48 protein-coding genes and 2 pseudogenes (2 of these 50 cut by a window edge) are annotated in these 57,671 nt (G+C 60.1%); 20 read left to right on the top strand and 30 right to left on the bottom strand.

All coding sequences use genetic code 11. The features are described from left to right. The 3 genes from ACNJX8_RS14575 to ACNJX8_RS14565 form a co-directional block, all read right to left on the bottom strand. On the bottom strand, window positions 1–297 hold the beginning of the coding sequence (locus tag ACNJX8_RS14575; RefSeq protein ID WP_439361184.1) for a branched-chain amino acid ABC transporter permease. It extends 732 nt beyond the left edge of the window; only the first 297 of its 1,029 coding nucleotides appear in the window; it begins with the start codon at window positions 295–297; its stop codon lies beyond the left edge, outside the window. A gap of 8 nt (window positions 298–305) precedes the next feature. Next, window positions 306–1,175: a branched-chain amino acid ABC transporter permease gene (locus ACNJX8_RS14570; RefSeq protein WP_370989860.1), complete on the bottom strand. Its 870-nt coding sequence runs from the start codon at window positions 1,173–1,175 to the stop codon at window positions 306–308. A gap of 188 nt (window positions 1,176–1,363) precedes the next feature. Then, window positions 1,364–2,542, bottom strand: a complete 1,179-nt coding sequence (locus ACNJX8_RS14565; RefSeq protein WP_439361183.1) for an ABC transporter substrate-binding protein — start codon at window positions 2,540–2,542, stop codon at window positions 1,364–1,366. 562 nt (window positions 2,543–3,104) lie between these two features. On the opposite strand from ACNJX8_RS14565, the gene ACNJX8_RS14560 reads away from it, so the two are divergent. Beyond that, on the top strand, window positions 3,105–3,398 hold the full coding sequence (locus tag ACNJX8_RS14560) for a hypothetical protein (protein WP_439361182.1): 294 nt from the start codon (window positions 3,105–3,107) through the stop codon (window positions 3,396–3,398). Between the two features lie 265 nt (window positions 3,399–3,663). Here ACNJX8_RS14560 and purU read toward each other — a convergent pair whose 3' ends face one another. Continuing rightward, window positions 3,664–4,527 carry a formyltetrahydrofolate deformylase gene (purU, locus tag ACNJX8_RS14555; RefSeq protein ID WP_439361181.1) on the bottom strand — a complete coding sequence of 288 codons (864 nt, stop codon included), beginning with the start codon at window positions 4,525–4,527 and terminating at the stop codon, window positions 3,664–3,666. A gap of 140 nt (window positions 4,528–4,667) precedes the next feature. Between purU and ACNJX8_RS14550 the strand changes: the two genes are divergently transcribed. Then, entirely contained in the window at window positions 4,668–5,507 is an 840-nt protein-coding gene (locus tag ACNJX8_RS14550) for a uroporphyrinogen-III synthase (RefSeq protein WP_439361180.1), read from the top strand. A gap of 112 nt (window positions 5,508–5,619) precedes the next feature. On the opposite strand, the gene ACNJX8_RS14545 is transcribed toward ACNJX8_RS14550, so the two are convergent. Then, the gene (locus ACNJX8_RS14545) at window positions 5,620–6,300 is read right to left on the bottom strand and encodes a peroxiredoxin-like family protein (RefSeq protein ID WP_091891877.1); all 681 of its coding nucleotides are present in this window, start codon (window positions 6,298–6,300) and stop codon (window positions 5,620–5,622) included. A 21-nt stretch (window positions 6,301–6,321) separates the two neighbouring features. Beyond that, window positions 6,322–9,654, bottom strand: coding sequence for an adenylate/guanylate cyclase domain-containing protein (locus tag ACNJX8_RS14540; protein WP_439361179.1), 3,333 nt, complete (start codon window positions 9,652–9,654; stop codon window positions 6,322–6,324). Window positions 9,655–9,946: 292 nt separating this feature from the next. Here ACNJX8_RS14540 and ACNJX8_RS14535 point away from each other — a divergent pair, with 292 nt between their 5' ends. After that, window positions 9,947–11,209 (top strand): MFS transporter, encoded by a 1,263-nt coding sequence (locus ACNJX8_RS14535; RefSeq protein WP_439361178.1) that lies wholly within the window; start codon window positions 9,947–9,949, stop codon window positions 11,207–11,209. On the opposite strand, the gene ACNJX8_RS14530 is transcribed toward ACNJX8_RS14535, so the two are convergent. After that, entirely contained in the window at window positions 11,206–11,880 is a 675-nt protein-coding gene (locus ACNJX8_RS14530) for a Crp/Fnr family transcriptional regulator (RefSeq protein WP_128932714.1), read from the bottom strand. The two genes, ACNJX8_RS14535 and ACNJX8_RS14530, sit on opposite strands and share 4 nt — an antisense overlap. 292 nt (window positions 11,881–12,172) lie before the next feature. Here ACNJX8_RS14530 and ACNJX8_RS14525 point away from each other — a divergent pair, with 292 nt between their 5' ends. The 6 genes from ACNJX8_RS14525 to ACNJX8_RS14500 all read left to right on the top strand — a co-directional run bounded on the left by ACNJX8_RS14525 (window position 12,173) and on the right by ACNJX8_RS14500 (window position 19,482). Then, on the top strand, window positions 12,173–13,036 hold the full coding sequence (locus ACNJX8_RS14525) for an ABC transporter ATP-binding protein (RefSeq protein ID WP_091891866.1): 864 nt from the start codon (window positions 12,173–12,175) through the stop codon (window positions 13,034–13,036). After that, window positions 13,033–14,964, top strand: coding sequence for a long-chain fatty acid--CoA ligase (locus tag ACNJX8_RS14520; protein WP_439361177.1), 1,932 nt, complete (start codon window positions 13,033–13,035; stop codon window positions 14,962–14,964). The genes ACNJX8_RS14525 and ACNJX8_RS14520 overlap by 4 nt, the downstream gene beginning before the upstream one ends. Before the next feature lie 220 nt (window positions 14,965–15,184). Then, window positions 15,185–16,078 (top strand): branched-chain amino acid ABC transporter permease, encoded by an 894-nt coding sequence (locus ACNJX8_RS14515; protein WP_091891860.1) that lies wholly within the window; start codon window positions 15,185–15,187, stop codon window positions 16,076–16,078. Between the two features lie 3 nt (window positions 16,079–16,081). After that, window positions 16,082–17,155 (top strand): branched-chain amino acid ABC transporter permease, encoded by a 1,074-nt coding sequence (locus ACNJX8_RS14510; RefSeq protein ID WP_091891857.1) that lies wholly within the window; start codon window positions 16,082–16,084, stop codon window positions 17,153–17,155. A gap of 43 nt (window positions 17,156–17,198) precedes the next feature. Further along, complete coding sequence (locus ACNJX8_RS14505) at window positions 17,199–18,482, top strand: ABC transporter substrate-binding protein (RefSeq protein ID WP_439361176.1); 1,284 nt, start codon at window positions 17,199–17,201, stop codon at window positions 18,480–18,482. 160 nt (window positions 18,483–18,642) lie between these two features. Next, window positions 18,643–19,482, top strand: coding sequence for an ABC transporter ATP-binding protein (locus tag ACNJX8_RS14500; RefSeq protein WP_439361175.1), 840 nt, complete (start codon window positions 18,643–18,645; stop codon window positions 19,480–19,482). Window positions 19,483–19,494: 12 nt separating this feature from the next. Here the strand turns inward: ACNJX8_RS14500 and ACNJX8_RS14495 are convergent, their stop codons facing one another. Next, window positions 19,495–20,646, bottom strand: a complete 1,152-nt coding sequence (locus ACNJX8_RS14495) for an AGE family epimerase/isomerase (protein ID WP_439361174.1) — start codon at window positions 20,644–20,646, stop codon at window positions 19,495–19,497. An 89-nt stretch (window positions 20,647–20,735) separates the two neighbouring features. Here ACNJX8_RS14495 and ACNJX8_RS14490 point away from each other — a divergent pair, with 89 nt between their 5' ends. Then, a complete protein-coding gene (locus ACNJX8_RS14490) occupies window positions 20,736–21,959 on the top strand; it encodes a phenylacetate--CoA ligase family protein (RefSeq protein WP_439361173.1) in 1,224 nt (407 codons plus the stop codon). A gap of 860 nt (window positions 21,960–22,819) precedes the next feature. Here ACNJX8_RS14490 and ACNJX8_RS14485 read toward each other — a convergent pair. Continuing rightward, on the bottom strand, window positions 22,820–23,380 hold the full coding sequence (locus ACNJX8_RS14485) for a D-glycero-alpha-D-manno-heptose-1,7-bisphosphate 7-phosphatase (protein ID WP_091891841.1): 561 nt from the start codon (window positions 23,378–23,380) through the stop codon (window positions 22,820–22,822). Window positions 23,381–23,817: 437 nt separating this feature from the next. On the opposite strand from ACNJX8_RS14485, the pseudogene ACNJX8_RS14480 reads away from it, so the two are divergent. From ACNJX8_RS14480 to ACNJX8_RS14465, 4 genes and pseudogenes are all read left to right on the top strand, one after another. Beyond that, window positions 23,818–24,636 (top strand): annotated as a pseudogene (locus ACNJX8_RS14480) (YqaJ viral recombinase family protein). Beyond that, window positions 24,620–24,970 (top strand): hypothetical protein, encoded by a 351-nt coding sequence (locus ACNJX8_RS14475; protein WP_439361172.1) that lies wholly within the window; start codon window positions 24,620–24,622, stop codon window positions 24,968–24,970. Before ACNJX8_RS14480 ends, ACNJX8_RS14475 begins: the two are co-directional and overlap by 17 nt. Next, entirely contained in the window at window positions 24,901–25,188 is a 288-nt protein-coding gene (locus ACNJX8_RS14470; RefSeq protein WP_439361911.1) for an ERF family protein, read from the top strand. The genes ACNJX8_RS14475 and ACNJX8_RS14470 overlap by 70 nt, the downstream gene beginning before the upstream one ends. A gap of 938 nt (window positions 25,189–26,126) precedes the next feature. Continuing rightward, window positions 26,127–26,825: pseudogene (locus ACNJX8_RS14465) on the top strand (O-antigen ligase family protein); the annotation flags it as partial. A gap of 454 nt (window positions 26,826–27,279) precedes the next feature. On the opposite strand, the gene ACNJX8_RS14460 reads toward ACNJX8_RS14465, so the two are convergent. From ACNJX8_RS14460 to ACNJX8_RS14445, 4 genes are read right to left on the bottom strand one after another with little or no spacing between them, the layout of a single operon-like run. Continuing rightward, window positions 27,280–28,029, bottom strand: coding sequence for a class I SAM-dependent methyltransferase (locus ACNJX8_RS14460; protein ID WP_439361171.1), 750 nt, complete (start codon window positions 28,027–28,029; stop codon window positions 27,280–27,282). A gap of 8 nt (window positions 28,030–28,037) precedes the next feature. Then, window positions 28,038–29,507, bottom strand: coding sequence for a glycosyltransferase (locus tag ACNJX8_RS14455; RefSeq protein ID WP_439361170.1), 1,470 nt, complete (start codon window positions 29,505–29,507; stop codon window positions 28,038–28,040). Between the two features lie 24 nt (window positions 29,508–29,531). After that, window positions 29,532–30,374 (bottom strand): FkbM family methyltransferase, encoded by an 843-nt coding sequence (locus ACNJX8_RS14450; protein WP_091891832.1) that lies wholly within the window; start codon window positions 30,372–30,374, stop codon window positions 29,532–29,534. Continuing rightward, window positions 30,371–31,981, bottom strand: coding sequence for a hypothetical protein (locus ACNJX8_RS14445; RefSeq protein WP_439361169.1), 1,611 nt, complete (start codon window positions 31,979–31,981; stop codon window positions 30,371–30,373). Before ACNJX8_RS14445 ends, ACNJX8_RS14450 begins: the two co-directional genes overlap by 4 nt. Before the next feature lie 583 nt (window positions 31,982–32,564). Here ACNJX8_RS14445 and gmd point away from each other — a divergent pair. Genes gmd through ACNJX8_RS14430 form a run of 3 tightly spaced genes read left to right on the top strand, consistent with a single transcriptional unit; the run spans window position 32,565 to window position 35,829 of the window. Beyond that, on the top strand, window positions 32,565–33,656 hold the full coding sequence (gene gmd, locus ACNJX8_RS14440) for a GDP-mannose 4,6-dehydratase (protein WP_091891826.1): 1,092 nt from the start codon (window positions 32,565–32,567) through the stop codon (window positions 33,654–33,656). Beyond that, entirely contained in the window at window positions 33,637–34,608 is a 972-nt protein-coding gene (locus ACNJX8_RS14435; RefSeq protein ID WP_439361168.1) for a GDP-L-fucose synthase family protein, read from the top strand. Before gmd ends, ACNJX8_RS14435 begins: the two co-directional genes overlap by 20 nt. A gap of 21 nt (window positions 34,609–34,629) precedes the next feature. After that, the gene (locus tag ACNJX8_RS14430) at window positions 34,630–35,829 is read left to right on the top strand and encodes a glycosyltransferase family 4 protein (RefSeq protein ID WP_091891820.1); all 1,200 of its coding nucleotides are present in this window, start codon (window positions 34,630–34,632) and stop codon (window positions 35,827–35,829) included. Window positions 35,830–35,881: 52 nt separating this feature from the next. On the opposite strand, the gene ACNJX8_RS14425 is transcribed toward ACNJX8_RS14430, so the two are convergent. The 14 genes from ACNJX8_RS14425 to ACNJX8_RS14360 all read right to left on the bottom strand — a co-directional run bounded on the left by ACNJX8_RS14425 (window position 35,882) and on the right by ACNJX8_RS14360 (window position 49,358). Further along, on the bottom strand, window positions 35,882–36,937 hold the full coding sequence (locus ACNJX8_RS14425) for a glycosyltransferase (RefSeq protein WP_439361167.1): 1,056 nt from the start codon (window positions 36,935–36,937) through the stop codon (window positions 35,882–35,884). A 125-nt stretch (window positions 36,938–37,062) separates the two neighbouring features. Then, window positions 37,063–37,992 carry an NAD-dependent epimerase/dehydratase family protein gene (locus tag ACNJX8_RS14420; protein ID WP_439361166.1) on the bottom strand — a complete coding sequence of 310 codons (930 nt, stop codon included), beginning with the start codon at window positions 37,990–37,992 and terminating at the stop codon, window positions 37,063–37,065. After that, window positions 37,989–38,846 (bottom strand): class I SAM-dependent methyltransferase, encoded by an 858-nt coding sequence (locus ACNJX8_RS14415; protein ID WP_439361165.1) that lies wholly within the window; start codon window positions 38,844–38,846, stop codon window positions 37,989–37,991. Before ACNJX8_RS14415 ends, ACNJX8_RS14420 begins: the two co-directional genes overlap by 4 nt. 33 nt (window positions 38,847–38,879) lie before the next feature. Beyond that, entirely contained in the window at window positions 38,880–39,581 is a 702-nt protein-coding gene (locus tag ACNJX8_RS14410; RefSeq protein WP_439361164.1) for a hypothetical protein, read from the bottom strand. A gap of 154 nt (window positions 39,582–39,735) precedes the next feature. Then, entirely contained in the window at window positions 39,736–40,821 is a 1,086-nt protein-coding gene (locus tag ACNJX8_RS14405) for a glycosyltransferase family protein (protein WP_439361163.1), read from the bottom strand. A 13-nt stretch (window positions 40,822–40,834) separates the two neighbouring features. Next, entirely contained in the window at window positions 40,835–41,404 is a 570-nt protein-coding gene (locus tag ACNJX8_RS14400; RefSeq protein WP_439361162.1) for an acyltransferase, read from the bottom strand. Window positions 41,405–41,428: 24 nt separating this feature from the next. Beyond that, window positions 41,429–42,697, bottom strand: a complete 1,269-nt coding sequence (locus ACNJX8_RS14395) for an oligosaccharide repeat unit polymerase (RefSeq protein ID WP_439361161.1) — start codon at window positions 42,695–42,697, stop codon at window positions 41,429–41,431. 98 nt (window positions 42,698–42,795) lie between these two features. After that, window positions 42,796–43,926 carry an N-acetyl sugar amidotransferase gene (locus ACNJX8_RS14390; protein ID WP_439361160.1) on the bottom strand — a complete coding sequence of 377 codons (1,131 nt, stop codon included), beginning with the start codon at window positions 43,924–43,926 and terminating at the stop codon, window positions 42,796–42,798. Beyond that, window positions 43,926–44,696 (bottom strand): HisA/HisF-related TIM barrel protein, encoded by a 771-nt coding sequence (locus ACNJX8_RS14385; protein ID WP_439361159.1) that lies wholly within the window; start codon window positions 44,694–44,696, stop codon window positions 43,926–43,928. The genes ACNJX8_RS14390 and ACNJX8_RS14385 overlap by 1 nt, the downstream gene beginning before the upstream one ends. Next, the gene (gene hisH / locus ACNJX8_RS14380) at window positions 44,693–45,313 is read right to left on the bottom strand and encodes an imidazole glycerol phosphate synthase subunit HisH (RefSeq protein WP_091892010.1); all 621 of its coding nucleotides are present in this window, start codon (window positions 45,311–45,313) and stop codon (window positions 44,693–44,695) included. The genes ACNJX8_RS14385 and hisH overlap by 4 nt, the downstream gene beginning before the upstream one ends. Next, entirely contained in the window at window positions 45,310–46,731 is a 1,422-nt protein-coding gene (locus tag ACNJX8_RS14375) for an oligosaccharide flippase family protein (protein ID WP_439361158.1), read from the bottom strand. Before ACNJX8_RS14375 ends, hisH begins: the two co-directional genes overlap by 4 nt. Next, the gene (locus ACNJX8_RS14370) at window positions 46,712–47,818 is read right to left on the bottom strand and encodes a DegT/DnrJ/EryC1/StrS family aminotransferase (RefSeq protein ID WP_091891787.1); all 1,107 of its coding nucleotides are present in this window, start codon (window positions 47,816–47,818) and stop codon (window positions 46,712–46,714) included. Before ACNJX8_RS14370 ends, ACNJX8_RS14375 begins: the two co-directional genes overlap by 20 nt. 11 nt (window positions 47,819–47,829) lie before the next feature. Next, window positions 47,830–48,300 (bottom strand): acyltransferase, encoded by a 471-nt coding sequence (locus tag ACNJX8_RS14365; RefSeq protein WP_091891784.1) that lies wholly within the window; start codon window positions 48,298–48,300, stop codon window positions 47,830–47,832. Then, window positions 48,297–49,358 (bottom strand): Gfo/Idh/MocA family protein, encoded by a 1,062-nt coding sequence (locus ACNJX8_RS14360; RefSeq protein WP_439361157.1) that lies wholly within the window; start codon window positions 49,356–49,358, stop codon window positions 48,297–48,299. The genes ACNJX8_RS14365 and ACNJX8_RS14360 overlap by 4 nt, the downstream gene beginning before the upstream one ends. A 1,259-nt stretch (window positions 49,359–50,617) precedes the next feature. On the opposite strand from ACNJX8_RS14360, the gene ACNJX8_RS14355 reads away from it, so the two are divergent. Then, window positions 50,618–51,838, top strand: a complete 1,221-nt coding sequence (locus ACNJX8_RS14355) for an acyltransferase family protein (protein WP_439361156.1) — start codon at window positions 50,618–50,620, stop codon at window positions 51,836–51,838. Window positions 51,839–52,092: 254 nt separating this feature from the next. Here ACNJX8_RS14355 and ACNJX8_RS14350 read toward each other — a convergent pair whose 3' ends face one another. Continuing rightward, a complete protein-coding gene (locus tag ACNJX8_RS14350; protein WP_439361155.1) occupies window positions 52,093–54,675 on the bottom strand; it encodes a M10 family metallopeptidase C-terminal domain-containing protein in 2,583 nt (860 codons plus the stop codon). Between the two features lie 203 nt (window positions 54,676–54,878). Between ACNJX8_RS14350 and ACNJX8_RS14345 the strand changes: the two genes are divergently transcribed. Further along, window positions 54,879–55,181 (top strand): hypothetical protein, encoded by a 303-nt coding sequence (locus tag ACNJX8_RS14345; RefSeq protein ID WP_128932680.1) that lies wholly within the window; start codon window positions 54,879–54,881, stop codon window positions 55,179–55,181. 132 nt (window positions 55,182–55,313) lie between these two features. Beyond that, complete coding sequence (locus tag ACNJX8_RS14340) at window positions 55,314–56,507, top strand: CaiB/BaiF CoA transferase family protein (RefSeq protein WP_439361154.1); 1,194 nt, start codon at window positions 55,314–55,316, stop codon at window positions 56,505–56,507. Window positions 56,508–56,573: 66 nt separating this feature from the next. On the opposite strand, the gene ACNJX8_RS14335 is transcribed toward ACNJX8_RS14340, so the two are convergent. Both ACNJX8_RS14335 and ACNJX8_RS14330 read right to left on the bottom strand, forming a co-directional pair. Beyond that, window positions 56,574–57,443 carry an outer membrane protein gene (locus ACNJX8_RS14335; RefSeq protein WP_439361153.1) on the bottom strand — a complete coding sequence of 290 codons (870 nt, stop codon included), beginning with the start codon at window positions 57,441–57,443 and terminating at the stop codon, window positions 56,574–56,576. A 153-nt stretch (window positions 57,444–57,596) separates the two neighbouring features. Next, a protein-coding gene (locus ACNJX8_RS14330) for a tripartite tricarboxylate transporter permease (RefSeq protein WP_439361152.1) crosses the window boundary here: on the bottom strand, window positions 57,597–57,671 show its 3' portion. 1,443 nt of this gene lie beyond the right edge of the window; 75 of the gene's 1,518 nt are visible here — the last part of the coding sequence; its start codon lies beyond the right edge, outside the window — the gene reads right to left on this strand; the stop codon is at window positions 57,597–57,599.

Genomic DNA, 57,671 nt, shown 5'->3' with positions numbered 1-57,671 from the left:
GGCAACGATCAGCGCCAGCACGGGCTCTTTGATGATGCCGTGCAGCGCAAGAAGTCCCGCCGCATAGGCGCCGACACCGAAGAAGGCGGCATGGCCGAGCGAGACGATGCCGGCATAACCGAGGATGAGATCGAGCGACATCGTGAACAGCGCCAGCCGCAGGATGTCGGTCATGATCAGATAGCGCGTGGGAAAGGCGAAGCCGCAGGCCAGCACGATGAGCCAGAAGGCGACTTCGCCATAGTGCCAGCGCGCCTGGCGCTGGGCGTGATGACCGACGTCGGAGGAAGCGCTCATCGGCAGACTCAACGCGTGGCCGTGCGGCCGAACAGGCCGTTCGGGCGCCAGATCAGGATCACGATCATCATGGTGTAGATCACGAAGGGGCCCATCTTCGGCACGTAATATTTTCCGGCGACGTCGCCGATGCCGAGCAGGAGCGAGGCCAGGAACGGCCCGGTGATCGAGGACGAACCGCCGACTGTGACCACGATCAGGAAGTAGATCATGAATTTCAGCGGAAAATACGGATCGAGGCCCAGGATCTCGGCGCTCAGCGCGCCGCCGAGGCCGGCGAGCCCGCAGCCAAAAGCGAACGTGAAGGCGAACACTTGCGGCACGTTGATGCCGAGGCCGCTCGCGGCGCGGGGATCATCGACGGCGGCGCGCAGGCGGCTGCCGAAGCGCGTCTTGGCCAGCACCATCTGCAGGCCGATGGTGAGCAGGCCGCAGATCACGATGATCATCAGCCGGTAGCGGCCGATGCCGACGCCGAACACGTCGAACTGGCCCTGGAGCGCGGCGGGCAAATTGATGAAGACGCGCGAAGAGCCCTGGATGTAATCGACCGCCGCCACCGACATGAAAGTCAGGCCGATCGTGAACAGCACCTGGTCGAGATGGCTGCGCGCATAGAGGTGGCGGTAGAGCGTGCGTTCGAGCGCAATGCCGATCGCGGCTGCGGAGACGAAGGCGAGCGGCAGCGCGGCGAAGAACGGCCAGCCCATCCGGTTGACCAGCACCATGCAGACATAGCCCCCGGCCATGGCGAAGGCGCCATGGGCGAGATTGACGAAGTTCATCAGGCCGAGCGTGACCGCGAGCCCGCAGGCGAGCACGAACAGCAGCATGCCGTAGGCAACGCCATCGAACAGGTTGGTGAGGATTGCGGTCATCGATGACAGGTCGTTGTCGAGAATATGAGGTCTAGCGGAGTAGGCTGCTGTGCTCCCTCTCCCGCTTGCGGGAGAGGGCTGGGGAGAGGGTATCTCCGTAACGAGACAATCCCCGTATTGAGAGAGCCCTCACCCGGCGCTTCGCGCCGACCTCTCCCGCAAGCGGGAGAGGTGTGGAAAAGAGCGCGTCACTTCTTGGTCTTGCCGAGATCCTTGACGGCCTCGAAGGTCGCGAACTCGACATTGTAGAGCTCGCCGTCGACCTTCTCGACCTTGCGGATGTAGATGTTCTGCACGATGTCGCGGGTCTCGGGGTCGATCGAGATCGGGCCGCGCGGGCTCTCCCACTTCTGGCCCTTCATCGCCTCGATCAGCTTGTCGCCGTTGGTGTCGCCACCGGTCTTCTTCAGCGCTTCGTAGATCAGGTGCATGCCGTCATAGCCGCTCACGGCCATGAAGCCCGGACGGTTGCCGAACGCTTTCTTGTAAGCGGCAACGAAGTCCTTGTTCATCTGCGAGGGATGCGCCGCGGAGTAGAGATGCGCGGTGACCGTGCCGAGCACGGCGTCACCCATGTTGTTGAGCAAATCGTCATCGGTGACATCGCCGGGTCCGATCACCTTGATGCCGGCCTTGTCGAGGCCGCGCTCGGCATATTGCTTCATGAAGTTGCCGCCCTGCCCCGCAGGCACGAACACGAAGATCGCATCGGGCTTGGCGTCCTTCATGCGCTGCAGGAACGGTGCGAAATCAGGGTTTTGCAAGGGCACCTTGACCTCTTCGACCACTTCGCCGCCACCGGCGGTGAAGTGCTGCTTGAAGAAGTTGAGCGCGTCATTGCCCGGCGCGTAGTCCGAGGTCAGCGTCGCCACCTTCTTGATGCCGTTCTTCACCGCCCAGTCGCCGATGATGGTGGAGGACTGCGCCAGGGTGAAGCTGGTGCGCACGATATAGGGCGAACGCTCGGTGATGATGGAGGTGCCGGCCGCCATGACCACTTCCGGGATCTTGGCTTGCGTTGCGAGCGGCGCGGCCGCGAGCGCGGCGGGCGTCACGCCGAAGCCGGCGATGAAGTTGACCTTGTCGTTGACGATCAACTCTTGCGCGGCGGTCTTGGTCTTGTCGGGAATCGCGGCATCGTCCTTGAGGATGATCTCGATCTTCTTGCCGGCGACGGTGTCGCCCTTCTGCTGCATGTAGAGCTTGATCGCGTTCTCGATCTGCTTGCCGGTCGAGGCCTGGCCGCCGGTCATCGGCAGAATCAGGCCGACCTTGACGGCGTCATCGGCCTTGGCCGGAGCAATGGCAGCAAGGCCCGAGATGGCAGCCACCGCGGCGGCCCAAGAAAATGGTTTGCGTACGAACATCAGATCTCCCTCCCCTTAATTCCTGACTTTTGTGCCCTGAACCGAGTGCCCGGTCCTTGCCGCGCTTTAACTCGCGGACAAGCCATGCCGTGCGGCCACATGGCGTCCTCTGCAACCCCGTTGTCAATCGGACGCTGGGCGACCATTCGGCGCAAGCGCGCGGTCCCGTCGACGACAGCAGGGAGATTTGTACGATTGTACAAATAAAGTGGTCTTGTCAACGAAAAAGCCCTTCGTTGCTCAAGCCAGTTTGCCGCGAATTTGATGCGGCACTCTAAGAGGGCGCCACGGCAGCGTGATGGAGAATTCCGCCTCTCATTTGCAGAATTCGAACATCCCCGAATGCTTTTGCCGTTGAACCCTCCTAGCTTGTGAATACGCTATGTATACCATACCAGCTAGGATGGCCCTCAAGGGCAAAGTAAAACCTATTATAATACCTTCGTGTATACAAAAGAATCCGTCTTCGAATAGGCCAATTTTGCTTATTGAGGACTACAGTCCGCCGCTCGCGCCCGTTCGGCGTCCCATCACACGTGCCCGATCGGGCACGAACTAGAAGATGCTCATGCGTTTCCGTTCGCTTTCGATCGCTGCCGTCGTCGCTCTGCTGGCTTCGAACCTTGCAGGCTGCGGCACGGTCAACGAAAAGCTCTCCGCCGGCATGGGCGACTACGTCCCGCAATGGGCCGGTGGCCTGCCGGCCGACGCCCCGCCACGACCGGGCACGCCGCAATACGACGCCTACATGAAGGAGCGCGAACGCAAGCGGCTGCTGCCCGCGGCTGATCGCGAGAAGGAAGAGCAGGCCCAGAAGGGCGTGACGGGGACAACGTCGGGCAACGCGGTGCGTTAAGATTGTGCGCCCCTCTCCCCGCACGCGGCAGGGCAATCGTATACGGCGCTTTGCGCGACCTAAGCGCGCGCCTCGTCCTTCGAGACGACCGCTTCACGGTCTCCTCAGGATGAGGCTAAGCAGCATCGGCGCTTATTGAAACGAGTGCCACGCACCTGATCCTCATCCTGAGGGCCCGCCAACGGCGGGCGTCTCGAAGGATGGCCACAGGCGAAATTGGTCCCATGTGCGATTGCCCTGCCGCACGCGGGGAGAGGTGAACAATTCAATCCACGAACACCACGGTCTTGCGGCCGTTGAGGATGACGCGGTCGTTGAGATGGTAGCGGATCGCGCGGGCGAGCACGCGGCGCTCGATGTCGCGGCCCTTGCGGACCAGATCCTCCGGCGTATCGCGATGGCTGATGCGCTCGACGTCCTGGTCGATGATCGGGCCCTCGTCGAGATCGCGCGTGACATAATGCGCGGTGGCGCCGATCAGCTTGACGCCGCGCTCATGGGCCTGGTGATACGGCTTTGCGCCCTTGAAGCCCGGCAGAAACGAGTGATGGATGTTGATGCAGCGCCCCGACAGTTTTGCCGACAGATCGTCCGACAGGATCTGCATGTAGCGGGCGAGCACGACGAGATCGGTGCCCGTGCTGGCGACGAGGTCGAGGATCTGCGCCTCCTGCTCGCGCTTGGTCTCCTTGGTCACAGGCAGGTGATGGAACGGGATGCCGCCGAAATCGAGCCCGGCATAAACCTCGCGCGGATGGTTGGAGACGATCGCGGTGGGGATCATCGGCAATTCGCCGGTGCGCCAGCGATAGAGGATGTCGACCAGGCAGTGGTCGGACTTCGACACCAGCAGCATCACCTTGCGATGCGCGGCGCGGTCGCGCATCTGCCACTCCATGCCGAAACGTTCGGCGATTGCCGCAAAGCCGGTCTGGAGCGCCGACAGTTCCACGGCAAGATCAGCCGCGGTGAATACCACGCGCATGAAGAACTTCTTGGTCTCGACGTCGTCGAACTGCTGGGCGTCGAGAATGTTCTGCCCGTTGTGGGCCAGGAACGTCGACACCGCCGAGACGATGCCGGGGCGATCCGGACAGGATAGGGTCAGGACATATTGATGATAGGGCATGGCTCTTGATGAAGGTTTGGGCAAATGAAGCGGAACGACCCGCGATTTGCGCCCCGCTCTAGCACTGACCCACTCTTGCGCCAATCCCGGACGCAGAGTCAGGATGAACGTACCATTGCGATTTTGACCGGAGAACGCCCATGGCCGACCGCTTGAACGGCACCCGCATCCTGATCCTGGAAACGCGTGAGGAGGCGCAGTTTGCGAAGCTTCTGGCCGAGCAAGGCGCCGAGGTCGTGCAGTGCCCGATGTTCACCATCCAAGACGCGCCGGACCCGGCGCCGGTCGAGGCCTGGATCCGCCGCGCCATCGACAAGCCGTTCGACGACCTCGTGTTGATGACCGGCGAAGGCCTGCGGCGGATCATGAAGCTCGCCGTCGCTCGTGGGCTCGATCAGGCTCTCGTGGCAGCGCTTGCCAAATCGCGAAAATTCGCCCGCGGCCCGAAGCCTGGCAAGGCGCTGCGCGAGGTTGGCCTCGATGCGCAGCAGACCACGGAGAAGCCGACCACCGAGGGCGTGATCGAGATGCTGGGCAGGCTCGACCTGAAGGGCCGCCGTCTCGGTCTGCAGCTCTATCCGGACAAGGACCACAGCGCGCTGACCGGCGCGCTCGCCGCGCAAGGCGCCGAGGTCGATACCGTGCTGCCCTATGTCTACGATTCCAAGGCGGCAGATGCCAACATCGTCGCCGCGATCGACGAAATGGCCGAGGGGCGGATCGATTCCATCGCGCTGACCAATCTCGGCCAGGTCCGCCGACTGTTCGAGGCCGCGAAGGCGCACGGCAGCGAGGCACGCCTTCGCGCTGGGCTCGAACGGACGCTGATTGCTTCAGTCGGCCCGGCGGTCTCGGGCGAGCTCGCCGCGCACGGATTGCGCACTGACGTCTCGCCGGTGGAAGATCATTATTTCATGCGCCCACTGATCTCGGCGATGGCTGCGGCGTTCGCCGAGAAACGATCGAGGGTGGCGGACTAACCGCCAAGATGCCTAAAGCGCGATGAGATTAGGATGAATCGTCATCGCGCTTTAGGTTATTGTTTGAGCATGATCTTTCGGAAAACCGCTGCGCACTTTTCCGGATCATGCTTTAGCCTGCCACCTGCGAGGCGGCCGACATCAGCTCCTGTGGGCTCGGCGCTCCGAACATGCGCTGGCCGCCGCCGGGAACCTCGGTGAACGTCCAGCGCACGATCCCTTCCCGGTCGAGCAGGAACTGACCAAACAGCTGCCCCGTGCCTGTTGCCGCCATACGCTGGTCGGCTTCGGTCATCTCGTAACCGTCCTTCTTGTTGAGGTACTCCGCGGCTGCCGGCCGGTTCATCGGGCTGGGCAACTCGCCGGGCATATCCACTTGCATGCTCATGACCGCGTCCATGCCCACCTTGCGTGGCCACTCGGTTTCGTTCTCCGTGAACTCGATATTGGGCAGGCCGAATGCGCGGTGCGAGACCCGATCGGGGTCGGACGCGGCGAGCAGATTGGGCAATGGATGATAGCGGAAATAGAGCCGCGCCCGGTCGATCGGCGTGTTGACGACCGTGAGACTTTCGATCCCCTTCCCGCGCAGCGCGCCATCAAGCTGCGCCTGCGCCGCGATATGGCGCCGGCAGAACGGGCAGTGCAGGCCACGAAACAGGCCCACCAGTATTGGACTATGCCCGCGATAATCCTCGAGCGCGATCTTTCCTTCGCGTGTGATGGCGTCCAGGACGATGTTCGGTGCACGATCGCCCGGCTGAAGTGTTCCATCTACATGACGGTCTGACATGGTTGAACTCCCTCACAATGGCTAGTCAAGGAACGGCAGTACGATCAGCCCTGCGGGATCGAGCCCGTGCCGGGCGCAGACATCATGGGCCAGCGCGAAATACCGCTCGGCCTCGGGCATGTCGCCTCGATCAAGATTCAGCGTCGCAAGACCATCATAGCATGGAAACAGCTGCTGCGGCTCGCCGGTCTCGCTCGCCACCTCGATGGCCTCGTTGTAGCAGCGCGCGGCCATGTCGGGGTGGAAGTGGCATTGATGGATCTGCCCGAGCACGATCAAGGGTACCGGGAGATGCTCGCGCTGATCGAGCGCGCGGTCGATCTCGATCGCCTTTTCGGCAGCCGGCACCCCCTCCTCGGTACATCTGTCCGTGAAGGTGCAGCAAGCGACGGCAAGGTTGGCCAGAAGGCGCGCCTGGAAGCCGAGATCGCCGATACGATTCGCGACATCGAGGCCGCGCCGGCAAACCGCCATGGCTTGCGCCGGGTCGACGATCGTGTAGAGCACGCCAAGGTTGGTGTAGCCGCGGCACGCCACGTTGAGGAGGCCGGCGGCCTCGGCTGCCGCGACACTTTGCTCCACCTCCTTCACCGCCTCCTGGTGTCGCCCAAGCCGCGCCAGCGCAACCGCCTTGGTGTTGAGCGCCTCCGCAATGGCGCGCGCCGCCTCGAGACCCGCTTGCTCGTCCGCGTTCGCCGGCACCGACCGCGCGTAGCCGAGCGCTTCGTCCGCCCACCGCGCGGCGGCGACGTGATCGCCCACGCGAAACGCAAGACGGCCGCGCTCTTGCTGGAGATGAGCCCACTCCAAGAGATGTGCCCACTCGATCGGCGCGTCGGTCCCGCCGAGCCGTTCTGCCGCCTCGGCATAGCGCTCCTCTGCCCTGATGCGCTTGCCGGCGTCCCATAGCAATCGGCCGAGCTTGCGAAGAATGCGCGCCTCGCCGATACGGTCCCCGGCCGTGCGGTGCCCCTCCAGCGCGCTCTGATAGTGCTCCTCGGCCGTGCTTCGCCGGCCAACCGCGCGACTGAGGTCCGCGACGCGCTCGTACAGGATCAGGCGTTCCGGCTCCTGTTCGCCGGCGGTCGACAGCACGGCAAGGGATTGCTGGTAGAAGCGGATGGCATCGTCGTTGGCATAGCTCGCGCGTGCGCGATCGCCGGCCGCGCGCAGATAACGCGCGCCCGTTGGCTTGCTCGCGCTCAGGCTGAAATGGTGTCCGAGCTGGATGAGGTCTTCGAGCCGCTCCGGCTCGTTGCCATAGAGCCGCTCCAGCGCGGCACCAATGCGTCCATGGAGCTCGACCCGACGCTGCAAGAGCAGGTTCTGATAGATCACGTCCTGAAGCATGGTCTGCGTGAAGCGATAGGTCCGCAGCGTCATCGAGCTCGAGCCCGCGACCTCCTCGACGAGCTCGGCGTCGCACAGAAGTTCGAGCCCTGCTTCGACTCTTGCCGGCTCGGTTGCCGCCGCAACGAGAACAGCCGCATCAAAGCGCGGACCGATCACCGCTGCCTCCTGGGCCACGTGGCGCACCTGATGCGGCAACCGGTCGAGGCGCGCCAGCAACAACGCCTGAATGCTTGCTGGAATGTCGGCGGCGGCTTCGTCCGATTTCATCCGCCACTGCGCGCCGTCACGCTCCAGGGCCCCGCCTTCGATGAGGCCACGGATGATCTCCTCGAGGAAAAGCGGATTTCCGCCCGCGCGATCGAGGATTCGGCTGAACAAATGTCCCGGCGGTTCCCGCCAACCGTGACTGAAATACGCCGCGAGCAGCCTTCGTCCGTCAGCATCGCCAAGCGGAGGCAGCCGAATGGTCGTGTGACTGATCCTGCTCGAACCGAACTGATCCACCAGCGCTGGCCGATGTGTAAACAGCAGCATCAGCCGCGTCCGCTCCAGCCGGTCCATCAAGAACCGCAACGCTTCAAGCGACACCGCGTCGGCCCAATGCAGATCCTCGACGATGATCAGAAGCGGCGACAAGGCGAGGCGGCGTTCGAAGACGGTACGGATCGCGAAAAAGATCTGCCGCCGGAGCTGTTCCGGTTCGACGTGCCTGAGCACGGCGTTGGGATCACCAAGGCCAAGAACGTGCAGGTAGAGAGGCATCAGGCGATCGGCCTCCTCGGCCGCGAGGCCGAGCTCCGATAGCGCTTCCGCAACTTTCGTCTCTGCTTCCGCGGCGCCCGCCTTCTGTGCAATGCCATAGGCGCTACGCAGCACGGCGGCGAGTGCTCCGTAGGACTGTTCGCCGAGCGGCGAGCAGACCGCCCGTCGGATCGCCACGCCTGCGAAGCGATCCTCATCGCGGATGCGGGCGACGAATTCGTTCACCAGCCGCGTTTTCCCAATGCCCGCTTCGCCAACCAGCCGCACCAGTTGAGCCGCGCCGCCGCATGCGCGATCAAGGCTGCCGATCACGCGCGCAAGCTCGGCGTCGCGCCCGATCAGTGGTGCATCGAGGCCCAACGTGTCGAGGCCGCGTGCCGCGCGGGGCGTATCGAACGGTCCCTTCAGACGATGAACCAGAACGCTGCCCATCTTGCCCTTGAGCGAGATCTCGCCCAGCGAGTCATAGGAGAACGCATGCCGCGTCAGACGGTGGGTCAACGGCCCGACCAGCACCTCGTCCGGAGACGCCATCGACTGCAATCGTTGCGCCGTATTCACGGTATCGCCGGTCACCGAATAGGATTTGGCAACGCCCACGCCTAACCCACCCGCGACGACGTGGCCGGTGTTGATGCCGACATGGAGCTGCAACGGTGAACCGGCATAGGCCCTCGCGCGCTCGCTGAGGCGCGCCGTCCGGCTGATCATGTCGAGGGCAGCGCGGACCGCCCGCTCGGGGTCGTCCTCGTGCGCAGTCGGCGCACCAAACAGCGCGAGCAGCGCATCGCCGATGAACTTGTCCACGAAGCCGCCAAAGCTCTGCACCGCGGCCGTCAACTCCTCGAACAACTGGTTCTGAAGCGTCTGCATGACCTCTGGGTCGAGCCGCTCGCTCATCGCAGTGAAGCCGCTGAGATCGGCAAACAGCACGGTGATGGTGCGGCGGTTTGCTTCGCTATCGACATTGTCCGGTTGCGGTCGAAATGCGTGTTGAGCCGTCTGCAGGGGCGGTGGCGAGGACGATCTGATTGGGAGTGTCGCCGGGCTCGTCTGCGCCGATGTCTGTCCGGCGTCGTTGGTGGCCCCGCTGATGAGGGAGCCGCATTTCGGGCAATAGACAAAATCCGGTGCACATGGAAAGCCGCAGCCGGGGCACGCGTTCGGCTGCTTCGTGCCGCACTTCGGGCAGAAGGCAAAGCCGCTCTGAACCTCGAAACCACAACCCGAGCAGTTCATGGCTCAAGACCTCGCGGAAGCCGCGATGGCGCAATCTGCTGGCCCCTACCGAATGGGTCCCAGGATGCAGACCAGAATGGGCTCTGCGCGCCGGAAGAGCAAGCGGCGGTAGCCTACCTCTCAGTATGGGCGACGAAGCATGCTGCGGCCGCACTGGCGGACCGTACGTCGTCGGCAAAGCATGGTGGCATGCGGTAGCGTCAATTGACAGGGCCATCGCCGGGGCTACCCTTCCAAACAGAAGAACAAATAAAAGAAGGCAGGGAATCGCCGTGAAACCCGTCATCGCATCTTGAGCGCATCCGCACGACCTTCCGCGCTCGCGCCATTCCGCATCCGCAACTATCGCTTCCAGTGGCCGTCCGACCTGCTCACCTCCTGGGCGTTCGAGGTCGAGACGCTGGTGCTCGGCTGGTACATCCTGGTCGAGACCGGCTCGGTGCTGCTGCTCACCGTGCTTGCATCACTCCAGTTCGTCGGGACCCTGGTCGCGCCGGTATTCGGTATGATCGGCGACCGCATGGGTCATCGCGACCTGCTGGTCGCGATGCGTCTTGCCTACACGGTGCTCTCGTCGACCATCATGGTTCTGGCGTTGACCGGTCATTTGTCGCCGCTGAGCGTCATGATCATCGTCGCGATCATGGGCCTGATTCGCCCCTCCGATCTCGGCGTCCGGGGGGCGCTGCTTGCCGAGATCATGCCGGCGGAGCAACTCGTCGGCGCCATCAGCGTTGCGCGCACCACCCAGGACAGCGCCCGCATCGCCGGAGCATTGACGGGCGCCGGCCTGTTCGCCGTCCTCGGCATTGGCCTCGTGTATGTGGCGATCGCCTGTCTCTACCTCGTGGCCGTGCTGCTCATGCTCTGCCTGACCCGGCCGAAAAGGACCCTCACCACGAGCGATCTCCCGGCCAACAGCCACGCCATTTCCCGACTATTTGGCGACCTCAAGGAGGGGATCGTCTACGCCTGGAACGGCCCGGGAATGCGCGCGGCGCTGTGCGTCGCCTTCCTGGCCAATCTCACCGCATTTCCTTTCACCGGAGGATTGCTGCCCTACATCGCGCGGGAGATCTTTCAGACCGACCAGACCGGCCTCGGCCATCTCTCGGCGAGCTTCGCCGTCGGCTCGCTGACCGGCTCCATCACGCTGAGCCTGGTCGGCGGATTGCGCATTGCCCGGCTCCTGATCGGCGCGACGCTGGCCTGGTACGCCATGCTGCTGGTGTTCGTCGAGATCAGGACCATGCCGGTGGCGATGGCCTGCCTCGTCCTCGCCGGTATTGCGCAGAGCATGTCGATGATCTCGGCAGCCGTGATCCTGATGCGGACGGCCAGCGCACATCTGCGCGGTCGCGTCATGGGCGTCCGCATGATGGTGATCTACGGCCTGCCACTCGGACTGCTCGCGGCCGGCAGCCTGATCGATGTCATCGGCTACTCCGCGACGGGATCGCTTTATGCCGCCGCAGGCATCATCGCGATGCTGGCGATCGCGATCCGCTGGCGCGCCGACCTCTGGCCGGTGCACGCCCCCGCCAATGCGCGCTAATCCCCGTAACTGCGCAGCCGCTCGATAGCGAGGATGGTGACGCCGCCATATTCCAGCCGCAGCAGCCCCTCTTTCTCCAGCCGGTTCAACGCGCGGTTGGCGTTCTGGCGGGACATGCCGGAGAGCGCGCCGATCTCCTCCTGGGTGATCTCCAGATGCGCGGTCGATTCGGGATAGAGGATCGGGTTGAACAGCGAGGCGATGCTGCGGGCAAGGCGGGCGGTGGCGTCAAGCGTGCGGTTGACCTCGAGCATGCCGATGAACTGGCCAAGCCGCTCGTTGAGCTGGCGGACCAGGAAGCGGTTGAAGCCGACGCTGTTCTCGAACAGCCACATGAAGGCGCTGCGTTCCATCAGCGCGACCCGGCTGTCGCGCAGCGCGACCACGTCATAGCGTCGCGGCTCGTTCTTGAGCACGCTGCCTTCGCCGAACCAGGCGCCTGCCGTCAGCCCGGCAAGACTGGTCTCCTTGCCGTCGCGCGACACGCCGCCCATCCGGGCGAGGCCAAAGACCATACCGGCCCAATAGTCGAAGGTATCGCCGCGCATGAACACGGTCTCGCCGGTGCCGTAGGACCGCTCGCTGACTCCGGCGCGTGCGACCTCGATCTCGGCCTCCGTGAGTTCGCGCGACCAGGCGGCGATGCGCTTCAGATGATCCTCTGAAATCATGATGGAGAGGCCAGCCGCATCGTTTCGTCACTCCGCGCTTCTGTTGCACTGCAACACGATCACCTCGGCGGCCATCCGACGAAAGATGGACGCCGCACCCGCCCGAAAAACTTTGTCACCGAATTGTCAGGCCGAAGACATTTCAAAATAGCGCTTTCCCGTATTGAGAGCCACCTTGGGCGATGCGGCTTTTGATCCCTGATGGGAACGAAGGCGGCGCGGGGTCCGGTCGAGACCAATGGCTGCATGGCCTCACCGGGACGACCGTACTAGGATCGTTCGAAAACAACGGATGAAGAGCGCCACTGAATGCGCCATCACCGGGAGGGATTTGTTTGTGGCTAGTCTCGAAGTGCGCGGCGTGTCCTTGCGATTCGGTGGCGTCCGTGCGCTGACCGATGTCAGCTTCGCCATCAGGGAAGGCGAGCTGTTCTCGATCATCGGCCCCAACGGCGCCGGCAAGACCTCGATCGTGAACTGTATTTCCGGTCGCTACAAGCCGACCGAAGGCCAGCTCTTCTACCAGGGCCGCGACATCACCGGTTTGACGCCGACTGCCCGCGCCTCGCTCGGCATCGGCCGCACCTTCCAGAATCTGGCGCTGTTCCACCACATGAGCGTGCTCGACAACATCATGGTCGGCCGCCATCACCTGCTGAAGAACAATTTCCTTACGGGTTCGCTGTACTGGCTCACCGGCGCGCGCAAGGAGGAGCTCGAGCACCGCCGCAAGGTCGAGGAGATCATCGACTTCCTCGATCTCCAATCGGTGCGAAAAGCCACCGCCGGCACCCTCTCCTATGGCCTGCGCAAGCGCGTGGAGCTCGCCCGCGCCATGGCGCTGGAGCCGCGCCTCATCCTCCTCGACGAGCCGATGGCCGGCATGAACTTCGAGGAGAAGGAAGACATGGCCCGCTACATCGTCGATCTCAACGAGGAGTTCGGGATGACGGTGGTGATGATCGAGCACGACATGGGCGTGGTGATGGACATCTCCCACCGCGTCATGGTGCTGGATTTCGGCAAGAAGATCGCCGAAGGCGATCCCGCGGCGGTCCTCGCCGATCCCCACGTCAAGCGCGCCTACCTTGGTGAGGAAGACGAGGTGCTGGTCGATCCGGACGACGCCCCGCCGGCACAGGAGAGCGCGGCATGATGGATTACGCAGGACGCGTCGCGCAGGCCGACACCTATCCCAAGATGCTCCGGCTCAACGCGAAGGAGCATGGCAACGAGATCGCGCTGCGCGAGAAGGATCTCGGGCTCTGGCGCCTGTTCACCTGGAACGATTACCAGACGCGGGTGCGCGACTTCGCGCTCGGGCTCGTCGAGCTCGGCCTCGGCCGCGGCGACGTCATCGGCATCATCGGCGACAACCGGCCGGACTGGGTCGCGGCGGAAGTCGCGACCCATGCCGTTGGCGGGCTGAGCCTTGGGCTCTATCGCGACGTGCTGGACGAGGAGGCCGCCTATCTCCTGACCTATGGCGAGGCACGGCTCGTCTTCGCCGAGGACGAGGAGCAGGTCGACAAGCTGCTCGCGCTTGCCGAGCGCGTGCCGAAGTTGAAGCACATCATCTATTCCGATCCGCGCGGCATGCGGAAATATGACGATCCCAGGCTGATGTCGGCGGAAAAATTCGCCGAGTTCGGCCGCACGCGCGCCGCTCGGGAGCCGGAGCTTTACGACCGGCTCGTGAATGCAACCAAGGGCGAGGACGTCGCGATCCTCTGCACGACGTCGGGCACCACCTCACACCCGAAGCTCGCGATGCTCGCCGCCGGCCGCGTGCTCGGCCATTGCGCGACCTATCTCGCCTTCGACCCGAAGGGACCTGACGACGAATACGTCTCCGTGCTGCCGTTGCCCTGGATCATGGAACAGGTCTACGTACTCGGCAAAGGCCTGTTGTCCCGGATGAAGATCAACTTCGTCGAAGAGCCCGACACCATGATGAACGATCTGCGCGAGATCGCGCCGACGTTCGTGCTGTTCGCGCCACGCGTCTGGGAATCGATCGCCGCCGATGTCCGCGCCAAGGTGATGGACGCTACGCCGTTGAAGCAGCGCCTGTTCGACGTCGGAATGAAATCGGGTCTGGCCGCACTCGCGCAGGGCAAGTGCTCGGGTTTTGCCGATGCGATCCTGTTCCGCGCGCTGCGCGACCGGCTCGGTTTCACCCGCCTGCGCTCGGCGGCGACCGGCGGCGCGGCGCTCGGCCCTGATACCTTCAAGTTCTTCCAGGCGATGGGCGTGCCGCTGCGCACGCTCTACGGTCAGACCGAGCTGTTAGGGGCCTATACGCTGCATCCCGAGGGCAAGGTCGATCCTGACACGACAGGCGTACCGATGGCCGACAGCGTCGAGATCCGGATCGACAATGCCGACGTCCACGGCGTTGGCGAGATCGTGGTGCGGCACCCCAACATGTTCCTCGGCTATTACAAGAACCCCGAGGCCAGCGTCGCTGACATCAAGGATGGCTGGATGTGTTCCGGCGATGCCGGCTATTTCAACGAGAACAGGCAGCTCGTCGTCATCGACCGCATCAAGGATCTCGCCGAGACCTCGCGCGGCGAGCGCTTCTCGCCGCAGTTCATCGAGAACAAGCTGAAGTTCTCGCCCTATATCGCGGAGGCCGTGGTGCTGGGCGCCGGCCGCGACGCGCTCGCCGCCATGATCTGCATCCGCTACTCCATCATCTCGAAATGGGCGGAGAAGAACCGACTCTCGTTCACGACCTACAGCGACCTCGCCTCGCGGCCTGAGGTCTACGCGCTGCTTCAGAAGGAGGTCGAGACCGTCAACGCCACGCTGCCGCCTGCCCAGCGCATCTCACGCTTCCTGCTGCTCTACAAGGAGCTGGATGCCGACGACGGCGAGCTCACCCGCACCCGCAAGGTGCGCCGCGGGGTCATCAACGAGAAATACGCAGGGATCATCGACGCCATCTACCGCGGCGATGCCGACATCCCCGTCGACACCGTGATCCGCTTCCAGGACGGCACCACGCAGCGCGTGCGCACGACGTTGCGCGTGGTGGATCTGGGCGCGCATGGGCACATGGCGGAGGCTGCGGAGTGAGCTCGCTTCCGACCCAGCGCGCGATGCCAACCGATGCGCCCTCTCCCCTTGTGGGAGAGGGCATCTCCGCAGCCAACCACACCCTCACTCGGGTGAGGGATCCTCTCTCCACACCGTTGCTGCCGAGACGACCCCTCACCCGTCTTCGCTTCGCGAAGCCACCCTCTCCCACAAGGGGAGGGGGGAAGAGCGCGCCGGATTTGTCAGCGAGCATATCTGCATGAACACCGCCTTCCTCTTCCAGCTCCTGGTAAACGGCCTCGTGGTCGGCACGCTCTATGGCGTGGTCGCGATGTCGTTCGTGCTGATCTACAAGGCGACGCAGGTCGTCAATTTCGCGCAGGGCGAGCTGCTGCTGGTCGGCGCATGGGTATGCTGGGCGCTGCTGGCAAAATACCAGGTGCCGTTCTGGATCGGCATGCCGATCACGCTGGTGTTCATGTTCGTGTTCGGTATCGCGGTCCAGGTCCTGATCCTGCGGCCGATGATCGGCGAGCCCATCATCTCGGTCATCATGGTGACGATCGGCCTCTCCACCGTGCTCCAGGCGACGCTGAAATGGATGTTCGGCGTCAATCCGCAGCCGTTCCCGCGCGTGTTCGAGAGCCAATCGGTCAGCCTGTTCGGCCTCCAGATCCAGACCGTCTACGTCATGAGCCTCGTGGTGTCGGTCGCGATGATGATCGGCATGGCATGGTTCTTCCGCGCCTCCAAATATGGCCTTGCGATGCGGGCCACCGCATTCAACCAGCAGGTCGCGCAGTCGCTCGGCATTTCCGTGAAAAGCGTGTTCGCGATGGCCTGGGCGATCTCAGCGACGGTGTCGGCCGTCGCGGGCGTCGTCGTTGCAGTCGTGAACGGCGTATCCTCGGGCCTTGCGGCCTACGGCATAAAAGTGTTTCCGGCGGCGATCCTCGGCGGGCTCGATTCCGTCGGCGGCGCCGTGCTCGGCGGCATCATCATCGGGCTACTCGAAAACGTCGCGCAATATGTCGACAGCGAGTACCTGCACTGGGGCAATCTCTACGAGATCGCGCCGTTCTACGTCCTCATCATCGTGCTGATGATCAAGCCCTACGGCCTGTTCGGCACCCACGACATCGAGCGGATCTGACCCATGGCCGGCCCTGCCCTCATCCCCGCTGGTGATTTCCGCACCACTTACGCCGCGGACACCACGATCTTCCCGACCACGACCAGCCGCAATTTTGCGATCGCCGGCGTGCTGCTGCTGTGCCTCGCACCGCAATTCTTCAGCGGCTACTGGCTCAGCATTTTGATCCAGATCGGCATCTTCTCGATCGCGGCGTTGGGCCTCAATATCCTGGTCGGCTTCACCGGCCAGATCTCGATCGGCCACGCCGCGTTCTTCCTGCTCGGCGCCTTCACCTCGGCCTATATCTCCAACAACGCGCCGATTCCGGTGTTCTTCGCAATCCCGCTCGCCGGCATCGTCACCGCGCTGGTCGGGCTGATCTTCGGCATTCCGGCGGCGCGGCTGAAGGGGCTCTATCTCGTCATCGCGACGCTGGCCGCGCAATACATCCTGCTCGACTTCTTCTCGCGCGCCGAATGGTTCTCGGGCGGATCGGTGCCGGCGAGCGCCGAGCCGTTCTCGATCTTCGGCTACACGCTGCGCGGCGACAGGCAGTATTTCTACGTCGTGCTGGCCTATGTGCTGGCGAGCTACATCCTCGTCACCAATCTGATGCGCACGCGGGACGGCCGCGCGCTGGTGGCGATCCGCGACCATTATCTCTCCGCGGAGATCATGGGCATCAACCTCACCAAGTACCGCACGCTTTCGTTCGGGCTCGCCGCGTTCTTCGCCGGCATCGCCGGTGCGCTCTATGCGCATTACCAGCTCGTGGTCTCCCAGGAAGGATTCGGCATCGAGCGCTCGATCCTGTTCCTGGCCATGATCATTATCGGCGGCACCGGCTCGATCATGGGCACGCTAATGGGAACCGCCTTCGTGGTGCTGTTGCCGGAATCGATGGAATTCCTCAGCCTGCATTTGAAGGGCGGCGCGATCGACAAGGCGCTCTCGCTCAACACCAACATCACCTTCCTGCGCGAGATCGCGATCGGGGTGATCATCATCGCGTTCCTGATGTTCGAGCCCGATGGGCTCGCGCATCGCTGGCGGCAGATCAAGGCTTATTGGAAACTCTACCCGTTCTCGCATTGAGCGCGGAAACTTCACTTAAACAATAACAGGAGGAACCGACCCCATGACGATGAAGTCCCTTTTGAGCACCGCATCACTCGCGCTTGCGATCGCCGCATTCTCGGCAAGCGCGCAGGCGCAGATCGCGCTCGGACATCTTGCCGATTATTCCGGCGGCACCTCCGACGTCGGCACGCCCTATGGACAGGCCGTCGCCGATACCTTCGCCTGGGTCAACAAGAACGGCGGCGTCGGTGGCAAGCAGCTCAACGTCGACACCAACGACTATGGCTATCAGGTGCCGCGGGCGATCGCGCTCTACAAGAAGTGGTCGGCGCCGGACTCGAAGGTCGCTGCGATCATGGGCTGGGGCACCGCGGACACCGAGGCACTGACCGGCTTCCTCGCGCAGGACAAGATTCCCGACATGTCCGGCTCCTATGCCGCCGCGCTGACCGATCCCGAAGGCGTCAGCGGCAAGGCAAAGCCTGCTCCTTACAATTTCTTCTATGGCCCGAGCTATTCGGATTCGCTGCGCGCGATGCTGATGTGGGCGGCCGAGGACTGGAAGGCCAAGGGCAAGTCCGGCAAGCCGAAATTCGTGCACATGGGCGCCAACCATCCCTATCCGAACGCGCCGAAGGCCGCCGGCGAAGCCATGGCACAGGAGCTCGGCTTCGAGGTGCTGCCGCCGCTGGTGTTCGCGCTCGCGCCGGGTGACTACAGCGCACAGTGCCTCAGCCTGAAATCTTCGGGCGCCAACTACGCCTATCTCGGCAACACCGCGGCCTCCAACATCTCGGTGATGAAGGCCTGCAAGACCGCGGGCGTCGAGGTCCAGTTCCTCGGCAATGTTTGGGGCATGGACGAGAACGCCGCCAAGACCGCGGGCGATGCTGCGAACGGCGTGATCTTCCCGCTGCGCACCGCTGTGAGCTGGGGCGGCGATGCGCCCGGCATGAAGACTCTGATGGAGATCTCCAAGATGTCCGATCCCACCGGCAAGGTCTATCGCCCCGTGCACTACGTCGCGGCCGTCTGCTCGGCGCTGTACATGAAAGAAGCGCTCGATTGGGCCGCCAAGAACGGCGGCGCCACCGGGGAGAACGTCGCCAAGGGCTTCTACCAGAAGAAGAACTGGGTGCCGGCCGGGATGGACGGCGTCTGCAATCCCTCGACCTGGACCGACAAGGACCACCGCGGCACGCTGAAGGTCGACCTTTATCGCACCAAGGTCTCAGGTGCGACCGACGGCGACCTCAACGACCTCATGGCCAAGGGCACGATCAAGCTCGAGAAGGTCAAGACCGTCGAACTGCCGCGCAAGCCGGAATTGCTGGGGTGGTGAGCCCCCGCATTCGCTCCCCACACAACTGTCATCCCCCCTTGTGCGCAACGCGCACTGGAGCGGGGGATCCAGTACGCCGCGCCCTCTCGGGGAACGTGTTCGGCGACTCTGGAATACTGGGTCACCCGCCTTCGCGGGTGACGACAGCGGAGAAGACTGCATGACCCAGACCGCCGAAGCAACGCGCCCCAACCCCAGCATCGTGCCCGCCCCGCCCCTCCTCAGCGTGCGCAACATCGAGGTCGTCTATGACGACGTTATCCTGGTGCTGCGCGGGCTCAGCCTCGATGTGCCCAAGGGCGCGATCGTGGCGCTGTTAGGCGCCAACGGCGCCGGGAAGTCGACGACGCTGAAGGCGATCTCGGGCCTACTCAAGACCGAGGACGGCGAGGTCACGCGTGGCGAGATCCTGTTCGAGGGCGACCGCATCAACGGCATCGATCCCGACAAGATCGTGCGCCGCGGCATCTTCCAGGTGATGGAGGGCCGGCGCATCGTCGCCGACATGACCTCGCTGGAGAACCTCAGGCTCGGCGCCTTCACGCGCAGGGACCGCGAGGTCGATGCCGACCTCGACATGGTCTTCAACTACTTCCCGCGCCTGAAGGAACGCACCGGCCTTGCCGGTTATCTCTCCGGCGGCGAACAGCAGATGCTGGCGATCGGCCGCGCGCTGATGGCGCGTCCGAAGATGATCTTGATGGACGAGCCGTCCATGGGGCTGTCGCCGCTGCTGGTGAAGGAGGTGTTCTCGATCATCCAGAAGATCAACCGCGACCTCGGCGTCACCATCCTGCTGGTCGAGCAGAACGCGCGCGCCGCACTCTCGGTGGCGAGCCACGGCTACATCATGGAACAAGGCAAGGTCGTGCTCGATGGCACCGCGGACGAATTGCGCGACAACGAGGACGTCAAGGAATTCTACCTCGGCGGCGCCGGCGACCAGCGCAAAAGCTTCAAGAACCTCAAGAGCTTCAAGCGGCGCAAGCGCTGGCTGTGATCCGCAACGAGCCTAGCCCAGCACCTGTTCCGCTTCCGTGACTGCGCAGAGAACATGATAGAACGACGACGCAGGAATGGTGTCGATCAGCGATTTGCCGTCGCGGTCGAACTGATCGTACCAGCCGCCTTTCACGGGATGGCTGAGATAATGCCGTTCGAGCCTCGCCAGCGCTGCGCGCGCTTCACCCGCCGCACCCGCCTCGCCGGACTCGGCTTGCGCGATCCACGCCTTCGCGATCTCAGTCTGCGGCCACAGCCGACGCGTGCTGCGGCGGATGTTGCCGGCGTCATCGCCCACGTCGATCAGGCAGCCCGTAGCCTCGTCGCAGTAGCGCAGCGAGGTCGCCAGCAGTTCGGCACGCCGCTGCCCTGTCGGGCATCCCGTGATGCGCTCGAAACCCTTCAGAAGCCAGACCCATTCCGCCTGGTGACCCGGCTCGACGCTGATCGGCTCGATCTTCGACCAGTCTTCCTCGAAATACTCGCCGAGCACGCACTTCCGCTTGTCATAGAGATTGGCGAGGAACAGCGCAAAGAACTCGCCGGCGCGGTTCTGGAACGACAGATCGTGGGTGGCGTCGAAGCACGCGATCATTGCCTCGAACAGATGCATGTGCGGGTTCTGTCGGCGCGGCAGCGAGACCGGAAGGCCTTCGTGCACGCCACCATGCGGCGAGCGCAGATGGCCGTCGAGGAAGGCAAGCAGCGCGTCCATCTCGGCGCGGACCTGCGCATCCTGGTCGAGCGCGTAGACCGTCGCGAGGGCAAACAGGATGAAGGCGTGATCGTACGCATCGCGCCGCGCATCCAGCACCGCCCCCTCCGGCGTCAGCCGGTGCACATAGCCGGGCCGGCCGTCGGGCGCCTTCGCTTTGGCCAGCAGATGCTCCAACCCCTTCAGCGCGATGGCGCGCCCCTCCGGATACCAGCCCATCTGTGCGGCCTTGGCGTAGCAGTAGATCTGGCGCGCCTGCACGAACACGCGCCGCGGCGCGGCCACGTCCGCCCTGCCGTCACGGTGCAGCCGGTCGATGAAACCGCCCGTGGCGTGATCCCAGCCGACGGTCGACCACAGCGGCAGCGCCTCCTCGATCATGCGGCGTTTCAGGCGCGCGGCGACGTCCGTCGCCTCGTTCGCCGCAATAATTCCTTCGTCCGCCATCGCGTCCCCTTCAAGCCTCGCCAATGGCCGTCTGATACCGATGCCAGCGGCGGCGTGCAACGGACCATGCCAACTCCGAAAGATCAGCCATGACCGCCCATTATGACGCCCTCGAGACGCGCGACCAGGGCGCGCGGGAGGCCGAGCTATTTTCCCGGCTGCCGGAGGTCCTGCGCGGCGCGATGGCCGCTCCAGCTTATGCCGAGCGGCTGAGGGGCCTCGACCCCGCCTCAGTGCGGTCTAGAGAGGCGCTGGCGAGCCTGCCGGTGCTGCGCAAATCGGAACTGCCGGCGCTGCACAAGGCTTCCACGCCCTTTGGCGGCTTCGTGGCGGCCGCGCCGGGGTCGTTCGCCCGCCTCTTCACCTCCCCTGGGCCCATTTTCGAGCCGGAGGGACGCCAGGCCGACCCCTGGCGCGGCGCACGGGCGCTGTTCGCAGCCGGGTTCCGCCCCGACGACATCGTGCTCAACACCTTCAGCTACCACCTTACCCCGGGCGGCTTCATCTTCGATGCATCGGCACGCGCGCTCGGTTGCGCCGTGATCCCGGCGGGTCCCGGCAATACCGAACAACAGTTCGAGCTGATCGAGGCTTACCGGCCGGTCGGCTACAGCGGCACGCCGGATTTCCTGAAGATCCTGCTCGATGCCGCGGCAAGCGCCGGCCGTGACGTCTCCTCGATCAAGCGCGCCCTGGTCTCGGGCGCGGCGTTTCCGCCCTCGCTCCAGGCCGAGATCAAGGCGCGCGGCATCGACGCCTACCAGGCGTTCGGCACCGCCGATCTCGGCCTGATCGCCTTCGAGACCGAAGCCCGCGAAGGCATGGTCGTGAACGAGGACTTGATCCTGGAGATCGTCAAGCCCGGCACCGGGGATCCGGTTGCGCCGGGCGATGTCGGCGAGATCGTCGTCACCTCGCTCGACCCGCACCATCCCTGGATCCGGCTCGCGCTCGGCGACCTCACCGCGACCCTGCCGGGCGTCAGCCTGTGCGGACGCACCAACATGCGCATCAAGGGCTGGATGGGCCGCGCCGACCAGACCACCAAGGTCAAGGGTATGTTCGTCCGGCCCGAGCAGGTCGCCGAGATCGGCAAGCGCCATTCCGAGCTCGGACGACTACGTCTCGTCGTCACGCGCCAGGGCGAGACCGATGCAATGACGCTGAAAGCGGAAACGACGGCTGCGAGTGACACGTTGCGCGAGGAGATCGCCGCCACCTTGCGTGCCGTGACGAAGCTCGGCGGCAACGTCGAGCTGGTCAGCCCCGGCGTGCTGCCGAACGACGGCAAGGTGATCGCGGACGAACGGTAAATTGTCTGAACACACCCTATGAACCACTGTTTTGCCCGACGACGCAAAGTTTAATTTCGGTTTTTTCGATGCGCCGCTGCGCGTCGCCGGCCGCTCGATGCCTCGTATAGTCGCTCCCCGCCGAAGTGCCGATCCAAGTAGCTTGGTCGGCTATCTCAGACTAGAATCGGGCCGGTGAGGAACCTCATCGGCGGGCCGGGATCGACGCAGGTTCGGCCGCACCATCGCGTAGAGTAGGAAAAGACCGATGGTGATGACCACCGCCAGCAGGGGAAAAATGTAGTTCATGCAGCGTCCAAGTCTTCGAACTAAATGCTAGCAGTGATGCATATGCTGTCCAATCGGGATGCTATTCTCCGGCTTGAGCCCGAACTGTTGAATTCCTGCTTCGCAGCTTGAGGTCTTCTCCGTTGTTCCGCTTCATGCGTTTGAGCCCTCGCCGCTGCCGCGACAGGGCAGCCTTCTCATAGCGTTCCAAGCTCTGCAGAAGCCTCATTTGTTTTTTTCAGCGCCCTCGATCACAGCTAAGATCAGACCTAGCCGAGGAGCTCGCAGGCGATCCTGTCGATTCCTGGCTTGAGCCAGATCTTGAAGCGCGATCTCCATACCCACGCCTTTTTGAACTCCTCCGCAAACACTGCATCGAACCCGGCGAAACCAGAACCATCGGAATCGTCCAACGAGATAAACGATGCCGATAAGCGTTGCGGCTCGATATTGCTTTGCCAGCACTTGTTTGCGGGCCGGTACTCTTCGCTGCGTTTGCACGACTGGCTTCGATTTGTCGCTTTGACGCCAACTTCCCTCCTTGATCTCGCTAGCTAGCAATCGACCGATCCGTCGACCGTGAATCGACGCCATCAATCCTCTGTTCCCGCAACTCCGCGATGCGACAGTAATTGATGAGGATCGTGGGACCAAACCGTCAACAGCGGGGCGATGAAGGTATGGAGGTTAGACCCATCAAACAGATAGGCCGCGATGCCGGCCGCCTGCGCTGCAGCAAGGTCGCTCTGCTTATCCCCGATCATGAAGCTAGCATCGATATCCACCGGGTATCGCTCAAGCAGAGCTCTAATCATCCCCGGCTGCGGCTTGCGACAGTTGCAGACGACACGGTATCGCTCGATCAGTCCATCGGGGTGGTGTGGGCAGAACTCGAACGCATCGATATGCGCACCACCAATAGCAAGCTCACGCGACATCCATTCGTGCAAATTGCGAACATGCCGCTCCTCGTAAAAGCCCCTCGCAATCCCTGATTGGTTCGTTACGACAAACGCAAAATACCCAACGTCATTGACTGCCTTTACGGCTTGTTGGGCTCCTTCCACCCACCGGACCTTGTCCGGATCAAAAGCATAGCCGTCGTCCTCATTGAGGACGCCATCACGATCAAAGAAAACTGCTGGACGCTTCAAAGCCCACTTACCCACGTTCGGAGGAATACTGCTGATCTTCCGACAATCACTGCTACATTTCAACAAGTCGCGCGGTTGGACAGGATCCTTCTCTGCGCCGCGCCTCTTGCATCCAGCTGTTTGCTGTTGAAGCGTAAATTGGCTTCGTTTTGTCGCTTTGATGCTGGTCCGCCTCCCGTTGTCCTTGCCCTAAGCGCGTGAGAACAAGAGCCATTCCTGCCGCTAAGACGAGCAATAAGATTGCTGCAGAAAAGACTGGCATTCCGGTGCGATTGGAGCGTTACTGAGTCGGCCGAGCGCCAACGCCGACCATAGCGCCGGTATCTCGCCTCGCGGACGCGGGGCTTCGGGCAGTGCGGCATTTAAAGCCGCTTGTTCTTGCGTAGGAGATACCGGTGACTACCGTTCAAACGAATGGCGCAGACGCGCCAAATCATATCATCAGGTTCAACCCGAACGACCGCCGCCATTTCATCCGCGGTTCAGACGCCCGCATCATCATGGGGGATGATCAAGAGAGCTTGATCCGCCTTTGGCGCGAAAAACGCGGCGAAGCGGAGCCGCAGGATCTCTCAGACAATTTGATCGTTCAGCTCGGCACCATGACGGAGGTCTTGAACCGCGCCTGGTACCAGCGCGCAAGCGGTCACAGGGTCAAGGACATCCAGAAGCGTGTTCGCCATCCCGTGCACAGATGGATGGCCGCAACGCTGGATGGGACCATCGAGCAGACCGGCGTCCTCTTCGAAGCCAAATTCATGCTGCCTTGGGCCTTCACGGAGGAGGCGGCGGCCGAGAAGCATATGGCTCAGCTGCAGCACGATATGTGGGTCATCGCCGCCCGCAATGGGTGCTCTCGATCATCACCGGGGGCGGCAAATGGGTCGAGATCAAGATCCACGCCGACCCGCTCTACCAGCATCTCCTCCTCGCTGCCGAGAAGAAGTTCTGGCTCTGCGTCCAGAGCGGCGAGCCGCCCGTTCTGTTCAACATCGAGACGCCCCGCCCAAAGGCTGGAGGCCGTTAAAGTCGTCGATATGTCCACCTCCAACCAATGGGCCGAACTGGCAGCTACCTATCTGCGAACCCGAGACGCGCACGGGCAGCATGAGGCAGCGAAGGCCGACTTGAAGAAACTCATGCCGGAAGACGCCAAGGAAGCGACCGGGCACGGGATCAAAGCCAAGCGCTCCAAGTCCGGCGCGGTCAGCTTTGAGGCCGAGGCGACGGAGGGACCCCATGCATCAATCCAGTGAGCGCATCGGGACCATCGCGGGAGCCCTCGCCCGGGCCAAGGCCGAATTGACGAATCCCGAGAAGACCCTGACCGCCGTGATCCGGTCGCCATTCCCGCGGGAGGAAGATCGAACCTTCCGCTACGCGTCGTTGGTCTCCGGCCTCGACATCGTCCGCAAGACGCTAAGCCAGCAGGAAATCGCCACCATCCAGACCACCCGGATCGAGCAGATCACCGGCCAGATCCATCTGACCACCCTGCTTGCCCACCCTCCGGAGAATGGATTTCCTCGGATCTACCGGTCTGTGCCTCGAAGGACGTCGAAGCGCCGCACCGGATGGGGGCAGCGCTGACCTATGCCCGCCGTTATGCCCTATTCGCCCTCGTTGGAATTGCCGGGGGGGAAGACGATTTGGATGCGCCTGATGTCATGGCGGGGCCTCCGGCGGCCCGCGAGCCTCAGAGCCCGCCGGGGCCGAAAGGAAAGCCGCCTGGGGGCGTCCTGAACCGGCCCCCAGTGTGTCGCCCGAACGCTCCGCCGAGCTCCTGGACCGGCTCTTGGGCGAGCTAGCCTTACAGGAGGGCGGCGACGGACTGCTCGCCTTGGGCAAAGATCAGCCTTCCTCTCAAGAACACCTTTGTCGAGGCGGGGCAGACCAGCAGCCTATGTCAGCGGCCGCACGGTCTCAACCCTGGGAACATCCTTCAGAAACATCCGGCGACGTTCACGCGCACTCCAGGCTGCAATCTTCCGCGATGTTGATCCGCAATCCGCGATTGAATGTCTGCTCGTTATCGACATCGCTGAGTTATCTTGGGAAATCCAGCGCTATCGGGTACTGCGTCACCGGCTACTAACGACGTACCGCCAGAAGGCAATCGAGATAATCCTCCGCCGCATTGATGTGGCAGGCAACTCTCCCGAATTGCGAAGAGTTGCCGAATTCTACACCGTTCAGAATGCATCAGCTGGACCCGAACGCCGCAGCTGACATCGACGCCCGTCTTCAAGCCTACGGGTTCGACCAACACGCCGTCAGCATGGAAGCTTATGTTCAGGCACGGGAGGTCCCTCTCATTGTTCGAATCACTACTCAGTGGGGCGCAGCTGCGGCGGTTGTCCCTATTGAAAGAGTTCAACGCGTTTCGCGAAAACAACAACGTTGAGGCCACCTTCGCAACGCGGCCTCGTTCCTCGAGAAAGACCGCGCTGGCAGGTCACCAAGGAACGTAGAGGGCGACGAACAATGCTGTTGCAATTAGAAAGATTAACCAGAGTAAGCTCTTGACGGATACACGAAGATACCATCCGCCCTGGTCTGAAATTCCTTCGGAAACCATTGGAATTGCACTTGAAGATGCCCTTTTCATCCACCCCACCGCGTTGGCTGCTCGCCTTGGCCGCCTAGCCATTCCGACGATCGCGCTGGCCTCAAGAGCAAGCCTATATTGTTCTGCTCGTATTGCCCGTGCTGCTCTACCATTTCGAACGCTCGCAGCGCGGGCTTGGTCAACATGGCCTTCGTCGTGGTCTCCCGCACCGCGTTGGTCACCGTGCCAATCATGATAGGTATGTTTGGTTTGCTTCATTTAAGGTGGCGCAGCATCGCTATCATCTCCGTCTCGCTGCTCGCCTTAGCCGTTATCGCTTGGCACGTCTCACCGCAACTGCGCAAGACGGCCGATACCTTTTCGCAGGATTACCAGCTCTATATGGAGAAGAGCGTACCAACATCCATGGGAGAGCGTCTAGAATATTGGCGTTATGCCGTCCAGTTTTTCAGGCAGGCTCCACTAAAGGGACATGGTACCGGCTCCTCGCAGGGACTATTCGAGAGGGCCTCGAAAGAGCCCTCATGGGTTCCAGGTGTCAGGATGTTTCCGAACCCGCATAACCAGACGCTGCATGTGGCTGTGCAATGGGGCATAATGGGCATCGTCGTTCTATACGCGATCTGGATACTACATCTGCTGCTGTTTCGTGGTGACGGACTAGCCTACTGGATCGGTCTGCTGGTGGTAGTACAGAACATCTTCACCTCGTTATTTAACTCCCATCTCTTCGATTTCCACGAGGGCTGGATGTACGTCATTGGAGTGGGTGTTGCCGGGGGCATTGTGAACCGCGCGCAACAGAAGGCGACGAAAGTGGGGGAAGCTCGTTCTGAATTATCGCCGCGTGGCGACTCTGGCGTAGACCGCTCATAAGTGCGATCGGCTTGAATCTAACAAGAAATTATCCGTCGGCGGACGAATGTCATTGCTCACTTCGCTAAGGCAGCGCGAAATCCCCAGCCCCTTTATGTTGCTTCGAAATGCGAATCTGAGCTGCGTCCTGATGTAGCCGCGCCAGTTGGCATGATCGTCAATGCGGCCCTTCCTCGAGCCCGCGCGCCCCACGGCCGACGTCGAGGATCTGCTGCATACCCGTACTCGGTCTCGCGGTGGCGCTCCCTGGGGCGGTCAAAAAACACGGCGGGCTTCATCTTGCAAATGCCGTTGAGGTCCAGCCTCTAGATCTGACTGGCGCAAAAAACCGCGGACACGCGGCTGAGGCATTGCGTGGCGCATCTCAGATGGCGCCGGAGAAAGTATCAATCAAAATCACGCATCTCGTCCGGGCTGCCGTCCCTGAAGCGCTCCAGGGCAAGTCTTTTCTAGGCTACACTTTCTCTAGCACAGCGAGAATGCGAAATCCGGCATTCCTTCGCACAAACTTCGGCATCACCGACTCAACCGTCAACAACGGATCCAACAATTTCGGCGGCATCAGACACCACTCTTTGAAGCCTCCGCTGAGGGGATACGCAAACAAGCTCAGCCAATCCACCTCAACGACGCGAAATGTTTCGATCTCTGCTTCGAGCCGCTTCCGCGCCTGGTCTGTTGCGAACAATAGCGTGGGAATGGCCTGATTTGCGTCGAAAGGGTCTCTGAGGGGGTCGTGACTCACTGCGGCGAACGGATCGACCTTCAGATCAACCGGTTCCTCGTGAAGGTAGTGATAAAACGGGTAAGCCACCATGGTCATGGCCGGTTCGATCATCGCCAACCGGCCGCCACGTTGAAGAACTCGACCTGCCTCCCTCAAGAACTCGATTGGACGCTCCAGGTGATGAAGTACGTCGATCATCACCACACCGGAAAAGCATTCGTTCGCGAACGGGAGAGAATGCGCATCCCCCACGACATCTATGCCGGGAAACCCCAGGATGTCGGTCGAAACGACGTCGCTTCTGATCTCTTTTATGTGTGCCGTACCACTTCCCACCTCGAGCAGTCTTCCTTGGGGACAGAACTCCAGCAATCTGCGGTGATAATCGCGGTATATTCGTCGGATGGTCTCTTTGCGCGCCCAAACGCCTCTATGGCCAACCTGTCGCTGATCAAGTCCTTCACGCAGTGCACCCATAGCAGGACTCAAATAGCCTTCAGTTTGCGATAGGCGAACCATACCATTTTGAACAACAGCCAGCCGTCTCCGAAACGCGATATCTGGGTCTCACCAAAAGTACGCGCCCTATACTTGATCGGCACCTCGATGATCTTCAGATTGTGCTTCGCTGCACCGAAGATGAGGTCGAAATCTCCGAACGGGTCGAACTCTCCGAAATAAGATCTATTCCGGGCCAGCTCTTCATAATCGCTGCGCAGCAATGCCTTTGTACCACACAGGGTATCGGTTAGACGGGTATTGACCAGAAACGTGAACAACCACGCGAACAAGCGATTTGCCAACAAGTTGAGCGGACGCATCGCTTCGTCTTCCATTGGATAAACAAGGCGCGTCCCGTTCACGAACTCGGCCTTTCCGCTCTCGATGGCGAAGTAGTATTTTGGCAGATCCTCTGGAGGCATGGTCAGGTCGGCGTCCAGAATCATGAGGACATCGCAACTGGCGGCCGCGAATCCCTTTCGTACCGCGTCGCCCTTGCCCTTCCCGTCCTGCTTGAAGACCTTGATGTCCCACTGATCCTTGTAAGCATCTCGCACTCTCAGGCACTCTTCATAGGTGCCATCCGTCGAGTTGCCCTCTACGAAGATCAGTTCCTGATGGAGGCCGAATTTCGGCATTCTGCAAACGGCATTCTCGACATTCCCCTTCTCGTTCCGGCAAGGGATTACGATACTTGCCGATAAGGATCGATCCGAGTCTCGCCTGATCGGCCGCCCAACGACGTAAGTGCGAAGGCAGAGGGCACGAATAAAGGGAAGCGGCGCGATAAACCGGTTAACAAAGGTGCCGAACCCGAGCAAACTGCGGGGCAGCAATTGTTTCCGCTCGAGCTTCAGGACCTCGAAATCTGCAAGATCCATCATGTTGATGAAGTCGGCGCCGGAGAGATAATTGATGTCCGGTTGACGACTCTTGAGCCTGAAAAGCTCCCCAAGCTTCAGAATCGGCTCCCACAGCGGCGAGTAGTAAGCAATCACGAGACGGGTGGACGGCAAGCACACGCGATGCAGCGCACGCATCGTACCGTCTATATCCTCCAGCATCCCGATCGTATCCGCGATCAGTATGTAGTCGAACGTCCCCTCGAGCTTCTCAAAAGCGCCGGGTTGCTCGACGTCCTCGCAAAAAAAAATGAGATGTGGATGACGCTCTTTCGCTTTGGCGATCATGGTCGGACTGAAATCGATCCCGACACCATGAGACGGCTCCAGCGCATTCAGAAGATCGCCCCGGCCGCACCCTACTTCCAGTACTCTCTTGCCCGACGGAATCAGGAACTGCACGAAGCTACGGTCGCTTTCGTAGTAAGCGGAATTTAGCTTCCGCCAGTCCTCCTGGTCATCAGCTGTGCTTTCGACGTGCTGGAGCAGCTCCCGTTTCCGATTCGAAAGCAGCCCATGCTGAGTGGAGCTTCTGTTCGATTGCCGCATCATGATCCGGTGCTTGTCAATGCTCGGTTAGTTCGGTCGCGCAACAACATTGATGCTTCCATTCGTCGGAATCATCCGACTCAATCCCTCAGCCGTGGATGGGAGCACCTCAAAAGATCGCTCATCGTGAAATAGGTAGCCATTCGGCACGAAAAAGGACACCAGCTCGTCCAACGAAGAGCCACGTTCGTTCAAGACGTGGGGGGCAAGCTCCATTACAAAGACTGGTCGCGGCCCCCTCAAGGTCTCGCGCGCGCCACGAAGCACGTCGCATTCGAACCCATCAACATCGAGCTTTATGAGATTTACGACGCGATCGCCAATCTCGCTGTGCAAGCCATCCACGCTCACGGCATTTGCGTGCGAGGCGGTCATTTTGCGTCCCAGGTGCCTCGCGTGCAGTTGGTCACCAGATTCGAGGGGCCAGCTTGAGTAGATCTCCTCCGGAACGCTGCTTCCTGTGTCGCAGGTCACGAACGACTGCGACGCCTTGATTCTGGGCGCGAGCGTCGGATTGAGCTCAATGTTCCGGCTCAATTTGCCATACGCAAAGTCCGTCGGCTCGAATGCCAGAACGCGTCCTTCGGGGCCAACGAGCTTTGCGAGATGGAGAGTGTGCGCCCCAATGTTTGCGCCAATGTCCAGAACCACACTCGAAGGAACCACGAGCCGGTCTAGCGCTCGACGCGTATTTCTTTCGAAATAATCGTTAAGGTAGATCGCCAGGTCAATTCCTTCGGACAAATCCAGCTCGTAGACAATGCCGTTCCGCGAGACAACGACCGTATCTTTCAGCCCCAACGCCGATCGCATCGATCGCACGAGCTTGTAAATCTTGCGAGCGATCGCAATTTTCTGCGCTGTGTTCATTGCCCCTGCACCTGCGTCTGCACCTCGCTTTTGGGGAGGTCTACCTCCTCGCAAGTGCGCCGGATCAACAATATGTTGAGCCGGCCGACTTTGCATAGATCCGTGGCGCGTTCCCTGAACACGGCGGAATCTCGATTCAAAGGATAGCTGCTGACAACTGCCGCGCACGCGTCAGGTCCTACGAATTCGTTGAAATCAACCATCGCACCCGGCCTGAAGACCTTCTGCTCGAAATATTCGTAATTTGGGAACATTCCGCCAAATGCTTCTTTGAGCGCGGCATCAAAAAAGGCAACCTGATCGTCCAGCCGAGCTCCGTACAGAAACCCGAACACGATCGGATAGTTATACATGCCGACGCTGTAAGACGGCGCAAGAAAGCAAGCCGCCTGCAATTTGGCCAGTCCCGAAACCACCCGTCTTTCGTCCGCGTTCTGCGACAGCGCTCCTTTATACCACCCCCAGGCCTGCTCCGCGGGACCGGCAACACAGCCCAGGATGAGGACGGCTGCGCAGAGCCGCCAGGCGACGAATCCAAATTTCGAAGAGATGGGAGCACGGGTGAAGGCCAAGGCCACCATGAAGGGCACCATGGCCAGCCCGGGAACAAGATAGTATGCGGTATACTGCTTCGCGATCATCGCGATTGAACCGCACAGAACGACGGTCACAGCGAGCAAGATTCGGAAAGCTCCCTGGTCGGACCGGCGGAAGGTGAACGCGACGACAAATGAGATGAATGCCGCCGATATCTGGATGCCATAATCCCGGGCAAGATTGGTCAAAGCGACAGCGGCGGCGTCGAAATCCAGGAAGCCGGGAAGACCGGAGCCGTACGGCCCTCTGTGCCTCACGATGTCCTTCATATAGGTACCGAAGACCGCGAGTTCGGAGTGGAGCGGCCAAACCAGCAACGTCAGACTCAGCAACACACAGATCCAATAGGTCGTCTGCGCCCGGGAACGGAGTCCGGCAGCTATCGGATAGAGGAGCAGAAAGGGTGCGAACAAGACCTTCGTCGACAAGCCGATGCCCACGAGCACGCCGGCAGCAACATCAAAGCGACGGCGAGTGAATTCGCCGCGGACCGCCGAATAAGTCACCGCAACGAGCACGATGCCGATCGCGATCAGAAGCGACTCTGGCATTATGCGGCCGCCATATGTCAATGCGGCGGCCGTTGCAAAAAGTCCGAGCTGGAGCGCAATCCCGGAACCGCGATCCCTTGTCCCGCGCAGGACGATCAATCCTGCACCGATCGTGGCGGCAGCTACCGCGAGAACCAAGGACAGCCGGATGATTTGAGCGAGCTCATCGAAATGCAGTAGTGCTTGTGCGCCCAGCCATCCCGGATAGAGGGCGGCTTTGGCGATTGCGAGAACAGCCGCGCCGAAATATATGATGCCAATTCCGGGGTGCAGCACGAAATGGAGGTTGTTGCCCGCCAGCAGATTGACGCAAGCGATGTAATATGCAGCGTCCGGATCGACGAACTCTCCAAAAGAGCCCTTCAGCGAGACCGTCTTGACACTTTCGAAAAAGACGTAAATCGCCGGAACGACGAACAGCGGCCCAATGGATCGAGCACGGTTCAAGGCTTTCTGCACAGAAACTCGCTATTGCCGCAATCGACGGTCTTCCCGATAATACTGCCTGGTGGGAAGCAGCACAATTTTAAGTTATCTGTCTGGCACAGGATTGATGCTGTCCAAACCCGAGGTCTCAAAAAATGGAAATCCTAGATGGCATCAGCGATACCCATCTCGTATCGATAACCGGCATCCTTTCACGGGGGGCGAGCGGTGCCGGCCTGCGCCCGGGGGGCTCCTCCTCGGCTCGCCGAGGTGGATCGGCAATCCGGCATGTGCGCCGATCGAACGCACTTCCTGAATGTTCGCCCCGCCCCGTGCTTGGCGAGAAGGGGATTTGAAGGCAGTTGAGTCCGCTGGCTTAACCGGCTATGCCGGTCCGGAGCGATTTCCGAGACATCCGCCAAAGAACTGTCCGGCAACGGGAAAAAGCAGAGGCTGTCCGATCGGCGTTGGGGAACCAGCGCCCACGTGATCGTAGCCGCTTTTCCTCCTGATCGTGACGCCACACGCTTCGGTCCAGTGGATTTTCTCCAACTGCTGGGCTATCCAGCTTGAGTTTCGCAACCTGCCCTCGGCGGTCCAACGTGTTCGGAGCCAGATGAATACCGTTAGTAATGATCGTGGAAGACGCATTGCTCTCATCACGGGCGTAACCGGCCAGGATGGCGCCTACCTTGCCGAGTACCTGCTGTCGCTCGGCTATGTCGTGCACGGCATCAAGCGCCGCTCGTCCTCGTTCAACACCGTGCGCGTCGATCATCTCTATCAGGACCCGCATGTCGGCGACGTGCCGTTCCAGATGCACTACGGCGACATGACGGATTCGACCAATCTGATCCGCCTGGTCCAGCAGATCCGGCCGACCGAGATCTACAATCTCGCCGCCCAGAGCCACGTCGCCGTCAGTTTCGAGAGCCCAGAATACACTGCCAATGCCGACGCGATCGGCGTGCTCCGTTTGTTGGAGGCGATTCGCATTCTCGGCATGGAGAAGGAAACGCGGTTCTATCAGGCCTCGACCTCCGAGCTTTACGGTCTCGTCCAGGAGATCCCGCAAAAGGAGACCACGCCATTCTATCCGCGCTCGCCCTATGGTGTGGCGAAACTCTATGGTTACTGGATCACGGTGAATTATCGCGAGGCCTACGGCATGTTCGCGAGCAACGGCATCCTTTTCAATCACGAGAGCCCGATCCGCGGCGAGACTTTCGTCACCCGCAAGATCACGCGCGGCGTGGCTCGCATCGAGGTCGGGCTCGAACAGATTCTTTATCTCGGCAATCTGTCGGCCAAGCGCGACTGGGGCCATGCTCGCGACTATATCGAGGGCATGCACAAGATTCTCCAGGCGGAGAAGCCCGACGATTTCGTGCTCGCCACCGGGGAGACGCGTTCGGTGCGGGAGATGGTGGAGTTGGCGTTCTCGCAGGTCGGCCGCCGTGTCGAATGGCGTGGCTCCGGGATTGACGAGACCGGCGTCGATGCCAAGAGCGGCAAGACCGTGGTGCGCGTGGACCCGACCTATTTCCGCCCCACCGAGGTCGACCTGCTAGTCGGTGATGCCAGCAAAGCACGCGCGGCGCTCGGCTGGACGCCGAAGCGGACGTTTGCGCAGCTCGTCGAGGAGATGGTGGCGAGCGATCTGGCGGAGGCAAAGCGGGACATGGCTGGTGGTAAACGTACCGTTTAAGCTGGCAGGCGAGACCATCCACGTCGCGGGCCATCGCGGCATGGTCGGCAGCGCGCTGGTGCGCCGCCTGGCCCGGGAAGACGTGAAGCTCGTCACGGCCGATCGTCGCGAGGTCGATCTCTGCAACCAGGCTGCCGTGTTCGGCTGGTTCGCGAAGATGCGGCCTCGAGTCGTATTTCTTGCTGCCGCCAAGGTCGGCGGCATCGTTGCCAACGATACGCTACGCGCCGAGTTCAGCTACGACAACATCGCGATCGCAGCCAATGTGATACATGCGGCGCATCTGAACGTCTTGAAGAAGCTGATGTTTCTGGGCTCGTCCTGCATCTATCCGAAGCTCGCCGAGCAGCCCTTGCGCGAGGATTCGATGCTCAGCGGCCCACTGGAGCCGACCAACGAGCCCTACGCGATTGCCAAGATCGCCGGCATCAAGATGGCGAAGGTCTATCGCAGCCAGTATGGATGCGACTTCATCAGCGTGATGCCGACCAATCTATACGGTCCAAGGGACAACTATCATTCCCAATTCAGCCACGTCGTCGCTGCCCTGATCCGCCGCTTTCACGAGGCGAAGATCTCCGGCGCGAAAAGCGTCATCGTCTGGGGCACCGGCACGCCCCGTCGGGAGTTCCTCTACGTCGACGACATGGCCGATGCCTGCATGCACCTGATGAAGACCTATTCGAGCGCGGCGCTGATCAACATCGGCACCGGCGAGGATATCACCATCGGCAAATTCGCGCGCGTCGTCGCCGGGGTGGTCGGCTATCACGGCGAGATCAAGTTCGACGCCTCCCGGCCCGATGGGACGCCGCGCAAGCTGCTGGACGTGAGCCGCCTCGCGAACCTCGGCTGGCGCGCGCAGACATCGCTCGAAGATGGAATTGGTCGCGCCTATGCGGCGTCCTTGACGGAGCAACGAGCCGACGCGCCCTTAGCGTCCCGAAATTGAACGGCGAAGATCAATCGACACATGGAAAAGCCCGCGAAGCTGGTCATCGCAGCACAATTCTATCCGCCGGATACGAGCACAACGGCAGTTTATGTCGGAAGGATTGCCGACACACTAGCCGTCGACCATCAGGCGGTCGTCATCTCGGCAACACCCGGTTCAGGCGGCGTAAACCCTCCGGGCAAACCAGCTGTCGTCGAGATAGGGACCTGGAATCCGAGTGGCACCGCTCTCGTGCAGCGCTCCGTGGCGATCTGCCTGCTTGCGGCGCGGATGTTCTTCTCCGTTCTCAAGCGCGCAGGTCCGAAAGATATCGTGCTCTGCGTTACGACCCCCTTCACTCTGCCCTATACCGTTCTCCTCGCAGCCAAGCTGAAGAAAGCTGCCACCGTGCTCCTCATCTACGACCTCTATCCCGAGGTTCTTGAAGCGGCCGGCATCGTGCAGTCCAAGTCTTTTCCGGCCCGGCTAATTCACGCCGCAAATACTCAGTTGTTCAGGCGCCTGGATGCCATCATCGTCATTGGACGGGACGTCCCTCCCCTTATCCAGAAGTATCGAGGTGTCGATGCCGGCAAGATCCACTACATCCCCAATTGGGCGCTGATTCCAATCGGATATCGCCAGATTGATCCCGCCAACCAATTTCGCGCGCCTCATGCGTCGCGCCTCATCGTCGGCTTATCCGGCAATCTCGGCTTCACACACGATCCTGCGACCGTATTTGAGGCGGCAAGATTGCTGCGCGACGACGAAAATATCCACTTCATCCTGTCCGGATGGGGCGTGGGTTGGAAGGACCTGAACGATCTGTTCGCGAAGGACAGACTCGAGAACGTTACCATTCTGAGCCCGGTCGCCGAGAATGAACTCGTCGAATTCCTGTCCGCCGCTGATCTCTGGATCATTCCCTATCGCCGCAATGTGGCCGGCGCTTCGATCCCTAGCCGCCTCTACAACATCCTCGCTGTGGGCCGGCCCGTGATCATGGCCTCCGAACCAAACTCGGAGGGAGCTCTCGTGCTCAATGAAGAGACAATCGGATGGGTCGTTCCGCCGGAAAGCCCGGCAGAGCTTGCCCGCACGATCCGCGAGGCCGCCAGAGACCGCCAGTCGACAACAGACAAGGGCCTTCGTGCAGCCGAAGTTGCCCGAAAATACTCCGAGGAAGTCGCGCTTGCTCGCTATCGTCGCGTCGTGAGCAGCGTCAGGCGGGCTTAACCGAAGCAGAAGCACACGGGCCGTAAAGGTGCCGACAGGATGGTCGGCGCGCCTACTCGACGGCTCGGGAAGGCGCAGAATCCTTCGCAGCTGCGCGCTTGATGGCATCCGTAAAATCTTCTGCGAACTTGGCAACTCGGGTTTCGACGGAAGATCCCAACTGCCTCACACGGAGCGGCTCATCCCTGGAGACGGTTTCTGCAAGATACCCCGCAAGAGCCGCGGCATCTTCAACGTTGAAGTAGAGCGCCGCGCCACCCGTCTGCTCGCGGTGTACCGCCAGATCCGAAACGATCATGGGCACTTCGAACGATTTCGCTTCTTCCACCGTCGTGCTCCAGCCTTCGAAGCGCGAGGGATTCATGAGGGCCGTGCAAGACCGGAGCAGCGCATAAACATGTTCAAGAGGAAGCATCCCGAGGTATCGGAAATTCTCCTTGAGCCCGCGTTCCTCAACTTCCCGCATGATCGCTTTGAAATACTCGGGTGGCTCGTCGGGACTACCTGATACCGCCACGACGGCCTTTATCCCCCGGTTCGCCAAAAGTGCCAGTGCATCGAGAACCAACTGATGATTCTTGTGTCGCCAGAACTGATTGGGCAAATAGAAGTATTGCTCGGGCAGATCGTAGAGGCGGATGACCTCGTGCGGGTTCGCCGCGAGAAGATCATCCGTCGGGCGGCTGGCGAATCTGACAACCGACATCTGGTTTCTAGCACGCGGATAGAAGCGCCGACAGTCGTCGAGGGCGCTTTGGCTGCTTAGGACGACGGAGCGTCCCGACGCGAGTTGCGCGCGGAAACCAATCTCGCGACGCCACCATGCCGCTCTCGAAAAGAGATGAGGAAGACTCCTGTGCTGCAGGTCCGGAAACCAGGCCACAGCGGGGAGTGGAAGCCGCCAGCCAAAGAAGCGCGCGTGCTCAAACACGACGTCAACGTTCGCCGATCGGAAGGCGGCCACGGCGGCGAAATCGATCCCTGCAAGGAGGGCGTTCGGCACGCCCGAATGATTGCGTTCGAAAGCCCTGTCCTTCACAACCCTGACGCCCGGGATTGCCGCAAAGCTCGCCAGTTCATCGTTGTCATCGGACAACCCCGCAAACATCACGGGCTCCAATTCCCCGGGACGAAATCTATCCAGCGAAGTAAGCAGGTTCCGGAGGTAGTTGAATCCGCCGGCATGGAGACGGCGCGGAATGAACGTGAATGCAACTCTCAGGGACGCCCGGCTCAACGGAATTGCTCCTTGAACCAAGCCACGTACTCGGCAACGCCGGCATCGTACGGAATATTCCACTCGAAGGGCAGGGCGTTCAATCGTGCAGGATCAGCGACCAGGCTGAAGGGGTCACCAGTCCGGACCGAGCCTGAAAAGGCGACCGAAATTCCCTCATCCCAACTGTCCGCAACGGTTTGCGCGATATCTGCAACAGTGGTCGCAACGCCCGATCCGCCGTTCAGGATGTCAACTGGCTGCACGGGAGAGTTGCTGCCAACATACGCCAGCAGCCGCGCCACATCACGTACTTCGGTCCAATCGCGCCTCTCTCTGCCCGTTCCTCCAAGAGTCAACGAACGCGCACCGTCACGCAGGCGCACGCAAAGGTCCCATAGGAGCTGCTTGCGCAAGTTCGCTCCGTAGACAGAAAACAGCCGCACGATCGTGCTGCGCAACCCAAACGTAGTCGCGTAGCTGCGGCAAAGGTTCTCGATCATCAGCTTGTGCTCTCCATACGGAGATACCGGCTGCGTCGCGGCACTTTCCGAAATTGGGCCCTCGTATGCGGCGCCGTAGACTGCCGCACTAGAAACGACCACGAGCCGGCATCCCGGTGCGGTGGTTCGCAGCCAATCCAACAGGCGCGCGGTCGTCGCCACCGTGCGCGAAAAGTCTTCGTATGGCTGGATGATAGACAATCCCACCGAGGATCCGCCGGCCAAATGAAATACTACCGTTGGCATACCGGTGCGCGCAGCCAATGCATGAAGATTTGCAGCTTCGATCTCGCCATTGAGCCAATGGCGTATACCGAGGTTTTGCTTGTCGGGCTCCCCAATCGCACCATGGCCTACGCCAGATACGGCATGGCCGGCATCAGCGAGTGATCTGGCGAGATACCGTCCAATAAAGCCATTCGCGCCGGTGACCCAAATAGTCATACCGCCGCCTTCTGCGCGATGAACGAATAGAGGCGTCCCGGCCGATGATCAAAACGTTCTGCAACCGACAGCATCATACGAAAAAGCCGATCGCATCTCAGGATCGTTTGCCATACCGACCGGAGCGGAAGCACTCGAGAGAGCCTTTCGACGATTGCTTCGCGAAACGCGTCGGCCGTATATGGGAAGAGATTGATCGGGCTCCGGAGCGGCGTGAGAATGGTCGTATCGCAAAAGCCGGCTCCGCTTAGAGCGTCGACGTAGCGACTTAACAAGAAGGCATGCTCGCCTCCGTAGAGATGATGCAGCGGATGCTGCCTCAAGAAAGTGTCGAGATCGGATTCCCGGCTGATGACGTGCTCCCGTACGGCAACGAAAACTCCTCCCGGCTTGAGAACCCGATGCATCTCCTTGCAGGCCACATTCAGATCCCGGGTGTGATGCAGTACCGCTCGGGCAAAAACCACATCGAAAGAGGCATCATCAAACGGCAGGCGCTCCGAGAATTCCTCGACGACTTCGATAGAAAGCCCGCTTCGACAAGCCAGATCGCGTATGGCTCCTGCGCCGACGACGCGACCTGGATCGGGCTCCAATGCAACGACGCCGAATCCCTCCCGTGCGAGGGCATAACTGGCAATACCCCGTCCGGCCCCGACTTCCAGCGCGGTTCCGCCTCGGCCCTTCAAATACGAGGAAATGTGTCGCCACTCCTCGCTCGAACGATAACGTTCGGCCGCCTCGAGCAGAGGGTCGTCATAATAAGCGTCAAGGACCAGCTGCCGGCGATCGGGCTGGTCCCGCAGCCACAGCACGGCCTCCTCCCAAGATGAAAACTTTTGATCGACGCTCATGGCATTCTCGGGTTCAGAAGATCAACGTTGGCTCTACGCCACAAGGCGCAGGCAAGCAATTGCCCTCGAAGACGCTGCACGGTCATCACCTTTTCCGGTTCCGCTATGCACGTCGAACGGAACGGCATGTGCGACTTCAGCAGCCAAAGCTCGACGCCAGCCTTTGGCCGAATAACCGAAATATTCAATGCTGTGCGCGCTCGGCGCATACGCCTCGACGATCTGCTCTACCATCGCACCATCAAAAACCTGATACCACCCCAGATTGCGCCGCTCTCCATACGGAAACGAAATGTAGCACACTCCTCCCGGTTTGATGATGCGGCGGAACTCCCGCGCCGCGGCGATAAAACCCCTTTCATCGCGTTCATCGCGCTCGCGGTCCGCCGTGTAGAGCAGCGTGTTGTCGAGCCCCACATGCTCAATCGTGGAAATGCAGACGATCGTGTCAAAGGCTCCGTCCTTGAAATAGCTGTCACGCAGGTCGCCAAAGACGTAAGAAATCCCATCGTGCCAGAAACAATGCTTCTCGGGCGCGAGGGTCATGATTGTGAGGTCGCTTCCCTTCAGGGGCGCTCGATTGAGAAGATAGTCGTGATTAAAGATCGAGCCAGCGTCGAGCAGCCGGCCGACCGTCCCTGCTCGGCGAAGGTGACCAAACACCCAGGCATATTCAACGACCCGCTCGTCCAGAGCCATTCCGAAGAGCGGCGGAAGCTCTTTACCCACGCTCACCGCACCAGTCTCGAGTGCGACTTCGATCGCGCGTTGCTTCGTCGTATGATAACCGACCGTCCAAGGCCGGGAGCCCCGTAGCCGATAGAGCGGAGTGGCCGCTGCATCTACGGCGCGCTTAATTCGGTAAACCAGAGGATGAAGATGCATTGGTTCACATATTTGATAGGAGTTCGTTGAATCGCTGCCACTGCATTGATTTGTTGTACAGCCTGTTTACAGCTTCTCGGCCGCGCTCCGCGATTTTCGAGCGCGTTTCTCCGTCGGAGATGTAGGTATGAGCCAAAGTTCTGGCCTCCTCCGGTGTCCGATATGTTACGATTGTAGTGTCGTCCTGCATCCCATCCGGGTATTGGCCTTCATCCGACAGTAGCAGCGCACCACATCCCATTGCCTCAAAGCAGCGCATATTTCCTCTGTCGTTTCCCGCCATATCAATGGCTCCGTTGAGCACGATTTTCGCTTGCCCCAGGAGTTCGTAAGCCTGCCTGCCCCAGACCGGGGCGCGAGCAACGGCAACGATCGCCGGTGGCCGACGGTATTTGTCGAGATATCTGATAAGTCCCGCCGGAAAAGCTTCTGCGAGCCGGGTCGAACGAGATGCATCCAGACAGTAGATAATCTTCCGTTCACTTGACAACTGGGCAACTTCTTCCAAAACCTTAGCACGCGCCTTATGGTGACGGGAATAGCTGCCGAAAAACAGCACGTCGATGGGACGATCGCGATAGCCATACTCCCCCATCACACGGTCCACCGCAGGATAGAAATATTCGGCGCGGCAGCCCTTGTTCCGCCAGTCGGCTAATATCGTCGGGAAGTTGCAGACGACGAGATCGTACTGGCTCAGGTCGGCATTACCGGATGGGGCAGCACGCCAACAGACGGTCCTTTTCACACAGCCCGGCAGCCTTTGGACAAACGCGCTGCCGTAACGCATCGGATCGAGATTATAGAAGACTTCCGCCCTGTGGTGCTCGATCTGCGCGAGCAATATTTGCTCAAGATCTCGAGTCGCTAGCCCTTGTTCCGAGGCCCACAATGATTGCAGGCGCGGCTCGTCTCCCAAGGCGCAAAATGCGTCCGACTGCTGCGTTTCAATGGGCTCGAGAATGTGCGGGGCTCCATAGCGATGCTCTAGAAAGAGCCTAATACCTTCTTCAAACGACCGCGGAGATACAAACCGACGAAATACGTTCGAGTACGCCGGACCGAGCCCGATATTCTGGAATAACCGCATTCTTCAACTCCCATCAGCGTTCATCCGCCGAGAGCTCCCGCACGATGGCAGCCGGGTTGCCAGCCGCGATACAGTAGGCAGGGACGTCGCTTGTAACGACGGCTCCCGCCCCCACGATCGCACCCCGTCCTATCGTTACACCCCGCAGAACGAAGGATCCCGCCCCAACCCAGACATCATCCTCAATTCTGACCGGCTTCTCGCCAAGGTTGAGCTCACGTGGATGGCCCGCTTGCGCGATCATCTTGAATTGGCTGTGACGGGCCGCTGCATGAATGGGATGGGTAAGATTGTCGAATATGTTAACCGAATGCGCGATCAGCACTCTGTCGCCTATGGCAATTTCCGCCGCGGACCAAATGCGGGAGTGCTCGCCGACGTAACACCATTGTCCGAGCCGTATCCTTCCCCCATGCGCGAATGTGAGAAGCTCGCCCTGGATTATGCTGCCTTGGCCTATGGTAATGAGCGAACTGTCGCCCGCAATGTTGCGTACGCGCGCTTTACCGGTCAGCCGAGCTCCACGATCGAGCTCGCATGTTGCACGCTTCAGGATACGCTGAGCCCAGTAATCCAGATTCATTTGCTGAACCGCTTTAAGATTGAGCTAGCCCAATTCCCCTTTTGCCATGCGTCGCGGCGCGACACTTGCGACCTGCGAACGCCCCTCCAGGAGGTGCTGCAACTTCAGGATCGCGACCGCTATCAAAGGCGCGGTCACCAGGCCGCCTGAGAGAAAGGCTGCCGGAAGCGCGGAGATCGTCAAATTGTAAGCTCCGATGAACGCACTCCCGAGGACTGCAAGAGAAACGACGGTCTTGCCTCGCGCCAAAAAGACTATGTCAATAGCCCTACAGATTGCTCCAGCCAAGCTGCTGAACAAAATCACCCCGACATACGAGAAATCTACCCAAGCATCAGCAATAAACATGCCGGTCACGCTTGATCCGCCGGCGCCATGCCAAAGCCTTAGTACCTCAAAGTATGAAGGCGCATATTCCATCCCCAAAAGAAACGCGAGAGGCCGGATATTTGCTCCCCAGCTGTGCGGCATGCGGTGGGGAAATGTTGCAAAGAACTCCAACACCGCCTCGTTCGAGTTATCGAATATTCGATAGTAAAGAAAGCCAAAAGCGTCCAAGCCCTGAGTCTCGGGGACTGCCACGCGAATGATCGGATAGAACACGAGGCTGACAATGACAAGACCTGCAAATCCAACTCTCCATGTGACATCGTTCCGGCGAGCTAGGTACGCCACTAGAAGAAGCTGAATTATGAAGAGCGCGGCCGGCGCTTTGCTGAGCGTCTCGAGCTTGCCGACGAGTGTTAGCGCGACCAGCACCACAGTCGCGATAAGGAGTGGCCACCATCTCTGGATCCAAGCCGAAAACCCACCCCACACAATTAACATGGGAGCGATCGAAGCGAGAAGGACTCGATAAGAGTAGCTTTGGCTGCCTCCAAATTGTTGCCTGTAAGCAATCTTTTCAAGCTCGTCACCGGCGACGGCTAGATAGCCTTTGATGACGGATAAATGATGCTCTTTGAGAGAGACAATCGCCATGAACGCCGCTGTCAACGTAATGACCGTCAGAAGCAGCCAGGGCCGGCGCCTTCCTGATTCAAGGCGCTGGTCTTTCCAAGCGCTCAGACCGAGACAAAGCTGCTTGGCTCCTGCCGGCATTAAGCGATCCATAGCTTCAATGCCGATGATAATACAAAGAAACATCAATGCGATCGACACATTCAGCGAGACAACTACCGATTCAAAGTTTGCCTCGTGAGCAATACGCTCGTAAATAATCGATCCGCCTCCCCGAAAAAGCATATAGACGAGATACGCTGGTCCATGGACCAGCAGCAAGAACGCGAGCAAAAACGAGCTCGTAGTGAGATGCAACCTCAGGCGATAAACTAGATAGAGAGCTGCGCTATACATTGATAGCGCGGCAAGAACGTAAGTGGCTGATACTATCATGAGCGCACCTTCAAAATTTTGCGCAACAGGCCGTTTGCTCGGTAAAGAGCTTGGCTGTTGGCGTAATCCTCGTGAGCGACTGGGGGCAGCCCAATAAAGCGATCTAGATCCGCCACTGATATTCCGAGCTTTTTGGCAACGAACCGCTTGTCGCGGGCGGCCTGCTCCGGGGTTGTTAAGGGTTGCTCAAGTTCCTCAAGAGCTCGAGCGCGCGCCATTTGTCCGGCGACTATGAGTGCCGAGCAGTGTAGCCGTCGTTTGTCGAAGCCGTAGCGCGCCGGCAGGTAAATCTCCTGATAAAACTTAGTAAATCGACTTTCTTGGTGTTTGGCTCCGTAGTCGACAAAACCGTACGTTGCAACTAGCTCGCGCTTTGCATCTTCTTTGTCATAAGGAAGATAGTTGAGTGGTTTGAATATTTCGATGCTTTTGCGAATTCGCGACATCCAAAGATATTGGATCGGCCCGAGCGTGGGGAAAGTCGGAAGCGAACCTACGCCGTGCGCGCGATGGATGGCGCGCAGGTTACGTGCATCCATTGCGGGGTAACCGGCTCCCGGAACATGGACGCTCTCGCCACTAAAATTAACACCACTAAAGAAGTACCTTTGACCGAACCTCTTTGATAGGCGGTACAATGTAGAAAAAAAGGCATGATCCTGCGGAGCGTCCTGATTGACTACCGAAGCCTTCAAATAAGCCAGCTGAAGGTCCTTCATCTCCTGCCACTCAACGACATGTGTGTACAGGTCAATATCAAGTTTCCGGACGAGCAGTTCGATGTTGCGGACTGCAGCCTCAGTGTTCCAGCCTCCATCCACGTGAACCGCTAGAATACGGAGATCGAATTGACTCTTTAGAAAATGGGCCAGATAAGCGCTGTCCACACCTCCACTTAAGCCGATCATCACGTCATAAGGTCTAACTGCCATTTCTCGCTTGATGCTTTCGACTTTTTCTTTGAGTCTCCTCCGCCCGTCATTCGTGGGCCACCATTCATATGGTTTGCGCTTCAAAGCCTCTTGGCAACAAACACACTGGCCCTGCTCATCAAAAGTTACGCCGGGATTTCGGTTGTCCATCACGCAGAACGAACAGACTTGATACTTTCGGCTAGTCTGCAGCATTAGGCCTCTCCCCGCACGCTCGTGCGCATGCGCTCCAGTTCTTGACCAGCGGGATAGGTTAGTAGGACTGCTCGAAGACGACCAAGAAAGACGAAGCTGCTCCCTGATGCCACCGCACTGGCGCCCGCAGCGAGGCCTTCCGCCAAATGTCGCACATTCCCTGCTCCACCAAGTGCTACCAATGGGACCTCGATTGCCTGCGCAACTTCAGAGATCATGTCCAGATCATAACCAGCGCGTGTACCATCGCGGTCTAAACTTTGCAGTAAGATCTCGCCTGCGCCGGCAGCCTCCGCCCTTCTTGCCCGTGTGACAGGATCGGAATCTGTAACCTTGCGGCCGCGATCCGTTACGACCCGCAGGTCCGTATTCACGCGCTTGTAGTCAATACAAACTGTCACGGCTTGAGATCCGAAACTGTCAGCAATACCCCGTATGATGCAATCATCACTACCGGCGCGACCGAGCACAACTTTCTCTACGCCGGCTGCAAATATGGGCGTTGCGTCCGCCACTGACCTGACTCCACCACCATAGCTCAGTGGCATGAAGCATTCGCTAGCCAACTCCCTAATGAAGCCAACGTCAGGCTGGCGACCGTCGACCGTGGCATCGATGTCGAGTACGCAGATCTCGTCCACTTCTTTTTCATTAAAGATCCGAACGACGTTGAATGGATCGCCTACGTAAACCTCGTCTCGAAAGCCGCGGGTTTTTACCAGACGGCATCTACTATCAAGCAGCAGAACAGGAATGACTCGCGGTCTCATTTCGAGGTTCTCTCGACAAAGTTCCTTAGTAGCCGCATGCCGAACCGATGGCTTTTTTCGGGATGAAATTGAACGCCGTAAATATTCTCGCGCTGCACCGCGCAAGCCACCGGCCCATCGAACTCATATGTAGCAGCCACATCGTCGTGGTCGTCACATTGCATCCGATAGCTGTGAGAGAAGTAGTATCGGTTCTCATCGCCTTTATTGAATAGCTTAGCCCGTGGCGTAGCTTCGACATCGGCCCAGCCCATGAACGGCACCTTGAGCTTAAGCGTGGGATCGGGACACATCCTTACGGCATCAGCTGGAATCCAACCAAGTCCGGAGGAAGTTCCCTCCTCACTTCGGCGGCCAAGTAGCTGCATTCCGAGACATACTCCCAAGAATGGTACTTTCAGCCCGAAAGCAGCTTTCTCTAGCGTGTGAATGAGGCGCGATTCCCTCAGCATTTGCATCGCGGCATCGAATGCGCCAACCCCCGGCAGTACCAGGTGGCTCGCCTGAAGAATGGCCTGAGGCTGGTCAGTTATCCAAGCTTCGTAACCAATGAATTCGAACATATTGACAAGAGCACCCGGATTTCCGACTCCGTAATTGACAATCGTGATGTTCATATCGCACTCCTTGCCTTCCACAGGACGGTAGCGGTCATGAGACCTGCTGCGGTCACGCCCATCCCAAGCAATTGTATCCTGTCAAGAAAGCTGCCTAGAACACTTAACGTAAGATAGATGATTGCCCCCAGTATGCTTGCAGCGGAAATGGCCGCTGCTAAGCCTAATCGCGGCCAGCCCGCCGCCTGATAGCAGACCGCGAGGAAGGCGAGATAGCTCAACGTCAGCATTGTGGCTTGCATCGCGATAGCCTCGGCCAGCGAACGTCCCGCCGCAAGTACGAGGCAAAGACCTCCGACGGAACTAATACCGGCGACAGCCTCGAGTTTTAGATTGAGGTCTTGGCGGCCAATTACATCGAGCAACCGATCCATCCAGTTGGTTGCCATGAAGAAAGCAGCAGGGACAGAAAGCATACCAGCGAACCAACCGGCTCCATTCCACTGACGTCCAAGAACAATAACAAAGAGGTCGTCTCCCCCGAATGCGAGAAGGGCAATCCAGGGGCTGCTTGCTATGAGCAGCCCCCTTACGATTTGATCGACAGCTTGAACTTGCGCGGCAAGACCGTAGGTAGCTGCCCGGTGAAAGAAGACCGGCCTCAAAGCAGCGCTAGTAAGCGCTGAGGGAAGATGCGTCAGTCTCCACGATTGGCTATACAGGCCGACCAAAGCCGCGGAACAGAAACTGCCGACAATGAAGACGGGCACGCGCTCACGCACCAAAGACATCACTGTAAATGGCAATGAAAACTGCACGAAGCGTCGGTTGCGGAGTAATGCCGCCAGCATTTCTTTCCGGTCAATCGAGCAGATAGGCCGGTCCGCGCACCGCCGAATGCCTTGAGCATAAAAGAGCGTAGCTACGGCCTGTCCGGCGAGACTGCCTATGACCAGCCAGACGCCATTGCCGCTCAGACCACCGCCGAGCTGGACGAGATTGGCTACGGTTGCGTTGAGCAAGAGGCCAATCGATAGATGTGCAAAAGCACCGTCGCGCATCAACCAGGCTTGGAGCACAACACCCAATCCCACCAGCGATAGCCATGCCCAACCTAGGACCGTAAACATCGGTCCGATGCCGAATTGCGCAAGCGCCCTGACGGATATGCCGGCAAAGACGCCAACGACGACAGACATGAGGCAAACAACACTGATGCTTGCCATGAGAAGATGGCTCGCTGCTTCAACATTCCGCTCAAGCATTAGGCCAAGATCGAAGCGGAACGAGAGTAGCGATCCCCCTGTTATTGCCACCGCCTGGATAGCCGCCCAAACGCCGAAATCGTCCGGCGTGTAAAGCCTGAATAGCAGTGGAATAAGAGCAATGGCAAAGACCTGAGACGCGAACGGCCCAACTCCAGACGCGATCAGGCTTCTGCCTAGGCGATCAGAGGTTTTATGACCGGCTAAATGCATGGATCAGATCGATCACAGCAGCCTGCTGACCAGAAGTGATTTCGGCAAACATTGGAAGCGAAAGAATGCGGCTCTGATGACTGTGCGCGTTCGGAAACTGATCGGGCCGCGCACCAAAACGTTGATAGGCTTCGAGGAAGGGCAACGCGGTCGGGTAGTTTACAGCCGTCTGCACGCCGTATGACTTCAGGTATGCTGCCAACTCGTCGCGACGAGGATGCTGTACGGTGTACAAGTGATAGACGTGCTCTCTTCCGGCCGCGACATATGGGACTGCAAGATCCTTGAGCTGATTGAGACCTGTGTCATAGATTCGTGCAGCCGCTTGGCGTGCCTTTGTCCACCTCGAGAGATGGCGGAGCTTGACTGAAAGAATCGCTGCCTGCAGCCCATCCAACCTGCTGTTGATGCCCTCTACACTATGCTGATGCTTCACGAGTCCACCGTGACGTGCTAGCATGGTTATGCGCTCGGCAAGGACCGAGTCATTGGTTACGACGGCGCCCGCATCGCCCATCGCACCAAGATTCTTGCCGGGATAGAACGAATAGCTCGCGGCCGTTCCGAACGTCCCGACCATCTGTCCTTTGTACCGCGCCAAATGCGCCTGGGCGCAGTCTTCAATCACCCACAATCCGTACCTCTTCGCGATAGCCATGATCGCATCCATGTCGGCCGGCTGCCCGTAGAGATGCACGGGGATGATGCCGACGGTGCGCGGAGTAATTGCGGCCTCAATTGCGGCGGGATCGATCGTAAAGGTCTCACGGTCAGTGTCGCAGAACACGACCTGAGCGCCCGCATGCGTGACCATAGCAGAGGTCGATATCCAAGAATGCGCGGTAGTGATGACCTCGTCGCCCGCCCTTACCTTGAGCGCGGTCATCGCAAGGTAGAGCGCGTCGGTGCCGTTAGCACAGGATACGCAGTGCTTGACGCTTGCCGCCGCCGCAAACTCGCGTTCGAAGGCATCGACATATGGTCCACGGATGAACGCGCTGTCGCGAATGACCGCGGCGATCGCACCGTCGATCTCGTCCTTAATCGACTGGTACTGGAGCCCGAGATCCGCATAAGGCACCGGCATGATGCTATTCCTTAGTTCTTGCTCTTGAGGAGGCGAGCGGGATTTCCGGCATAGATGCCGGGCTTGGCGATGTCTTTCGTGACCACTGAGCCTGCTCCGATCACGACGTCGTCGGCAATTGAGACCGGCATGATGGTCGCATTCGATCCGATCGAGACTCGGTTACCGATCTTCGTTGCGCGCCACAATTCGCGGCGCCCCCGCGCCGGTCCACCGGTCGAAAACGTGTCATTGATGAACATCACGCCATGGCCGATAAAGCAATCTTCCCCGATCGAGACCAGCTCGCAGACGAAGGCATGCGACTGCACTCGGGTGCGCGCACCGACGACGACGCCTGACTGGATCTCCGTAAAAGGACCGACGAAGCAGTCATCGGCGATGTCGCAGCTGTAAAGGTTGCAGGGCTCGACGAGCTTGACGCGTTGACCGAACTTGACGTCGCGGATGCCCGCCTGGTGCACCTGCGGCTTGCCGCTCACGAAAGCACTCCGAGCTTGCTCCGCCGCGGCTGAAAGCGAAGCGCGACTTCCTGTCCCGTCTCGATCGACTCGTAAAGCGCTGAGATTAGCTCGAGGCTCTTGCGGCCTTCTAACCCATCGACCAGCGCGGCGCTTTGGTGCAATAGGCAATCGAGGACGTGCTGGTAATAGGCCTGATGACCGAAGCCGTACACGTTGGGCGGATTGACCGAAAACTTCTCAACGACAACCTGATCGCTCGGCAGCGCATCGACGAACTGCCAATGTCTGATCTGGTTGACGGCGAAGCCCGCGATCTCAACGGCGCCCTTTTCGCCGAGTATCGAAAGAGAGCCTTCGAGGTCCCGGGGTCGCACCGCGGTGGAAGCCTCGATAACTCCCAACGCGCCGTTCCGGAACTTCAGCGTTGCTACCGCCGTATCTTCGGTCTCAACCTTGACCAGAGCGGTCGTTGCCCGAGCATGAACGCTCACCACGTCTCCGAAGAACCATTCGAGCATGTCGATGTGGTGACTGGCTTGGTTCGTGAGCACGCCCCCGTCGTAGGCCCACGTGCCGCGCCATGCATCCTGATCATAATAGGCCTGATCTCGGCACCATCGAACTCGAACGGTGCCGAGAACAAGGCGCCCAAATCGGCCCGCTTCCAGTGCTTCACGGGCCTTTACCACCGGAACATTGAAACGATTCTGCTTGACCACGAAAAGCTTCACGCCCGCCACATCGCAGGCTTGAATCATGGCATCGGCATCTTCGAGACGTAACGCCATCGGCTTTTCGACCACAACGTGCTTTCCCGCCTTGGCCGCTGCTATGGCATGCGAGGCGTGTAACCCGCTCGGTGTTAGAACGGAAACAACATCCACGTCTGCCCGCGCAAGAAGCTCCGCAACGTTGTAGCAAGCTGGCACATGGTACCGAGCCGCAACTTCATTTGCGCGTTCCGGCAACTCATCGCAAACGGCTGCAAGAGTCGCTCCTTGGATATGCCCCCCGCCTAGCAGATCCGCATGACGCTTGGCTATGCGCCCACAGCCAAGCAGGCCAAATCTAATCATGCCGCATTTATCCTAGTTTTCTCAGATGGATAGATTGGCCACCCCAAGGCCAAAATGATGCGTTGTTGTTCTAGCAGCATCCATTCGGCTATAGCAAGGGAACTATGGTTCAACCAAAGATGGTCGCAATGCCCGACACGTACCGTCGGCGGGAGGATGATATGATGCATGGCCAACTACCCACCCGTCGCGCTGTGCTTGGCGGCGGCCTAATCAGTCTGGCGGTTTGGCTAGCCTCCTACCGACCAACTTCGGATCCATCCTGGACCCAGGCCACTGCGAGCGCTCCTTGGTCCCGCAGGGACAGCGCAGGGTTCGTTGTTCACGATGACCGAATTTGGCTCGTTGGCGGCACTGCTGATGACCAGAAGACCGGCCTCACGGACTGCTGGAGTTCGTTGGACGGTCTGACTTGGACAAAGGAACTCGAACAGGCTCCATGGACGCCGACAGTCCAGTCAATGGTTGTTTCATTCTCGGGACGGCTCTGGCGAATGGGCGGCTTCATTCACAGTGGAAACACCTTCGTTCCAGCGGGTGAGATTTGGTTCTCCCAGGATGGAAGGGGTTGGACCCGTGCTACAGCACAGGCACAGTGGCCCGCGCGCGGTGGAGGCGCCCTTGTTGCATTCGAAGGACGACTATGGCTGCTTGGTGGTGCTCAAAGCCTGAGAAGCGAGGGAGGCCGGCAGGCTCTTAACGACGTTTGGTTCAGCAAGGACGGGATCACCTGGACTCAAGCCCTTCAGGACGCGCCCTGGCAGCCTCGAGCTTTTCATAACGCGCTCGCTCACGACGGACAGCTCTGGATCTTGGGTGGCGGACGCTGGGGCAATGACCCCACCTTCCTCAACGACGTGTGGTGTAGCAGCGACGGGACTACCTGGGAAAGGAGGACAACGGCAGCAGAATGGCCCGGCCGACTCTGGGCGTCTAGCGCGTCGTTTCGCGGTCGCCTGTGGACGATGGGAGGTTTGGTTCGACGAGATGGTTCAAACGATATTTGGTACTCTGAAGATGGAAGGACTTGGTATCCGTACCTCGCAAGGAAAGTATGGAGCCAGCGCCTCGCACACTCAGCACTCTGCCATTCAGATAGGCTTTGGATTCTCGCCGGATCGAACTATGACTACTTCAATGACGTTTGGTCTCTTGCCTTGGCAGCAGACTGGGGTGGACCAGGCAGGCTCAATAAGATCTTTCGCTTCCTTCGAGCATAGCAACAGCAAGGCACAGAGCGATCCAACGTGCGACATCAAATGCATGCATCATTAATAGACGATACGCACACGCCGTTGCGCAACCCAGAATTGGCACCGCTCTCCGATATTCGAATTTCCGAAATCGATGGACTTCGAGGCGTTGCAGTATTGCTAGTATTGATGTGGCATTTTGTTGGGGCGGTAATCTCCCCCACGCTGGGGGCTGCGGCCAAAGCAATGGGCGCGATCCTGATTTTTGGTCGCACGGGGGTCGATCTATTTTTCGTTCTTTCTGGGTTCCTAATAATAGGAATCCTCGTAGATCGCCGAAATTGCAATAATTACTTCATCGTCTTCTTCGCGCGGCGCGCGTTGCGAATACTGCCGCCATACTCGCTGCTACTAATTGCTTTTTGGGCGCTTTCCGCTCTCGTCTCAGATAACTACTATTTTGGGACGCAGATCCCGTGGTGGAGTTATGCGACGTTCACCCAGAACTGGTACATCATCAAATTGAATAGCTGGGGACCGGCCGCATCATCAGTCACATGGTCTGTCGCAATCGAGGAACAATTCTATCTCGTTTTCCCGATAATCGTGTATCTGACCCCTACTCGTTTCATCATTCCACTCTTGCTCTCCATAGGTCTTTGCTCAATCGTGGCGAGAGCAAGCTGTTTCATGCTATTGCCTCAAAATCCCTATGCACCTTACGTTGCGACATGCCTGCGTCTGGACGGTCTATGCGCTGGAGGTCTTCTCGCCGTAATACGTCGCGATGCCAAAGTCTGGCAGAAACTGAGCGCCCTTCGCTTAATGATTTTGAAAGCCACTGTGTTCTTCATTGCCCTTGTGCCGATATTCCTGGTTGCGCTCCAACGAAGTCCGGCGGCGACAATGTTTTTCTGGGGGCACACCTATTTGACAATCTTGTACTCACTCGTGCTGACAGCAGTGCTACAAACTCCAGGAGCGAGGATCACCGGCGCCTTGCGATCCAAACCGCTAAGGCAACTTGGTTCGATATCATACACGACTTATCTCTTTCATCCCCTGTTTATCGGCTTAGCTTTTATCGCAGCGGGGAAAAGGGAAGAGCTGGGGTCTTTTTCAGACGCGGCTCTGCTCGCAGCAGCCATGCTGGCCACGCTCTTATTGTCCGCTGCTTCGTACCGATTCGTGGAAAGAAACCTAGTAGCGTTCGGCCACAAGCTTTCGTATTCGCCGAGCCGCTGCAGCGTGGTTACGCGCGTTGTGCCGGCCCCTAAAGCTCGATGAGGTTAGGTAAATTCATCAACGCCCATGATCCTTTCGGAAAACCGCTGCGCAGTTTCCGGATGCGCTTCAGCGACGGGCTCCGTCGCGAAGCAGTGCAGGTACCCACAACCTCTCAACATGCACAAAAACCATTCCACGGGAATCCGACACTGAAAACCGCTTTTTGGGCAACAGTTCTTGTACAAAGGTCAGTATTCGTACACGTGAGAAGTTCGAAGCCCCCGCTTGGCCCGATTGTCATATGCGTCCGAAGCTTATCGGATGATGAAATCAGTCCAGTGCAAATCCGCGACATGGATGCTAGGTAGGTCACCGTGCTCGACTTGCGCATGGGTGATTGAAAACGGGACTGGATCGTGTCGTGCGCCACCGCTCCACGCTTGTGCGATGTCAATCAGATTCGCCCCACCTTTCCCATCCCCTACTGCCGTCCCTGCAGCGGCCGCCAAGCTATCGAAGTTGAAATTGTGAGATGATGCAAAAACCGCGGGCGCCGTACCAGCCGGGACGCCAATGACGCCATCCCCATTCAGATCCTGATGAAAGCTCGGCTCGAAAGTTTCAAGCGCCGAACTAGTCCCGGGCACAATGCCCGTTGGATTGCCGAGATAATTGCCAGCGCTATCCGTGTTCCAGATCGTGAAATAGCTAGTACCAGGCTGCTTGAAGGCGATCTCATATCCAGTGGACGTTTGCTCCGCGCCAATCAAACTCCACGGATTAAACTGACCTGTTACGACCGCCGCGCCGTGATACATGAGTTCCGGACCCGAACCGCCAGCAGTTGGATTCAGGTAGTAGTTGCTTCCGATCTGCACCAAGCTTGTTGAACCAAACGCTTCGATGACGGTGGTCGGAATTCCAAGGACGCCGTCTCCGTTCAAATCCTGATGAAAGCTAGCCTCAAGACTTTCAAGAGTAGAACTCGTGCCAAGCACGATGCCAGTCGGGTTGCCCAGGTAATTTCCAAAGCTGTCCGTGTTCCAGATGGTAAAATAGTCAGTGCCGGGCTGCTTGAAGGCGATCTCATATCCAGTGGACGTCTGCTCCGCGCCAATCAAACTCCACGGATTAAACTGACCTGTTACGACCGCCGCGCCGTGATACATGAGTTCCGGACCCGAACCGCCAGCAGTTGGATTCAGGTAGTAGTTGCTTCCGATCTGCACCAAGCTTGTTGAACCAAACGCTTCGATGACGGTGGTCGGAATTCCAAGGACGCCGTCTCCGTTCAAATCCTGATGAAAGCTAGCCTCAAGACTTTCAAGAGCAGAACTTGTGCCAAGCACGATGCCAGTCGGGTTGCCCAGGTAATTTCCAAAGCTGTCCGTGTTCCAGATGGTAAAATAGTCAGTGCCGGGCTGCTTGAAGGCGATCTCATAACCCGTTGCGGTCTGCTCCGCACCGATCAGCGTCCAGGGGCTGAATTGACCCGCAACGACTGCTGAACCTCCATACTTGAGTTGGGGTCCCGTCCCCCCACCGACCGGATTGAGGAAATAATTGGCGCCTTGTTGCGTCAGCGTCGTCGTTCCCATTGCTTCGATCACGATTGGGCCAATCAGACTGATCAAGGCCGCACTCGTCACCGTGCCATCTGCAAACTGGAAACTCTCCACGCCCGTTACCGTATCAGTCCCGTCGGGCGAACCGGAGCGCTGATCGACGAGCGTAAAGGTCTGCGTCGCCGAATTGTACGAAACGGCGTAGTTGGACTGGTTGCCCGAAAACAGCGCGATGTCGGTGCCCGAACCGCCGATTATGGTGTCGTTGCCGCCGCCGCCGGTGAGCGTATCGTTGCCCGAGCCGCCGTTCAGCGTGTTGGCGATGGCGTTGCCGAGGATGGTGTCGTTGCCGGATCCGCCGATGGCGTTGTCGATATAGGAACGCGCGTCACCGTTATAGAGATAGGCGTTGTAGACGTTGCCGGATGCGTAATGGCCATCGCCGAGATAGGCCAGTTGAATGGAGGAGAATACCGACGACGCGCCGGGGTTGAGGTTGATGCTCAGGTTCGTCGTGTAGGCCGACAGGTCGTAAGTATCGACGCCGCCGCCGTCCCAGACCGTCTCGTAGATTCGATTGGCCGAGCCGCCGACGCCACCGCCGGGCGCGGGCTGCCCTACGCCATTGATGAACTCCTGCCCCGTGGTCGGATTCCAGGTGTAGACCGTGTTGCTGCTCTGGGTCGTGAAGTTCGCACCGTACATCGTCTGCAGCGCGAGGATATCGTTGGCCATATAGGTCTGCGGATATCCGTAGGCCTCATTGGTGTATCCGCTCGTGGTCGAAGCGCCGACATAGCTGCGATAGCTCATGACGGTATATTCGCTGTCGTCGTGCGCGGTCGGCACTGCGACGTTGGCCGGCCCACCGGTCTCCTGGCTGTGCTTGAGGCCTATGGCGTGGCCAAGCTCGTGAAGCGCGGTCACGAAGTAATAATTGCCGAGCTTGGCCAGCGAGTAATTGTATTGAGTCCCGAACCAGACGTCGCCGCCGGAGGCATAGTTGCCGGGATAGTACGCGTAGGAGGTCGGGTTGGCCGACGGCGACTGCGCGATCATGATGTCGGCGCCGTTCGTGCCTGCGTACTGGATGTTGGCGTTGGTGTAGCCGTTGATCAATCCGATGGCGTAGTTGATCGCCGTCTGCATCTGGGTCGGCGCCGAGGCGAAGCCCGACGTGGTCGGCTCGCTGCTGCCGCCGGTGTACGGATTGGCGTAGTCGCTGGACGAATCCGGGAAACTATAGGAGATCGCGCCCGACCATTTGTAGCCCGACAGCAGACCATCGATATCGGCGTTGTTGGTCTTGGTGACCGTAACCGCGGTTGCCAAAGCGAATCTCCGAAGCAGGAGGCCCCATCCAATTCGAGGCGTTAACAGATTAGTCTAGCTAGAGAGTTAAGCGTTTGGTTTAAATGGGGCGAGAGTGCCCGGACCTCTGCCATAATGCGGTGTTAGCTATGAAATCCCGTAGTGATACGGGAAACAAAGGCAAGAGCTCTCGGTTCCCGCCCTCACGTAATTTGCAGGGTTTCATGAAACGACGTTCACTCGCGGCCGGCCTGTTTGGCGCCCTCGCGGCGCTCGCCGGATTCGATCACACGCCCTTCGAAGGACTGCCCGTCATGGTGGAGAAGGCCAATGCGGATGACAGCGGCAAGGCGGGACGCTCGCCCACCATGCCAATGGCCCGGGATCCTGCCGTTGCGGTGGCCGAGGAATACGAAGCGGCCCGCCGGAAGGGAACGCGGGAGGCCTTTGAGCTCTTCATTGCCCGCCACGGCGATGACCCGCTGGCTGAGAAGGCGCGCGCGGAACTGAAGCGCCTGTCGCGCTGATTCCTTCACGGAGCGCGGCAAACCGCGCCAGCCATTGCATTTCGACAGGTGGCATCCGCGCCGGCCCAGACTTGTCGCAGGGCCTTTCGGCACTATGGTGGGCCCGCGCAATCTGTCCCGGAGCCTTTCACGATGCCCTTTCCGCATGCCTCGGAAGCCCTGTCGCGCTTCACCGTGCTCGATCTGACCCGGGTCCGCTCCGGGCCGACCTGCGTGCGGCAGCTCGCGGATTGGGGCGCCAATGTCATCAAGATCGATGCGCTGACCGAGGACGCTGGGGGCGAGCAGCCGGGCGGACCCAGGCGGGGTTCCGACTTCCAGAATTTGCACCGCAACAAGCGGGCCATAACGCTCAACTTGAAAGACGAGCGCGGGCTCGCCGTGTTCAAGCGCCTTGCCGCCAGGGCCGACGTCGTGGTCGAGAATTTCCGCCCCGACGTGAAGAAGAAGCTCGGCATCGACTATGAGAGCCTCGCCGCGATCAACCCGCGCATCGTCTATGGCAGCATCTCCGGCTTCGGCCAGGACGGCCCCTATCACAAGCGCCCGGGCTTCGATCAGATCGCGCAGGGCATGGGCGGGCTGATGTCGATCACCGGCGCGCCGGGCGAAGGACCGATGCGGGTCGGCATTCCCGTCGCCGACCTCACGGCGGGCCTGTTCTGCGCCATGGGCATTCTCACCGCGCTGCTCGAGCGCGAGGTCTCCGGCAAGGGCCAGTGGGTGCAGACCTCGCTGCTCCAGGCCCAGATCTTCATGCTCGATTTCCAAGCCGCGCGCTGGCTGATGGAGAAGGAGGTGGCCAAGCAGGCCGGCAACAACCACCCGACCAGCATCCCGACCGGCGTGTTCAAGACCTCGGACGGCTATATCAACATCGCCACCACGGGCGGACGGATCTGGGAGCGCTGCGCCCAGGCGATCGGCGCGCCGGAGCTCTTTGGCCATCCCGACTACGCGACGGCCCCTGCCCGCTCCAAGAACCGCGACGCGCTCAACGCCGAGATCGAGAAGCGCACCGTGACGAAGTCGACCGAGACCTGGGTCCGTGAGCTCAACGAGGCCGGCGTGCCCTGCGGGCCGATCTATGCCATCGACCAGATGTTCGAGGACGCGCAGGTCAAGCATCTCGGCATCGCGCAGGACGTGCCGAACGACCAGGACCGTCACATCCGCCTGGTCGGCCAGCCCGTGACGCTGTCGCGCACGCCGAGCAAGATGGTGGCGCGGCCGCCGGAATTCGGGGAGCAGACCGACGAGGTTCTGAAGGAGTTTGGCTTCGGCGCCGCCGAGATTGCCAAGCTCAGGGACGCCAAAGTGGTGTGAGCCAGATCAGAAACGACCATGTCCGGCAAGATTGCCGGGCATCGAGGCGAGTTCGCGCTGCGCAGCTCAGTATTTTGCAACGACCGGCGTTGGCGTGAACGCATAGTTGAAGCCGGCACGCAGAATATGATCGTGGAAGCTGACGTCCGCCTGGTTAGCGGTTCCGACGAAGTAAGTCTTACTGCCGAAATCCATGTAAAGGTATTCGAGCTTCGCCGACCAATTCCGGGTGAACTTGCGTTCCACGCCCGCGCCCACCGTCCAGCCGACTCGGGTATCGGTGCTGCTCACCCCCGCACCGATCGGAAAGTTGAATGCGCCGAGCGGAGTCGTGCCGCCGAGACCCGGCCCGAAGACTTGAATTCCGAGAGCGGTCGCGGACGAATACTTGAACTCGCCAACAGCGAGACCGCCGGTCGCATACCAGAGAGTCTGCGGATCCGACAGGACGCCGACTCGTCCGCGGAACGTCGCGAACCACTGCAGGTCGTAGGACAGATTTGCAGTGAGCGTCGCAATGGAGTTGAAGTCATTGCCGATTGGGAGGCCGATGATATTCGAACCGTAACGCGCGCTCGTCGTGGTCACCGTCCGCGACGACCGCTCGCCGGTCGCCTGAATGTCACCCTCGAGGCCAACGACCCATTTGGGATCGACCTGCCAGTTGTAGCCCAGCTGACCGCCGGCCAGCCAACCATCGACATTCTGACCAAACGAGCCGAATTGTACGGCCGGGAATGGCAGCGCGATCGGCGCCACGGTCGTGTTCGCTCGGCCCCAGCTGTACCCAGCGTTCAATCCGGCATAAAAGCCTGTCCAACTCCAGACCGGATCGACGACGAGCGCCTTCACGTAGGGCTTGGACGCCAGATCAGCGGCCAGTGCGCTGTTCGCGACCAGCGACGCTGCCACAATTCCCATCACAACCCGCTTCATTGCAATTCCCTCGTGAAAAATAAAAAGTTCCACGAGGAACATACGCGCCAAGGCCCGGCCTAGACTGTCGCGCAATGGCAACATTTGGAAACAATGACTAGGCGCCCGGATAGGACTATCGCGACATAATAAGGCACTGATCTAATTCATTTCTCATGGTGTCGCCGTTCTGCCCCGCTGCCTCCAACCGACACGGCCCAGCAAACCATCGATCAAGGGCCAAAACAG

The organism is Bradyrhizobium sp. SPXBL-04 (genome assembly GCF_051853035.1).
GTDB classification, from domain to species: domain Bacteria; phylum Pseudomonadota; class Alphaproteobacteria; order Rhizobiales; family Xanthobacteraceae; genus Bradyrhizobium; species Bradyrhizobium zhanjiangense.
The sequence above is the reverse complement of the archived record's forward strand: the minus strand, read 5'-3'. Positions and strand labels throughout refer to the sequence as shown.

Bases quoted from the DNA above. Each gene is read 5' to 3' on its own strand.
- ACNJX8_RS14570 (WP_370989860.1), bottom strand. From the start codon at position 1,175: ATGACCGCAATCCTCACCAACCTGTTCGATGGCGTTGCCTACGGCATG.
- ACNJX8_RS14565 (WP_439361183.1), bottom strand. From the start codon at position 2,542: ATGTTCGTACGCAAACCATTTTCTTGGGCCGCCGCGGTGGCTGCCATC.
- ACNJX8_RS14560 (WP_439361182.1), top strand. From the start codon at position 3,105: ATGCTCATGCGTTTCCGTTCGCTTTCGATCGCTGCCGTCGTCGCTCTG.
- purU (WP_439361181.1), bottom strand. From the start codon at position 4,527: ATGCCCTATCATCAATATGTCCTGACCCTATCCTGTCCGGATCGCCCC.
- ACNJX8_RS14550 (WP_439361180.1), top strand. From the start codon at position 4,668: ATGGCCGACCGCTTGAACGGCACCCGCATCCTGATCCTGGAAACGCGT.
- ACNJX8_RS14545 (WP_091891877.1), bottom strand. From the start codon at position 6,300: ATGTCAGACCGTCATGTAGATGGAACACTTCAGCCGGGCGATCGTGCA.
- ACNJX8_RS14540 (WP_439361179.1), bottom strand. From the start codon at position 9,654: ATGAACTGCTCGGGTTGTGGTTTCGAGGTTCAGAGCGGCTTTGCCTTC.
- ACNJX8_RS14530 (WP_128932714.1), bottom strand. From the start codon at position 11,880: ATGATTTCAGAGGATCATCTGAAGCGCATCGCCGCCTGGTCGCGCGAA.
- ACNJX8_RS14525 (WP_091891866.1), top strand. From the start codon at position 12,173: ATGAAGAGCGCCACTGAATGCGCCATCACCGGGAGGGATTTGTTTGTG.
- ACNJX8_RS14520 (WP_439361177.1), top strand. From the start codon at position 13,033: ATGATGGATTACGCAGGACGCGTCGCGCAGGCCGACACCTATCCCAAG.
- ACNJX8_RS14515 (WP_091891860.1), top strand. From the start codon at position 15,185: ATGAACACCGCCTTCCTCTTCCAGCTCCTGGTAAACGGCCTCGTGGTC.
- ACNJX8_RS14510 (WP_091891857.1), top strand. From the start codon at position 16,082: ATGGCCGGCCCTGCCCTCATCCCCGCTGGTGATTTCCGCACCACTTAC.
- ACNJX8_RS14505 (WP_439361176.1), top strand. From the start codon at position 17,199: ATGACGATGAAGTCCCTTTTGAGCACCGCATCACTCGCGCTTGCGATC.
- ACNJX8_RS14500 (WP_439361175.1), top strand. From the start codon at position 18,643: ATGACCCAGACCGCCGAAGCAACGCGCCCCAACCCCAGCATCGTGCCC.
- ACNJX8_RS14495 (WP_439361174.1), bottom strand. From the start codon at position 20,646: ATGGCGGACGAAGGAATTATTGCGGCGAACGAGGCGACGGACGTCGCC.
- ACNJX8_RS14490 (WP_439361173.1), top strand. From the start codon at position 20,736: ATGACCGCCCATTATGACGCCCTCGAGACGCGCGACCAGGGCGCGCGG.
- ACNJX8_RS14475 (WP_439361172.1), top strand. From the start codon at position 24,620: ATGCATCAATCCAGTGAGCGCATCGGGACCATCGCGGGAGCCCTCGCC.
- ACNJX8_RS14460 (WP_439361171.1), bottom strand. From the start codon at position 28,029: ATGGGTGCACTGCGTGAAGGACTTGATCAGCGACAGGTTGGCCATAGA.
- ACNJX8_RS14455 (WP_439361170.1), bottom strand. From the start codon at position 29,507: ATGATGCGGCAATCGAACAGAAGCTCCACTCAGCATGGGCTGCTTTCG.
- ACNJX8_RS14450 (WP_091891832.1), bottom strand. From the start codon at position 30,374: ATGAACACAGCGCAGAAAATTGCGATCGCTCGCAAGATTTACAAGCTC.
- gmd (WP_091891826.1), top strand. From the start codon at position 32,565: ATGAATACCGTTAGTAATGATCGTGGAAGACGCATTGCTCTCATCACG.
- ACNJX8_RS14430 (WP_091891820.1), top strand. From the start codon at position 34,630: ATGGAAAAGCCCGCGAAGCTGGTCATCGCAGCACAATTCTATCCGCCG.
- ACNJX8_RS14425 (WP_439361167.1), bottom strand. From the start codon at position 36,937: ATGTTTGCGGGGTTGTCCGATGACAACGATGAACTGGCGAGCTTTGCG.
- ACNJX8_RS14420 (WP_439361166.1), bottom strand. From the start codon at position 37,992: ATGACTATTTGGGTCACCGGCGCGAATGGCTTTATTGGACGGTATCTC.
- ACNJX8_RS14415 (WP_439361165.1), bottom strand. From the start codon at position 38,846: ATGAGCGTCGATCAAAAGTTTTCATCTTGGGAGGAGGCCGTGCTGTGG.
- ACNJX8_RS14405 (WP_439361163.1), bottom strand. From the start codon at position 40,821: ATGCGGTTATTCCAGAATATCGGGCTCGGTCCGGCGTACTCGAACGTA.
- ACNJX8_RS14400 (WP_439361162.1), bottom strand. From the start codon at position 41,404: ATGAATCTGGATTACTGGGCTCAGCGTATCCTGAAGCGTGCAACATGC.
- ACNJX8_RS14390 (WP_439361160.1), bottom strand. From the start codon at position 43,926: ATGCTGCAGACTAGCCGAAAGTATCAAGTCTGTTCGTTCTGCGTGATG.
- ACNJX8_RS14385 (WP_439361159.1), bottom strand. From the start codon at position 44,696: ATGAGACCGCGAGTCATTCCTGTTCTGCTGCTTGATAGTAGATGCCGT.
- hisH (WP_091892010.1), bottom strand. From the start codon at position 45,313: ATGAACATCACGATTGTCAATTACGGAGTCGGAAATCCGGGTGCTCTT.
- ACNJX8_RS14375 (WP_439361158.1), bottom strand. From the start codon at position 46,731: ATGCATTTAGCCGGTCATAAAACCTCTGATCGCCTAGGCAGAAGCCTG.
- ACNJX8_RS14370 (WP_091891787.1), bottom strand. From the start codon at position 47,818: ATGCCGGTGCCTTATGCGGATCTCGGGCTCCAGTACCAGTCGATTAAG.
- ACNJX8_RS14360 (WP_439361157.1), bottom strand. From the start codon at position 49,358: ATGATTAGATTTGGCCTGCTTGGCTGTGGGCGCATAGCCAAGCGTCAT.
- ACNJX8_RS14355 (WP_439361156.1), top strand. From the start codon at position 50,618: ATGCATGCATCATTAATAGACGATACGCACACGCCGTTGCGCAACCCA.
- ACNJX8_RS14345 (WP_128932680.1), top strand. From the start codon at position 54,879: ATGAAACGACGTTCACTCGCGGCCGGCCTGTTTGGCGCCCTCGCGGCG.
- ACNJX8_RS14340 (WP_439361154.1), top strand. From the start codon at position 55,314: ATGCCCTTTCCGCATGCCTCGGAAGCCCTGTCGCGCTTCACCGTGCTC.
- ACNJX8_RS14335 (WP_439361153.1), bottom strand. From the start codon at position 57,443: ATGAAGCGGGTTGTGATGGGAATTGTGGCAGCGTCGCTGGTCGCGAAC.